Annotated in this window: 70 protein-coding genes and 1 pseudogene (1 of these 71 only partly in view); 6 read left to right on the top strand and 65 right to left on the bottom strand. The window is 52.1% G+C overall.

Translation table 11 applies throughout. The features are described from left to right. From VE23_RS25045 to VE23_RS26225, 25 genes are all read right to left on the bottom strand, one after another. Positions 1-209 carry the 5' portion of a DUF7446 family protein gene (locus VE23_RS25045; protein ID WP_049869575.1) on the bottom strand. Its footprint begins 10 nt before the window's first position, so 209 of the gene's 219 nt are visible here — the first part of the coding sequence; the start codon lies at positions 207-209; the stop codon falls past the left edge of the window. After that, positions 206-646, bottom strand: coding sequence for a YopX family protein (locus tag VE23_RS25040; protein WP_049869574.1), 441 nt, complete (start codon positions 644-646; stop codon positions 206-208). The genes VE23_RS25045 and VE23_RS25040 overlap by 4 nt, the downstream gene beginning before the upstream one ends. Next, the gene (locus tag VE23_RS25035; RefSeq protein ID WP_049869573.1) at positions 639-1,256 is read right to left on the bottom strand and encodes a hypothetical protein; all 618 of its coding nucleotides are present in this window, start codon (positions 1,254-1,256) and stop codon (positions 639-641) included. The genes VE23_RS25040 and VE23_RS25035 overlap by 8 nt, the downstream gene beginning before the upstream one ends. Next, entirely contained in the window at positions 1,253-1,633 is a 381-nt protein-coding gene (locus tag VE23_RS25030) for a hypothetical protein (protein ID WP_049869572.1), read from the bottom strand. Before VE23_RS25030 ends, VE23_RS25035 begins: the two co-directional genes overlap by 4 nt. Next, the gene (locus VE23_RS26830; RefSeq protein ID WP_157054056.1) at positions 1,630-1,779 is read right to left on the bottom strand and encodes a hypothetical protein; all 150 of its coding nucleotides are present in this window, start codon (positions 1,777-1,779) and stop codon (positions 1,630-1,632) included. The genes VE23_RS25030 and VE23_RS26830 overlap by 4 nt, the downstream gene beginning before the upstream one ends. Then, positions 1,772-1,906, bottom strand: coding sequence for a hypothetical protein (locus VE23_RS27695; protein WP_269746006.1), 135 nt, complete (start codon positions 1,904-1,906; stop codon positions 1,772-1,774). The genes VE23_RS26830 and VE23_RS27695 overlap by 8 nt, the downstream gene beginning before the upstream one ends. A gap of 46 nt (positions 1,907-1,952) precedes the next feature. Next, complete coding sequence (locus VE23_RS25025; protein ID WP_049869571.1) at positions 1,953-2,750, bottom strand: DNA adenine methylase; 798 nt, start codon at positions 2,748-2,750, stop codon at positions 1,953-1,955. Between the two features lie 35 nt (positions 2,751-2,785). Then, positions 2,786-3,436: a hypothetical protein gene (locus tag VE23_RS25020; protein WP_049869570.1), complete on the bottom strand. Its 651-nt coding sequence runs from the start codon at positions 3,434-3,436 to the stop codon at positions 2,786-2,788. 169 nt (positions 3,437-3,605) lie between these two features. Then, the gene (locus tag VE23_RS25015) at positions 3,606-3,839 is read right to left on the bottom strand and encodes a DUF3310 domain-containing protein (RefSeq protein WP_049869569.1); all 234 of its coding nucleotides are present in this window, start codon (positions 3,837-3,839) and stop codon (positions 3,606-3,608) included. Positions 3,840-3,843: 4 nt separating this feature from the next. After that, the gene (locus tag VE23_RS25010) at positions 3,844-4,284 is read right to left on the bottom strand and encodes a hypothetical protein (RefSeq protein ID WP_049869568.1); all 441 of its coding nucleotides are present in this window, start codon (positions 4,282-4,284) and stop codon (positions 3,844-3,846) included. Further along, entirely contained in the window at positions 4,281-4,454 is a 174-nt protein-coding gene (locus tag VE23_RS26825) for a hypothetical protein (protein WP_157054055.1), read from the bottom strand. The genes VE23_RS25010 and VE23_RS26825 overlap by 4 nt, the downstream gene beginning before the upstream one ends. Positions 4,455-4,533: 79 nt before the next feature. Then, a complete protein-coding gene (locus VE23_RS25005) occupies positions 4,534-5,088 on the bottom strand; it encodes a hypothetical protein (protein ID WP_049869567.1) in 555 nt (184 codons plus the stop codon). 126 nt (positions 5,089-5,214) lie between these two features. Further along, positions 5,215-5,403, bottom strand: coding sequence for a hypothetical protein (locus VE23_RS25000; protein WP_049869566.1), 189 nt, complete (start codon positions 5,401-5,403; stop codon positions 5,215-5,217). Further along, positions 5,384-6,724 (bottom strand): replicative DNA helicase, encoded by a 1,341-nt coding sequence (locus tag VE23_RS24995; RefSeq protein ID WP_049869565.1) that lies wholly within the window; start codon positions 6,722-6,724, stop codon positions 5,384-5,386. Before VE23_RS24995 ends, VE23_RS25000 begins: the two co-directional genes overlap by 20 nt. After that, the gene (locus VE23_RS24990; RefSeq protein WP_157054054.1) at positions 6,717-7,058 is read right to left on the bottom strand and encodes a replicative helicase loader/inhibitor; all 342 of its coding nucleotides are present in this window, start codon (positions 7,056-7,058) and stop codon (positions 6,717-6,719) included. Before VE23_RS24990 ends, VE23_RS24995 begins: the two co-directional genes overlap by 8 nt. Continuing rightward, entirely contained in the window at positions 6,991-7,911 is a 921-nt protein-coding gene (locus VE23_RS24985; protein ID WP_049869563.1) for a replication protein, read from the bottom strand. The genes VE23_RS24990 and VE23_RS24985 overlap by 68 nt, the downstream gene beginning before the upstream one ends. A 15-nt stretch (positions 7,912-7,926) precedes the next feature. Next, complete coding sequence (locus tag VE23_RS24980) at positions 7,927-8,169, bottom strand: hypothetical protein (protein ID WP_049869562.1); 243 nt, start codon at positions 8,167-8,169, stop codon at positions 7,927-7,929. Between the two features lie 337 nt (positions 8,170-8,506). Next, positions 8,507-9,253, bottom strand: coding sequence for a PD-(D/E)XK nuclease-like domain-containing protein (locus VE23_RS24975; RefSeq protein WP_069202532.1), 747 nt, complete (start codon positions 9,251-9,253; stop codon positions 8,507-8,509). A 31-nt stretch (positions 9,254-9,284) separates the two neighbouring features. After that, a complete protein-coding gene (locus VE23_RS24970; protein ID WP_049869561.1) occupies positions 9,285-10,163 on the bottom strand; it encodes a hypothetical protein in 879 nt (292 codons plus the stop codon). Positions 10,164-10,527: 364 nt separating this feature from the next. Continuing rightward, positions 10,528-10,866, bottom strand: coding sequence for a helix-turn-helix domain-containing protein (locus tag VE23_RS24960; protein WP_049869559.1), 339 nt, complete (start codon positions 10,864-10,866; stop codon positions 10,528-10,530). A gap of 129 nt (positions 10,867-10,995) precedes the next feature. Beyond that, complete coding sequence (locus VE23_RS26820; protein WP_157054053.1) at positions 10,996-11,166, bottom strand: hypothetical protein; 171 nt, start codon at positions 11,164-11,166, stop codon at positions 10,996-10,998. 289 nt (positions 11,167-11,455) lie between these two features. Continuing rightward, positions 11,456-11,662 (bottom strand): hypothetical protein, encoded by a 207-nt coding sequence (locus VE23_RS24955; RefSeq protein ID WP_049869558.1) that lies wholly within the window; start codon positions 11,660-11,662, stop codon positions 11,456-11,458. After that, entirely contained in the window at positions 11,659-11,910 is a 252-nt protein-coding gene (locus tag VE23_RS24950; RefSeq protein WP_069202660.1) for a DUF7667 family protein, read from the bottom strand. Before VE23_RS24950 ends, VE23_RS24955 begins: the two co-directional genes overlap by 4 nt. Positions 11,911-11,912: 2 nt before the next feature. Continuing rightward, positions 11,913-12,686, bottom strand: coding sequence for a phage antirepressor (locus VE23_RS24945; protein WP_049869857.1), 774 nt, complete (start codon positions 12,684-12,686; stop codon positions 11,913-11,915). After that, the gene (locus VE23_RS26225; protein ID WP_084781670.1) at positions 12,661-12,933 is read right to left on the bottom strand and encodes a helix-turn-helix transcriptional regulator; all 273 of its coding nucleotides are present in this window, start codon (positions 12,931-12,933) and stop codon (positions 12,661-12,663) included. The genes VE23_RS24945 and VE23_RS26225 overlap by 26 nt, the downstream gene beginning before the upstream one ends. 245 nt (positions 12,934-13,178) lie before the next feature. Here VE23_RS26225 and VE23_RS24940 point away from each other — a divergent pair, with 245 nt between their 5' ends. Together VE23_RS24940 and VE23_RS27905 are read left to right on the top strand one after the other, a co-directional pair. Beyond that, positions 13,179-13,904 (top strand): helix-turn-helix domain-containing protein, encoded by a 726-nt coding sequence (locus tag VE23_RS24940; protein WP_049869556.1) that lies wholly within the window; start codon positions 13,179-13,181, stop codon positions 13,902-13,904. Positions 13,905-13,979: 75 nt separating this feature from the next. Beyond that, the gene (locus VE23_RS27905; protein ID WP_084781669.1) at positions 13,980-14,243 is read left to right on the top strand and encodes a helix-turn-helix domain-containing protein; all 264 of its coding nucleotides are present in this window, start codon (positions 13,980-13,982) and stop codon (positions 14,241-14,243) included. Positions 14,244-14,864: 621 nt separating this feature from the next. On the opposite strand, the gene VE23_RS26815 is transcribed toward VE23_RS27905, so the two are convergent. The 9 genes from VE23_RS26815 to VE23_RS24895 all read right to left on the bottom strand — a co-directional run bounded on the left by VE23_RS26815 (position 14,865) and on the right by VE23_RS24895 (position 21,327). Then, positions 14,865-14,987 carry a cyclic lactone autoinducer peptide gene (locus tag VE23_RS26815; RefSeq protein WP_157054052.1) on the bottom strand — a complete coding sequence of 41 codons (123 nt, stop codon included), beginning with the start codon at positions 14,985-14,987 and terminating at the stop codon, positions 14,865-14,867. After that, the gene (locus VE23_RS24925) at positions 14,984-15,523 is read right to left on the bottom strand and encodes an accessory gene regulator ArgB-like protein (protein ID WP_069202531.1); all 540 of its coding nucleotides are present in this window, start codon (positions 15,521-15,523) and stop codon (positions 14,984-14,986) included. Before VE23_RS24925 ends, VE23_RS26815 begins: the two co-directional genes overlap by 4 nt. A 624-nt stretch (positions 15,524-16,147) precedes the next feature. Beyond that, the gene (locus tag VE23_RS26215; RefSeq protein ID WP_084781667.1) at positions 16,148-16,366 is read right to left on the bottom strand and encodes a helix-turn-helix domain-containing protein; all 219 of its coding nucleotides are present in this window, start codon (positions 16,364-16,366) and stop codon (positions 16,148-16,150) included. 128 nt (positions 16,367-16,494) lie between these two features. Then, positions 16,495-18,855, bottom strand: coding sequence for a hypothetical protein (locus VE23_RS24915; protein ID WP_049869551.1), 2,361 nt, complete (start codon positions 18,853-18,855; stop codon positions 16,495-16,497). Then, positions 18,852-19,529, bottom strand: coding sequence for a M23 family metallopeptidase (locus tag VE23_RS24910; RefSeq protein WP_198156213.1), 678 nt, complete (start codon positions 19,527-19,529; stop codon positions 18,852-18,854). Before VE23_RS24910 ends, VE23_RS24915 begins: the two co-directional genes overlap by 4 nt. A gap of 8 nt (positions 19,530-19,537) precedes the next feature. Then, entirely contained in the window at positions 19,538-19,993 is a 456-nt protein-coding gene (locus tag VE23_RS24905) for a hypothetical protein (RefSeq protein WP_049869549.1), read from the bottom strand. A 113-nt stretch (positions 19,994-20,106) separates the two neighbouring features. Beyond that, positions 20,107-20,250 (bottom strand): hypothetical protein, encoded by a 144-nt coding sequence (locus VE23_RS26810; protein WP_021877622.1) that lies wholly within the window; start codon positions 20,248-20,250, stop codon positions 20,107-20,109. A gap of 14 nt (positions 20,251-20,264) precedes the next feature. Continuing rightward, positions 20,265-20,522 (bottom strand): hypothetical protein, encoded by a 258-nt coding sequence (locus VE23_RS24900; protein WP_021877621.1) that lies wholly within the window; start codon positions 20,520-20,522, stop codon positions 20,265-20,267. Next, positions 20,506-21,327, bottom strand: coding sequence for a ParM/StbA family protein (locus tag VE23_RS24895; protein ID WP_049869548.1), 822 nt, complete (start codon positions 21,325-21,327; stop codon positions 20,506-20,508). Before VE23_RS24895 ends, VE23_RS24900 begins: the two co-directional genes overlap by 17 nt. A gap of 936 nt (positions 21,328-22,263) precedes the next feature. On the opposite strand from VE23_RS24895, the gene VE23_RS24885 reads away from it, so the two are divergent. After that, complete coding sequence (locus VE23_RS24885; RefSeq protein ID WP_049869546.1) at positions 22,264-22,803, top strand: stalk domain-containing protein; 540 nt, start codon at positions 22,264-22,266, stop codon at positions 22,801-22,803. 45 nt (positions 22,804-22,848) lie between these two features. Here the strand turns inward: VE23_RS24885 and VE23_RS26805 are convergent, their stop codons facing one another. From VE23_RS26805 to VE23_RS24850, 6 genes are all read right to left on the bottom strand, one after another. Continuing rightward, positions 22,849-23,814, bottom strand: a complete 966-nt coding sequence (locus VE23_RS26805; protein WP_157054051.1) for a hypothetical protein — start codon at positions 23,812-23,814, stop codon at positions 22,849-22,851. A 191-nt stretch (positions 23,815-24,005) separates the two neighbouring features. Beyond that, entirely contained in the window at positions 24,006-24,881 is an 876-nt protein-coding gene (locus VE23_RS24870; protein WP_049869543.1) for a peptidoglycan recognition protein family protein, read from the bottom strand. Then, positions 24,868-25,242 carry a phage holin gene (locus tag VE23_RS24865; protein ID WP_049869542.1) on the bottom strand — a complete coding sequence of 125 codons (375 nt, stop codon included), beginning with the start codon at positions 25,240-25,242 and terminating at the stop codon, positions 24,868-24,870. Before VE23_RS24865 ends, VE23_RS24870 begins: the two co-directional genes overlap by 14 nt. Next, positions 25,239-25,616, bottom strand: a complete 378-nt coding sequence (locus VE23_RS24860; protein ID WP_049869541.1) for a hypothetical protein — start codon at positions 25,614-25,616, stop codon at positions 25,239-25,241. Before VE23_RS24860 ends, VE23_RS24865 begins: the two co-directional genes overlap by 4 nt. 3 nt (positions 25,617-25,619) lie before the next feature. After that, the gene (locus tag VE23_RS24855) at positions 25,620-25,799 is read right to left on the bottom strand and encodes a hypothetical protein (protein ID WP_442950543.1); all 180 of its coding nucleotides are present in this window, start codon (positions 25,797-25,799) and stop codon (positions 25,620-25,622) included. 5 nt (positions 25,800-25,804) lie between these two features. Next, the gene (locus VE23_RS24850; protein WP_049869539.1) at positions 25,805-26,080 is read right to left on the bottom strand and encodes a hypothetical protein; all 276 of its coding nucleotides are present in this window, start codon (positions 26,078-26,080) and stop codon (positions 25,805-25,807) included. Between the two features lie 84 nt (positions 26,081-26,164). Here VE23_RS24850 and VE23_RS24845 point away from each other — a divergent pair, with 84 nt between their 5' ends. Beyond that, positions 26,165-26,686 (top strand): DUF2441 domain-containing protein, encoded by a 522-nt coding sequence (locus VE23_RS24845; RefSeq protein ID WP_049869538.1) that lies wholly within the window; start codon positions 26,165-26,167, stop codon positions 26,684-26,686. 223 nt (positions 26,687-26,909) lie between these two features. After that, positions 26,910-27,635 carry a stalk domain-containing protein gene (locus VE23_RS24840; protein ID WP_049869537.1) on the top strand — a complete coding sequence of 242 codons (726 nt, stop codon included), beginning with the start codon at positions 26,910-26,912 and terminating at the stop codon, positions 27,633-27,635. Between the two features lie 13 nt (positions 27,636-27,648). Here the strand turns inward: VE23_RS24840 and VE23_RS24835 are convergent, their stop codons facing one another. The 25 genes from VE23_RS24835 to VE23_RS24720 all read right to left on the bottom strand — a co-directional run bounded on the left by VE23_RS24835 (position 27,649) and on the right by VE23_RS24720 (position 53,341). Further along, on the bottom strand, positions 27,649-29,520 hold the full coding sequence (locus VE23_RS24835; RefSeq protein WP_049869536.1) for a phage tail spike protein: 1,872 nt from the start codon (positions 29,518-29,520) through the stop codon (positions 27,649-27,651). 16 nt (positions 29,521-29,536) lie between these two features. Next, positions 29,537-32,416, bottom strand: coding sequence for a glycoside hydrolase family 30 protein (locus VE23_RS24830; RefSeq protein ID WP_049869535.1), 2,880 nt, complete (start codon positions 32,414-32,416; stop codon positions 29,537-29,539). Positions 32,417-32,437: 21 nt separating this feature from the next. Beyond that, positions 32,438-33,250: a distal tail protein Dit gene (locus VE23_RS24825; RefSeq protein WP_049869534.1), complete on the bottom strand. Its 813-nt coding sequence runs from the start codon at positions 33,248-33,250 to the stop codon at positions 32,438-32,440. Then, the gene (locus tag VE23_RS24820) at positions 33,250-37,587 is read right to left on the bottom strand and encodes a phage tail tape measure protein (RefSeq protein WP_049869533.1); all 4,338 of its coding nucleotides are present in this window, start codon (positions 37,585-37,587) and stop codon (positions 33,250-33,252) included. The genes VE23_RS24825 and VE23_RS24820 overlap by 1 nt, the downstream gene beginning before the upstream one ends. A gap of 20 nt (positions 37,588-37,607) precedes the next feature. After that, positions 37,608-37,760: a hypothetical protein gene (locus VE23_RS26800; RefSeq protein WP_157054050.1), complete on the bottom strand. Its 153-nt coding sequence runs from the start codon at positions 37,758-37,760 to the stop codon at positions 37,608-37,610. Between the two features lie 38 nt (positions 37,761-37,798). Continuing rightward, on the bottom strand, positions 37,799-38,119 hold the full coding sequence (gene gpG, locus VE23_RS24815; protein WP_069202530.1) for a phage tail assembly chaperone G: 321 nt from the start codon (positions 38,117-38,119) through the stop codon (positions 37,799-37,801). Between the two features lie 81 nt (positions 38,120-38,200). After that, positions 38,201-38,788, bottom strand: coding sequence for a major tail protein (locus tag VE23_RS24810; protein WP_049869532.1), 588 nt, complete (start codon positions 38,786-38,788; stop codon positions 38,201-38,203). A gap of 2 nt (positions 38,789-38,790) precedes the next feature. Further along, the gene (gene gp17, locus VE23_RS24805) at positions 38,791-39,153 is read right to left on the bottom strand and encodes a tail completion protein gp17 (protein ID WP_049869530.1); all 363 of its coding nucleotides are present in this window, start codon (positions 39,151-39,153) and stop codon (positions 38,791-38,793) included. Further along, on the bottom strand, positions 39,150-39,548 hold the full coding sequence (locus VE23_RS24800) for an HK97-gp10 family putative phage morphogenesis protein (protein WP_049869529.1): 399 nt from the start codon (positions 39,546-39,548) through the stop codon (positions 39,150-39,152). The genes gp17 and VE23_RS24800 overlap by 4 nt, the downstream gene beginning before the upstream one ends. Then, positions 39,541-39,873: a phage head closure protein gene (locus VE23_RS24795; RefSeq protein ID WP_049869527.1), complete on the bottom strand. Its 333-nt coding sequence runs from the start codon at positions 39,871-39,873 to the stop codon at positions 39,541-39,543. Before VE23_RS24795 ends, VE23_RS24800 begins: the two co-directional genes overlap by 8 nt. Continuing rightward, positions 39,870-40,151: a hypothetical protein gene (locus VE23_RS24790; protein ID WP_049869526.1), complete on the bottom strand. Its 282-nt coding sequence runs from the start codon at positions 40,149-40,151 to the stop codon at positions 39,870-39,872. Before VE23_RS24790 ends, VE23_RS24795 begins: the two co-directional genes overlap by 4 nt. A gap of 24 nt (positions 40,152-40,175) precedes the next feature. Next, positions 40,176-40,436, bottom strand: coding sequence for a head-tail connector protein (locus tag VE23_RS24785; RefSeq protein WP_049869525.1), 261 nt, complete (start codon positions 40,434-40,436; stop codon positions 40,176-40,178). A 17-nt stretch (positions 40,437-40,453) separates the two neighbouring features. Further along, complete coding sequence (locus VE23_RS24780; RefSeq protein ID WP_049869523.1) at positions 40,454-41,602, bottom strand: phage major capsid protein; 1,149 nt, start codon at positions 41,600-41,602, stop codon at positions 40,454-40,456. Then, positions 41,589-42,362 (bottom strand): head maturation protease, ClpP-related, encoded by a 774-nt coding sequence (locus tag VE23_RS24775; RefSeq protein ID WP_049869521.1) that lies wholly within the window; start codon positions 42,360-42,362, stop codon positions 41,589-41,591. Before VE23_RS24775 ends, VE23_RS24780 begins: the two co-directional genes overlap by 14 nt. Beyond that, positions 42,359-43,573, bottom strand: a complete 1,215-nt coding sequence (locus VE23_RS24770) for a phage portal protein (protein ID WP_069202528.1) — start codon at positions 43,571-43,573, stop codon at positions 42,359-42,361. Before VE23_RS24770 ends, VE23_RS24775 begins: the two co-directional genes overlap by 4 nt. A 6-nt stretch (positions 43,574-43,579) precedes the next feature. Next, positions 43,580-45,277, bottom strand: coding sequence for a terminase large subunit (locus tag VE23_RS24765; RefSeq protein WP_157054049.1), 1,698 nt, complete (start codon positions 45,275-45,277; stop codon positions 43,580-43,582). Next, complete coding sequence (locus VE23_RS24760) at positions 45,258-45,641, bottom strand: P27 family phage terminase small subunit (protein WP_049869518.1); 384 nt, start codon at positions 45,639-45,641, stop codon at positions 45,258-45,260. The genes VE23_RS24765 and VE23_RS24760 overlap by 20 nt, the downstream gene beginning before the upstream one ends. 345 nt (positions 45,642-45,986) lie before the next feature. Then, positions 45,987-46,247 (bottom strand): hypothetical protein, encoded by a 261-nt coding sequence (locus VE23_RS24755; RefSeq protein WP_049869517.1) that lies wholly within the window; start codon positions 46,245-46,247, stop codon positions 45,987-45,989. Between the two features lie 365 nt (positions 46,248-46,612). Further along, positions 46,613-47,140, bottom strand: a complete 528-nt coding sequence (locus VE23_RS24750) for an ImmA/IrrE family metallo-endopeptidase (RefSeq protein WP_049869515.1) — start codon at positions 47,138-47,140, stop codon at positions 46,613-46,615. Between the two features lie 56 nt (positions 47,141-47,196). After that, complete coding sequence (locus tag VE23_RS24745; protein WP_232317039.1) at positions 47,197-47,448, bottom strand: HNH endonuclease signature motif containing protein; 252 nt, start codon at positions 47,446-47,448, stop codon at positions 47,197-47,199. A 553-nt stretch (positions 47,449-48,001) separates the two neighbouring features. After that, a complete protein-coding gene (locus VE23_RS26205; protein ID WP_084781662.1) occupies positions 48,002-48,931 on the bottom strand; it encodes a DUF2971 domain-containing protein in 930 nt (309 codons plus the stop codon). A 334-nt stretch (positions 48,932-49,265) separates the two neighbouring features. Beyond that, on the bottom strand, positions 49,266-50,117 hold the full coding sequence (locus VE23_RS24735) for an ATP-dependent DNA ligase (RefSeq protein WP_232317038.1): 852 nt from the start codon (positions 50,115-50,117) through the stop codon (positions 49,266-49,268). A 104-nt stretch (positions 50,118-50,221) separates the two neighbouring features. After that, positions 50,222-50,614, bottom strand: coding sequence for a hypothetical protein (locus VE23_RS24730; RefSeq protein ID WP_049869511.1), 393 nt, complete (start codon positions 50,612-50,614; stop codon positions 50,222-50,224). 122 nt (positions 50,615-50,736) lie between these two features. Beyond that, positions 50,737-51,120, bottom strand: coding sequence for a hypothetical protein (locus VE23_RS24725; protein ID WP_049869509.1), 384 nt, complete (start codon positions 51,118-51,120; stop codon positions 50,737-50,739). A gap of 1,081 nt (positions 51,121-52,201) precedes the next feature. Next, the gene (locus VE23_RS24720) at positions 52,202-53,341 is read right to left on the bottom strand and encodes a tyrosine-type recombinase/integrase (protein WP_049869507.1); all 1,140 of its coding nucleotides are present in this window, start codon (positions 53,339-53,341) and stop codon (positions 52,202-52,204) included. A gap of 123 nt (positions 53,342-53,464) precedes the next feature. Between VE23_RS24720 and VE23_RS27790 the strand changes: the two are divergent. Next, positions 53,465-53,540, top strand: a pseudogene (locus VE23_RS27790) (helix-turn-helix domain-containing protein); the annotation flags it as partial.

Here is a 53,540-nt window from a genome sequence, read left to right as displayed (position 1 = left end):
TTGGGGGCCTCCTGATCGGACGGGATGAATATCAGTGTGCCGGCGCCGCAGGTGTACTCGAATGTCTCCACGATTTCCATATGTCGGATCAGGTGACCTATCACCTTGTCGGTGACGTCGGTCTTTTCCAGGACATCTCCGTTCTTTCCGAATCGAGCCACGTAGATCCGGCCGGTCATTTCGCTAATTGCTAGATCCAGTTTACTCATGAGCCATCTCCCTCCCTGAGCAGCTCGGGGTGCTGGTGGATGGAGCCGATGACCTCCACCTCGTTGATCGCTTCAAAAAGTTCATCCATTCCGATGCTATCTCGGTTGGTCACAACGTACCTAGCCTCGTCGTTTTCCCACACGACTTCGCCGATTCCGACTGTTTCTTCCCAATCCTCGCCGCATTCAGAAGAGGCGTTACAAGCATCAGGAAAGCGTATTTCAGCTCGCTCGTAAATCTCCAATCCATTCTTGTCCTTGAGTCCAATGTATTGGCCGACTGTTTCGGGATCGACCTTGTACCAAAACTCCGTATTAAAATACTCATCATTCCATACCACGATTTCACCGACGATGACATCCGTGCCGATCAGGCTGCCATACACCCACTCGCCGTTGTCGATCCGCCGTCCCCTGAACTTGTAATCCCTACCCATCGGTTCTATCTCCTTTCAGCTTGCGGAGGAGGTTGCGCGCTCGTTGGCCGCCGTCTTCTTGAACCTCGCTCGGCAAAAATCCGAATCCTTTAGGATGGCAATAGTAGACGCTGTCCATCTCCGTCTCATCCCCATACCACTCCAGCGCCTCGATGGCCTCTCCCAGCTGCTGCCGGAGCTGGTCGTTCTCGGCCTGTAGGCGGTCGCGCTCGTTGCAAGCTTCGGTAAAATGCAATCGTACGCTTTCTGGGTAGTTTTTCAGCCGCTCGATCTCTCCCTGCTGGCGCTGTACCTCGGCCTGTAGGCGGTCACGATCCTGTCCGAGTTCCCCAGCCAAATCTATCTGCTGGACAATAGCTGTTGCTGCATCTTTAAGTTTTAAATTCAGCCGTTGTACCTCGGCTAGGAGGGAGCGGAGCCAGGTCGGGGCGTTGGCGATGAGGTGAATGTTGGAAGCAGCAATTCGGGAGGGTGTGAACTTGCAAACCTGCGTCTTGTAACCCTCCATGTCCTCTTTGGCCGTGTGCACTTCTTTCTCCTTCGCCTCCCAAGGCCCCGGAGTCGCCGCATCTAGCGATTTTTGTATTTCATCCAATTGCTCCGCTGTCATGGTCTGCTGTCGCCTTCGTTGGTTGGCTCCGAAATCCAAACCAGTTTGCCGCCCTGATAGTCATTGGCGTATCCATCACCAAAGGCAAACGCCAGGATGCAAAACTCATCCTCATCCCCATAGCGCCCCAATACATCCGGGTCGTTAGCCGCCGAGACCACCCCTGCCGCAGCCAGTCGCTCGCGTACCTCCTGTGTGTTGGCGACCAAGATATAGGCATCGTCGCCGCCGTTGCTGTCGATCACTGGCAGGCTGTTAAGTACGTCCAGAATTACTTGTTTGCTCATTGAGAATCCCTCCTTGGATTGGGAAGCCGTGCCTCCGGAATGTTCAGTGACCATCTGCTCCGCCGTCATGGGCTGCTGTTCGTTACTCATGCCTGTTCCTCCTCGACGGCAGCTTGCAGGCTTGCCCACGGCTCCATGGAAAAATCTCGACCTTCCATTTCAGCAATCGAGAGGGCATCCAGTATGGCCATTTCAAGTAGGCGGACTTTTTCTTTAAGCTGCTGTTCGTTACTCATGGGCGGCCTCCTTGCTCCGGCGATCCAGTTCCCGCCGCGTGGCCCGCGCGTCGCGGAACCATTCCGGGCGTTCCATCGCCATGACCCACATGCGGTACAACACTTCAATTTGATCGACTTTGTTCATCTTTACATCCTCCTTATATTTCAAGCCTTAGCCTCCCTGTGTTGTGCTAAAATAACCGCTGCTGTCCGGCTGTTGCTGCTATCGGATTTATCCATAGAACCTCGGTCCGGGTCCGGCCGGCTTCGGCCTGTGCCTTACGTTCCTCCCGGTGCCAATCCCGCAGCCGGTCATTGTACATGGGATGATCGTACCCGGAGATCAGCACTGGACCGGGGTGCGCCAGCAGCGTGTCAAGCAACTCCTCGTGGTCGGCGTCCTTCATCTCGTTCTTGTACATGCGGTTGTTCCGAGTCGAGAGGATATATGGCGGATCAGCGTAGATCAGCACCTTGAGCCGCCGATACCTTTCAATCAGTTTGACTGCAGGCTGGCATTCAATCTGCACACCGCGCAACCGGTCCGTCACCGTTAGGATTTTTTCCGGAAGCAGCTGCCAGTCTTGCGCCGCATGAGGCGCGTTCAGCTCGATAATGTGCCTCCATCCCGGTCGTGCGCTCGTCATTCCCCCGCGAGCCATCCAGCATCGAACCAGAAATCGTCTTGCCCGCTCAAGCGGGCTTCCATCCAACTCATAGACGCGGTCGTATTCGGCTCGGGCATACGGCGTCCAATGAATCTCTCTGGCCAGCGCTTCTGGATCGTCGCGGATGACCTGGAATAGGTTCGATACCTCGCCGTCCAGGTCGTTCACTGTCTCCAGCTTCGCTCGATCCTTGCTGAACAGCACCGCGCCGGAGCCGAAGAACGGCTCCAGGTAGGTCGTATGCTCCGGCATATGGCTGATGATCCAGTCCGCCATGCTCCACTTGCTGCCGGGGTAGTGCAATATGCGGGGAACGCTCATGGCTTACCTCCTCCCTGTGTTGTGCCCACTGGGAGCTAGAATCCCATGGCCATCTGAACCAGTTCACGCGGGATGAATTCAATCCACTGATCCCCGTATTCTTTCAGCCATGCTTCGATTGTCTTTCTTCGATTCCATTCATCTCGGGGAATCCAGCTTGTGTTGTCGCCATACCGAGCCTGCTCGTAGGGAGCGAACCATTCCGGGTTCAGCATCCCGAGTAGGTGAATCTGCGATGCCGGCCGGTGGTCATAGAACAATTCGTCCAAGTACCTCCGCCTGGCGTCCTTCGACATTCTCACGAGTCCACCAACAGCCACCAGCGGCTCTGTACGAAGAAGGTAGTGCATATTCCCCTGCATCACAGGAATTGGGGCATATCCGCGCCGGCGCATGTCCTGGAGATACCAGGCCGTAGCCTCTGCGTCCCCGATTTCGTCGTACTGCAGATAATCGTCGGAGGAGCGCACATACCGGTCGATGTAGCTGCGATACCTGGGGTAGCTGATGGCATCTTCCGAAAACGTCCCCGGGTCCCAGCGAACCTTCCTGCCTTTCAGCCTGCCGTCGAGCCAGCTCGGATATTTTCTGAGCAAGGTTGCGGAAAGCAGCCAGAACGGAACGCCGTCAGCGTGCTCAGCAAGGTGCTTCCGATTGACACCTGCGACGTAGATGATCCGCTGCACTCCCTATCCCTCCTTATGAAACTGATTCAGCTGGACGCTCCTCGAATTAGTTTGTTTGGTCCGTCAGCTCTCCCGATGCACTTGAGGCAGACATCCTTCTCATTCCAGCGCCGGAGTTGTTTACCAACCCGGCCGCAGCACTCGCAGCGGGTAAGGGTGATGATCTGGGTCATGGCTGCCGTCCTTTCAAATAATCTCCCAAGTACCAGTGAGCTTTCTCCAGGTCCTGGTCGCCGGCTTTATGGTTGGAGCGCCAGCAGTATTTAATGGCATTGCCCTTGATATAGCCCCGGAACTCTTCCTCCGTAAGGGCAGCGCGGATAGCGTCGATGCACTCAATGCCTCCGGCGTTGTAATGGCTGGGATGGTTCACTGGGCCGCCGCGGCCTTCTTCTGTGGTCATGAGATCACCATCCCGAATCAATTTGGCTTTGAGACTTCTCTGCTTTCAGCTTCTTTCGCTTCCTTGCTGCCGTAATTCCATAGTTTCTGAGCTTGTGGCAAATTGCAGTATCATTGACGCCGTACTTTTTGGCGATTGCCACATTGCTCATACCTGCTTCCACATCCGCTGTGAGCATTTCTGCGGTGATTACAGGCATTTTGTCAGGAGATCGGCGGGTTCGCTCTGATGACGGCGGTTCTTTGAATACCCGCGGTTCAACAGGAGCATAAGGGATGCCTCGATCGGCTGCGGTCGGGATCATGTCGTACTTTCCTTCCCTGGCCAACTGACGCTCGTACTCATTAATGGTGTACTTGGCAATTCCACTTGAGCCCCATGATGGACGGCGATCTTGCTGCGGCAGTGGACGCCGCATATTTGCTCCTGGCATGAAGTCGCTCATCCGGACCTCCTCCTTCTCACCTTGATCTGCTGCTGCGGCCAGTAGATTCGGTCCCGTCTCCGCAGTTCAGCCCTCGCCAGGCCTTTGTAGATAGGGTGCGCCTCTTCGTCTCGGAAGGCGATATCGTAGAGTTGGCCGAGCGATGCATCTCTAAAATTTGGATATTTCATGGCTCTCCCTCCTCAAAATGAGAACACTCGTTTGGTCAAATGGTCGTAAGAGGCCCCTGCCGAGCGGGATGCGCGGCATTTATCTGGTTTTTTTCTTTTTTTCAACCGGGGGATTTTTCATTGCTTGGAGCACTTCGAGTTGGTAGGAGTAGTAGTCCCCGTCGTGGATATCTGCTGCGCCGCTGAGCCCTCTTGCAATTTGGGCAAGCACGTAAGCGTCTCGGACGTTATCGCTAGGGTGTTCGAAATTCCAGAGCCTCAGGATGGGGATAGTCATGTTATCCTTGGTCGTGTTGCCTTTGCCTGTGGCGAACTTCTTCACTTGGCTCGGTGTCGGCTCCCAGAAGCTAAGTCCGGCACTTAGAAGTTCATACCGTATAGCGTAGCCTACCCCGTATTGCGTGCTGACACCTTGACCTTGAGACCCGTAGGAAAATCCCTCGATAGAGACGACACTCCCTGGTGGTACAAAACTCACGATCTCGCGCCCGTATTCCTTCATCTCCTTGGCCGTGGACTTGATGCCCCGTTCCAACTGGATTTCTTTTCGGAAGATGTCCCGACCGTCTTTGTCCAAGACCACAATCCCTGTTTTCGTCGATGGGTCAATGCCTACCGCATGGGTGTAAATCATTTCCGTTTCCGCCTCCTTCGTATCTCCAGTTCGTCCCAAGGGAACTCGGGACAGAGAAACACATATCCGATCACACGGCCGCGGCTGTTGAAGATGACTTGGCCGGGCTTGGCTTGCATGATGGGGTCAACTCTTGGCATCTGCATCCCTCCATCGATATCGTTGGACCTGATCGGCCACAAAATCATAGGTCCGCATCAGCTTGTCTCGCTCCGGACCATCAAAAAGGGGATCGTCGAGCTTTTTTGCCTTCTCACGGAGCCATGCCAGCGACTTTTCGTATTGCTCTTCGTTCTCAATTCGCTTTCCGCTCACGAGCCTCAGCCGCCTTCCTGCGGTCTTCGTCGGTGATGTCGAGGAAACGGCCGGTCTGCTTGTTAAAAGCCATCTCGATGGATCCTACGCCCACGTCGCGTCCTTTGGCGACGATGACCTCGACAATGTTTTTCTTGTCGCTGTCCGAGTTGTAGTAATCGTCCCGGTACAGGAAGATGATGTTGTCGGCGTCGCTCTCAATGGATCCGGATTCCCGGAGGTCGCTCATCATCGGCCGTTTGTCCTGGCGCTTTTCGCAGTCCCGGCCGACAGCGGAGATCGCCACGACAGGGACGTTGAACCGTCGGCCCAGCTGCTTGAGCCCTTTAGACACGTAGGCAATCCGCTCATGGTCGCTCTTGAAGCGTTGCTCCGTCTGGACCAGCTGCAGGAAGTCGATGTAGATTACGAGGTTCGGATTCTTTTTGACCAATCTCTTGACCTCGCGAGAGATGTGCTGGAACGTCATGCCGGCCGTGTCGTCGATGAAGATCGGCAGCCGATCGAGCTCGTCCATTGCAAAGCTCCAACGCTCCCAGTCCGCATCTGTGAAGGCGCCACTTTTCATCTTCTTGCCGTCGATATTCCCAAGGACCGAGAGAAAGCGCTCGGCTATCCGTTTGGCCGGCATTTCGAGTGAGAATAATGCCGTATGGTGCCCTCCCTTGGCCGCGGCGATCATGTCGTTGACGACATATGCCGTCTTGCCCATTGATGGCCGCGCGGCGATGATTTCCAGGTCGCTCGGCTGATGACCGCCAGTAAGTCGGTCAAGGTCCGCACTAGCCGTGCGAGCCCCTGTTATGCCCCTCTGCTGGCTCCTGCGCTGTAGTTCCTTGTGATGGTCGCCCAAGGCAGCGCTCATTCGCTGGACGCCACTCTCGCTCGGGCCGGCCTTGATCTCAGCGATCTCCTCGAGTGCTGCCTGCGCCCGGCTGACGTACTCGGCTGCCGTGGCAGCGTCTTGAGATCCAGCATCAGCTATAAGCCGTAGCGTATCCTCTGTCCGGCGCCGAATGTAGCCGTCCCTGATAATCGCCTGATAGTGAGCGATGTTCTCGGGTCCGGCGACCGAACCCCTGACCTGCATGATATAAGAGACATTGCCGATCTTTTCGAGGTCTTTCCCCGATCGTGCAGCCATCAAGACAATGTCGAGCGTCCCGTCCTGCTCATACATCACTCTGAAATACTGGAGCATAAGGCGATGCCGGTCGTCGACGAATTCCTCCGGCTGCAGGTAGATATCATCCATCAGTTCGGGCTCGTGCAGGACCGATCCCAATACCGCGGTCTCGGCTCGGAACAGATGCTCAGTCACCAGCCTCACCTGCTCTCAGCATCTTGGGCACTAGTCTCTCCGGCAACGGCACGGCTTGCTGGTGCCAAACCTCGACTTCCTGAAGACGCTCCTCAGTCTCGAGTCGAAGCCGGCCATAGTCTGTAAACTGGGAAGGGTCGCGCCGTATGATGTCCGCGGCAGTCGGTGGGTAAGGGCTCTGCTGCATGAACGTCTTCAGGTTCAGCTTGGCAGTCCCGAAAGGCGTGTCTTCCATCAGCGAGTGCCAAACCGCTGCCTTCTCCTCGCTAATCTCGAAATGCTGGTAGTTGGTCCGGATGATAGCCATGAGCTGAAGCACTTCCGTCTTCTTCACGCTGCGCCTCCTCGTACATCATATGCAGGCGTTCTTTCTCAACGTCGAACTTGGATAGCCGGGCGGCCGGCGCCGCAGGTTTATTCAAGAGCCCTTCTGGATCCACTCTGTCGTAATCCAAAAAGCGCTTCTGGTTTAAATAGGTTGAAGGATGAGGAATATAGCCCGTGTTGGTTTTAAGCAGTTTGCAAGTCTCGGCGAAATTCTTCGTATGAAGGATGATTTTGATTGGATCAAAGCCGGGTTCTTTCTGCAGCTTCTTCCATGCTTTCAAAGCAGCTGCTTTAGATATCCGTCTGGGGTAGGTTTCATAGAACAAAGTAAAGGGGTCTACATTTTCTTTAAATACTTTCTTTAAAAGACTTTCTTTCTCTGGGGGTACAATCGTACCCCTCAAAGTAGCTACTTGAGGGTCACAATCGTACCCCTCAGGAGGGTCACAATCGTGTACCTCAACGTTTCCTTCCAGAGGGTCACAATCGTACCCCTCAAAAGAGAGCTGAGTCGGCTGTTCTGGCTCCATGTTTTCACCACATTTCGGAATATTCCAGGCATCGTAATCCTTATTGAAGGCGAGCCGTCTTGACGTTTTTTTAGTCGCTTCCTTGGTCACAAGCAGCACTTTGGCTGCGATCAATGTCGTCACTTCTTTCTTTACTGCACTCTCCGACAAGCCAGTTTGACCGTGTAGGAAGGTAAGCGAGAAATCATGGTCCTTCCGGGTCCAGCCGTATGTGTTTCTCCAGATCACCAGAATGATTCTGAGCTGGGAACCATTGAATTTAAAGAATGGAACCTGATCCATCAGCTCGTTGGCAACCTTTGTGAACTCGTCGGGCTGCGGGTTTGCCATTCCACCTCACCCAATTCAAGATTTAATTAGCTGCCGCATCGCTCTAGCTGTATCGGTCGCGCTCGATGCGCTGTGATTCAAGAGGTGCGTAACCCTCTCAATCATCAGCCGGTCCTTGGCCTCTGCAATTTCCTCATCCTGCGCCTCAATATGAGACAGCAGCATCTCGACTGCATGCCGGTTAAATTGCTGCTCGCCCATCTCCAGGCTCGCTTTGAAGCCGTGTAATGCCCAGGCGCTTAGCCTCCGTCCTTTCAAAGCCCTTCACCTCCATATAGTCGTTTGCGGAATGCTTCTGCCCATTCCCGGCCTTCCCTCGTATAATCCACCCACCAATGGCAGGTACCCGAGTTGACTGACGGACCGCAGAGCATCGCAACATCACGTTCGGTGGTCTCGTCAAGCTTCCAGCGCCGTACCAGGTGAGCGCATTGCAGCATCCAGGCATCGCGCCGGCCGCATCGCTCGCAGCGTCCATCGGCCCTCTCGGTGGCCTTGGCGTAGACGGCAGGGCTTATCTGCCCACGCTGCTTGGCGGTTTTCTTGGTGCGATTGTTTTTTAATTGCTGGGTCTTGGAATAAGGAGTGAAATCTCTCATAGGGTCAAATCAGCGTAATAGGTGATTTTGGTGAGTTGTTTTGTTTCGCGGCAGTAACGACATTTCTCACAACGGTTCGGCGCTTCAGAGCCTGACTTGACTGATAAAATGCGGGGCATATTCTCACGGATTTGATCCAATTCGCGTTCTATATCATAGGCCTTGAGCCCAACTACAGCTTTATCCGGGGGATCTTCCTTCGACACCGCGACAATGATGGGTTCTATCCAGCCGTCACGGCCAGCATCTAAACGTTCGATTTCTGCATATAGCGACATTTGAGTCAGGTATCCTTTGGACTCGACAAAACTCACATAACCTAGCTTTTTGTCCCAAGTTTCTTTGGTGATGCTGTCTGTTGTTTTGATATCGGAGAAACGGTTATTATCGCGATTCAAGCAGTCTATTTTGATTTTCCAATCAGCTCCGGCAAAGTTGGCCGTAAGGATGACTTCCTTTTCGCCTTGGAGCATGAACATGCACATGGGGTCCGATTCGATTGCACGGATCAAATTATTTGCTTTTTTAAACTCTGTCTTCAATTCACCTTTAGTTGGCCCGCGAGAAGAAATCAATTCAGGATTGTTTGCCTTAAATTCCTCGAACGCTTCCGGCCCTTCGAAATAGGCGTGGACGTATGATCCAATAAGAAGGGCATCTGTCTGCGGCTCCTTCCATCCGTCCATCATCGCCATCGCTCGTGCCTCACATGCCAGGAAATCCTTGTATTGGCTGTTGCTCATATAGTGCTTTCCAGCTTCGGGGGTATGGTAATTATCCTTGTTTAGAATCACCGGTATCACCAGCCTTGCTGCCGGCTGCTTGAGCCTGTTTGAATTGCTTTTCCGATTCAGATTGGAAGTCAGATGAGGTTTTGAAGTCGAAGTAATCTTCACGTTTGGCCATTCCGTCTTTCAAGGCTCTCCACACATTCCCAAGACGGAGATAGTCATTCTCGGTAAAGGAATCCGAATTGCACCCCATATACTTTTCGATCATGTCCTGCTTCACACCATACTTCTCGTCGAACTGCTGCAGAGCCTTGCGGATACGATCAGACAATGGCTCTGTATGACCGGCTTTCAGCGTCTCTCGACATTGGCTCACAGCTGCTTCGACGATATCCCCGGGGATTACAGCAAGGATGCAGGCCCGTTTACGTCGAGCCCCTTGATTTGCCACCATTTCATAAATATCTCGTGGGTCATCCAGGTGGACTGTCTTCCCCTTTGCTTTCCGTTCATGGCGAACTGTAAAGGTCATTTGAGTCCTGATATTCGTTTCCAAATCCCAGGCGAAGGACATGACCTGTGAGGCTCCGTTCTTCTGCTCTACCTCAATCAATCCAACCTCCATGTTGCCCCAGTTCTGAGCCAGTACCTCGGCAAGCCGGATCGATGGCCCGGACACTTTACCGCCGCCCTTCGGGAATTCATACTCTGCTTCCTCAGCAACCTTCTTGCGCTTGCAGGCGTTCATGATGCGATTGAAGGCTGCCTGCTGGTCCCTCGGGAATTGCTTCGCCATGAAGATGGCAGCCTTAACCTCTTCGCTCTGACGGGTCGTGAGCGCCTCGACGGTTGCTGATTTTACTTGCTCAACAGCCGGAAGGAAATCGTTATAGGAAGTCGGCTCATTGGACTCAAAACTCATTCAGATCACTCCTCTATTAAGTTGAAACATTCCCAGCACGTAGGGACGCTATAACGGGCTCCTGTGACGTTGTCCGTCACCTCTTGGAAGAAGAAGTCTGCGTTGCAACATGGAGTCTTAGGGCGGTCGGCAGCTTCTTCGGCGGCCCATTGTGGCGGGTAGAAGGGATCGAATTTAGGCATAGATCGTATAAGCCCCCCTGTCAGCCGCCAAGCACTTCAGACAGCAGTAAAGTTCGCTTCCATCGCGCCAAACTTTATCGCCAGCGTAGATAGGCTTGGAGCATTCAACGTTGGTGCAGTCCATAACATGGGCTGGCTCCTGCTCTTGCGGATCCGGAAGGCCTCGTGCAAAACGGTCAAGGCTAGGCATGCTGCGTCTCTCCTTTCAAGCGATCTTCCAATGCATCGATTTTGGCTTTCAGTTCTGCCTGGATCGCCGGGCAGGGTTCGTCCAGCCATTGCATAAAGAGCCGCTGACGTTCGATCTTCCGATCCAGCAAATAGTCCACCGTGACGTTTAGTGCGTCTGCCATAGCGGCAATCGTCTCGAGGTCAGGCTCTCTCCTGCCCATTTCGTAGTGGCTGAGGCTTGCGCGGGAAACCTTCATCTTTGCTGCAGCAGCTTCTTGCGTCCATCCCAGACGCTCCCGGATGTTAGAGATTCGTGCGCCGACTCGCACTTTCATTGATGTGCTGCTCATGCGGCGCTCCCTGCGGCTCTCAGCTCTGCTTCTAAGTCCGCTATCTCCTTGTCGAGCCAGCATTCCGCGGCCTCCAGGATGACGCCCGAGCGCCGAAAGGCTCTCAGTTTGGCGATGTGCCGGGCGATATCAGCCCTTGCATGTAATGGCATCTGTGGTCCTCCTCATGTCCAATTTTGGGCGGTAGACTTCGTAATAATGGCGGGCAAGCTCGGCCTTGCCTTGCTCTCCTTCGAGTAGCGCTCGCTCCTCGATCTGAAGGAAGTAGCCGCACATGTTGCGGAGTTGTTGGGTGGACATATTAGCCCTCCTTGGCGAATCGTGTCGGAATGTATTGCTATAGGCATGTTGGCAGTACTGATAAAATGGAGTTTGAAACCAGTTGAAGGGAGAAAGGAAAATGCACATTGTAGAATTACTGAAATCCATTCCACTGAGCAGCCATTCCGGATATGGAACATTGATTAGTTTTTCAGATATTTTTGATGCTTGTGCGCTTCGCGGACAAGACAATCATCATTACGTCAAGTCGCTATTGGAACAGTTGGAACGAGAGGGAGTAATTGAAGTAGTCCGATCTTATGATGATTTATTTATTGGGGTTCGCTTCCGACCAGTCCTTTAAATTCGCGGCGAGAATCTTAAGATAGTTTCCGATCTCCATCAAATCTGTAATGCTGTGATCTTCCAGTGCTCTGTAAATTCTGCGAGCAGTTTCAAGGTTCCGGGGTTCTTTCGGGTTTTTGGTATTCTCCGTCGCCACCACAGCGGCGGTTTTTTCGTTCTCTTTGCTCATATCAGCGTCGCCTCCAGATCTTCGATCTGCTTGCAGATGCTTTGCTGCCATTCGACGTCGCCAGCCTCGTAAGCCACGAACGAGAGGCTTTTAAGCTCGTCCAGCCTACGAACGAGTCGGAGGTTTGCCTTTAGCAGATTCGTCAGCTCCCGGCGTTCCTGCCGAGTCATATGAAGCTCTCCGTCCGTTTCTAAGCAATAGTGCGTCAGCTCTGCCAGCTTTCGGTGGATAGGTGAGATGCCGATCATGCTCAAGGAACCTCAACCTCCTTCTGAACAAATTTATTGATGAAGTAGATTTGACCTTTCCCGGTGACCTTTGGCGTCTTGCTCACGGTGATGTGACCGTCAGAGTGGGTTATGCTTGTCTCCTTGATCTGAAACAACTTCAACTCCATCGAGCGCTGTGTCGGCATGTTGTAATCCGTTCCCTTGCGGCTAATTAAGTACCCTTTGTCCCGGAGCCAGCCAAACAGACGATTCGGGCCAATCTCGACCCCGTTCTGCTTCAGCAGCTTCGCTAACTCGCCGACCAGTATGCTCGTCCTGCTTGCAGTTACAGCTTCCGCAAAAAGTACCTTTGGATGGTCTTCCTTAACTTGCTGTTCCAGAGCCTGTTTTGCCGCTCGTTCCTGTTTCAGTTGCGTGGCCATTTGAATGATGGTGTCTGGATTCAGTAAGACTTCCTCGACTTTTTCCGGAGTAAGATATCCGCTATGCTTTCGTATCGACGGAAGAACTTCGCTTGTGATCCACTTGCGGAATGCCTTGGCTTCCGGTTTACGACTTTCCAGAACCACATCGTACAAACCGTCTTCGTTAATAACCGTAGTCTCTTGAGGTCTTCCGAGAGCATCAGGGATGAGGTAAGCAAAACTTACGTCATCTGCCAATCTGTCTTTGACCATACGCGGATTCGAGAGGCCGAGAACGACGCAAACGTCCTTTAGCACGAACCAAGGCAGGCCATCCCTTTCAATAGTCCGCAACTTAAAGCCTTTAAAGATAAATTCCACTTTTTTCATCTGTGCCTCCTTTATTTTCATTACCATGTGGTAACTCTTTGTCAAAAATAAATAGATCATTGAGACCCATCTCCCGGCAAGCATCCAACAATCCTGCTATAAATTTATTGCCAGGATCCTGTATTCCTTTTAGCACCCTAAATACTTGAGTCCGAGATATACCGATTTTCTCTGCGAGATCATCATCGCTCCAACCCTTGATTTGCATATATTCCCGTACTTTTTCAACATTTAAAATCATTTTCATATTCTCACCCCTCTCTGCATATATTCGTTACCAAGTGGGAATGAATATAATGTAGCACGTTGTTACCATGTGGTAAAACCTTAAAAAACCGCACATTCGTTCTTATAAGGCTGTTTTGGTTAATTTTTCCCACTTGGTAACGCTTTTACTTATAATTCCTTTACCTAAAGGGAATTCTCATGTATATTACTAATTAGGAATAGGAAATGAGCTATCAACAATATCCATATCGGGAGTGTTGGGAAATGAGTAATGAATTAGGTTCTTTTTTGAAGGAGCTTCGCGAAAAGAAGGATTTGAGCATAAGCGACCTGGCATATGCTTCTGGAGTCAGTGGTGCCCAAATCTCCAGGATTGAAACTGGTAAACGCGAGCAGCCCAGACCTGAAACATTACAAAAATTAGCCCAGGGGCTCCGCATATCATATGGACAATTAGCTGAAAAAGCCGGGTACTTTGATGGTATGCAGCAGAGCGATAAGCAGGAATTCTTTGCATATCACGAAGCAAATTCCAATCTCGATCTGGTGTTGTCCGAGATGTTCAACCAAGTATTTAAATTGGACCAGGAAACAAAACTCGTTATTATCAAAGAGGTAGGGGTTTCAGGTAAATTTGGCGAACATGATGAAGATATAATTGAAACAATCAATAAAAATGAAGCAGTTAATATTTCTCCTGATTTCTCTGATATGAGTTTATTGCAAAAACTGTACCTAATTGATATTTTGAGTAGATTTGTTAGATATTTTGCCGTAGATGAAACGTATCTCGAAAAACTTTATGAACAAATTAAAACAGGGAAAATTCCCGATCCATATGAATCTGGACGGGAACTAGTAAAAAGCATTGATTTAAGTGACGATAATATTAAAGAGGAATTTTCGATTATCGTTGATGGTCGTCCTTTGACTGAGAAAGAAATGCAGAAGATTCTTGCTCAGATCCGTCTGGATCGGCAGTTCGAATAATTTCTTTCAGCTCTTTGGGATCTCTGTTTAACAGATAGGCGATAACTGCTAAATCAACTGTTTTCATAATTACGCATGCCCCCTCGAGCGTATTTGAAAGGAGAAACAATGGCTCTCCGGATCGGGAGATGCCTGCTGCGTGAACTCAGGAAAGCCAAAAAGTTGTCCCAGGTCGAGTTGGCTAAAAGGGTTAGGGACTTAGGAGTAGACCTTTCGGACACGACTGTTTCTGAGTTTGAGAGGAATGAGCGAATATGTACCAATATTTTAACGCTCAAAGGGATTTCAAGAGTACTTGGTTGTCACATTGATGATCTTTATGAATTCCCTGATAGTTAGCGCTGCAGGTCGGAGTTTCGGCTCCCTCCCTCCGGATAAAATCCCGAACATATTCGGGATTTTTGTTTTGTCAATTGCCCCCTTTCGTTTGATACTATTATCCTTAGCTGGTAGAAAATTGTAAAGCCAATTACGTGTGCACGAAATGATTGAATCTTTTCCGCAGTTCGACAGACAACGACATGATGCTTGTGATATGAGAACACAAAAAAATCGAGGTTCTTGTCGAGAACCTCGATTAGACCGTTTTATATTTAACGCCTAGTAAGTGTAGTAACTCTAGAAGTTGCTTGTATTTCACACTGGACATCGTACACACCTTGGTTCTGTTGAAATCAAAGTATGCTTTTCTGTATTTGGGATCCAGCAATTCCACTTTCCCAGGATTAATAAAGTTGTTTCGATCAACTTCAATCAACTCTATTAATCCGGTCTCCATGATCACCTCACTCCAATACTTCAATGTGCCAGGGAGGAATCCGTCCTTAACCTCATTTCCAAAGGTGACTCCTCGCTTAGCAGGCTGATAATGGAGGAACTGAATCGTCTTATGCGGGACCTCAAACATCTTCATCGTCGATAGATCGGTCAATGAAATCATTCGTTCTATCATGGCTCGACCTACTTCAACAGTTCTTCAGGCGTATCGCCTTGGTGAACGAAGACCGCGCTTGCCGTCGAGACGGTGAACATGGCAATTAGAGACAGCACGGAAGCGAAGGCAGAGATAAATTTATTTTTCAATTTCCTTTCCTCCCTTCTTTATCAAAATGTATTAACGTCAAGCACTGCGCAAAGAATGCAGCAGCTAATATAGGTGACCCCACGATAGTATTTGTGTACACAATTAGTATAGCTAATACGTTGAGCAACAGAAAGAATTTTTTGTTAATTCTAGACTGCTTTTCAATTCTTGATGGAGCGAATCGCGCCGCAAGGAGCATGTTTAATATATTCAAAATAACTATAATATTTCCGCTCAAATATTTAGATAAAAATGCAACCAGCAGGATTCCAGTAGTAGATACAATAACGCATGTAAGTCCCGACTTTAAATGTATTCCTCCCGTGACTTGTCTCAACATGGCAAAGGCTGTCATAACGATAACTACTTCTTTTGTAATTCCAAAGACAAATGAAAGCACTAGCGAAATGGTGACTATTAGCATGAAATTCAGGACAATTCCAAGTGAAAATTGAAGGACGTTTACCGATGCGCGATGATTGGGAATGGACGACTTGATACTAACTGCCAATCTATTTGCTATTAAATTGATCACTCTCTGCACGCTCCTTCATAATGGAATAGCGTAACAAGAAACCAATCGCAATGGCTAACAGTAGGAAGATAATAATTAGGTCTTTCTGATAGAGGAAATACCCAAAAGCTATTACCAATATCGGGATTAAAAAATGAGTTATTATTCTTTCCGATTTAAGCCTTTTGCTCTCGAAATCAAATGAGAATCCGAGTCCCCGATTATACAAGAACCTCGCTAATCCGAAGGCAATCACACTTGAAATCAATTGGAGAATATAGCCTTTATAGATATGCTCCGAGATCTCGTCGACAGAAATCCACCCGAAAGAGAGTATCATTACAAGTAGTTGAATCAGAGCATATCCGAAATAACCAACAGTTGCGACGAATAGCGACCAATGAATAGGAACCAGTAAAACTAAGTTAAGTAGCAACATGATGAGCAGCACGTACAACATGGGAGCTAAAAAAGACAAAGACAATTCTTCTCTTAAAAAGTAGCTTTGGAGAGACATAATAATTGCCGTGAAAAAGATTTGCCAAGGGCAATCCTTTAGTGCGAAACGATAGATACTCATTATTAATGCAACCAAGCAAACTCCCTCAATGGTTGAAAAAAACATGAACCCAATAAAGTCCGCTATCACTGAACATCGTCCTCACCTTCATCAATCTGTCTTCCAACTCGCCGCTTATCTGAATACTTTTCTACGCTGCTTTTTAAAACCAGTAATCCACCCGGGGCATCTCTATGCTGTAGCTTTCCTTGACTGCAAAGTCTGGCGATTTGACGTCTTGTGACATTCAAATACTCAGCTGCTTCAGCCGCAGTTAGCACTTGGTACAATGGGCCTTTACTCATTTCATTCTCCTTCCATTTAGGTCTCGATTGAGACTTAATTCTTATATAAAATATAAGTCTCGATCGGGACTGGAGTCAACGATGAAAAAAGGAAATATATAGATATCCGCAAAAAGAATAAGCCTGCGTCATTGGGCAGGCTTTACAGGTCTTGGCAGTCGCGTTATGAATCTAGCATAACCGTCCTGATTTTTGATGAGGTTGAGAGAATGGTACCTCGGCAGCTTAAGCAAATCCTCTTCCTGGTATGGGTGAAGCTCCGATGCCAGCTCCGAATAGTTCTTTTTGTCGCAGCCGCTGATGAGCATGTAGCTCGCGTTGGCGGACCGCAGCTCCTCGCGGATATGCTTGATTTGGTTGAGATAGTGGGCCGAGATGATCGGCTTGAGTCCGAACTTAGCGTATTGCGAAAGCTTACTCCGCATGAACTGCTCGGTGTGCTGGACCTGATAGAGCTCATCGACAATTAGGTTGACCTTGACCATCTTGGACCGGTCGCCGCTGACCCGCTTGCTCCGCATCTGCAGTGCAAGCCATATCTTGGTGCTCCAGTAGGTCGTGTAGACGTCCCTTTCTGAGTCCGTGCCAAACATGTCGGACGGCATGCGGATGCAGATCAGCTGGTTACGCTGCATCTCTGTGACCAAGTCGACGTTGCCGGCAGTACCCTTGTCGAGCATCCGCTCCATATAGGCGTTTTGTTCCAGCTGGTTGAGCCGATCGATGATGCCGACGACATACGTCTCCTTGGTGCCCACGACTTCGCCGCCCTTGTCGCGGTCGTCCAGCTCGCAGAGGGACCGGATGTATTTGCGAAGGTTGTCGCGCTGGGCGGCTGGCACGGCTTTGATAAGACGCTCGCGGGTCTCGTGATCCTGTAGGCAGTCAAATACGTCCCGGACACTCCCTCCGCTGATAAAGGCAACCAAGGCCGCGCTGACCAGATATCGCTGCATCTTGGCCGACAACTTGGTTTCTTCGGCGTTGATGCTGTTTACGAGGGTGAGCAGCTGCGTCGTCTGCTTCTTGGCGCCGTCGTAAGCCTCGAATGGATCCACACTCTTGCCGACTTCGTTGTATCCGATACCCTGGAGCCGGCGTGGATCCGCGCAGTCGATTATCAACGTCTTGCCGGGCGGGATCGCCGCGGCCACTTCCCGGCTGAGCTCACACTGTCCGACGAAGTCAAAGATGATGACGCATTCCCCGGCGGCGATGGCGTCACGGCTCAGGTTGCCGATCAGCGTCGACTTGCCTGCCCGCGTCGGCCCAATCAGCACCGTCGTAAGGTTTTGGTACTCCCGATCAGTCGACAGGTAGGCAGCCTGCTCGTGACCCCTGTAGGTGTTGGTGCCGATGCACATGACGCCTTGCTTGAGATCGTCGGGGACCTCAGTCTCCTGTGTCTCGACGCGCTCAATAAAGTTGTACCGCTCGAGCACGTCGCGGCCGGCCAGAGCGATAAAGGACTGTGCCTCCTCATCCCCGATCTTGTTGCGGCCGGCACGGATGTCTCGGGCCGTCATGTCGAGCTCCCGGCGGTATGGACGGTAATGGAGTCGGTTATCCTCGGAGACAGTGTCAAAGGACTGCGCCAGGCTCCGAGCCGCGTTGCGCTGCCGCATGCCGTCCGCGCTCTCGGCCATGACTACAATCTGCGTGTCGAGGACGGTTGCCGTGGCCTTTTTGGCCGTACTCTCGCTGACCCGACGCGCCCCGTTGAGCCGATCGAGCAGGGCGTCCATATAGTCGCCGCCCTCGGACGCTCCGGACGTCTTGCGGCCGCTGCCGAGCGCCTCGCCGATCTCCTTGAAGATGAGGTTTCCGGCAGCCAAGAGGTATTTGAATGCATAAGCCGTGCCCATCTTGTTTCGCTCGACCGGCATCCGGCGGTTGACCTTGTCGATCGTGGCGCGGTAAAGGTGCCGCCAGCTGATTTGGCTGCCGGGCAGGAAATTATAGAAGACTCCGAGCCGGTCGCCTTCCTCCAGAAGTTCCACGGCGTTGAGGTTGCTGTTCAGCAGGTCGTTGCTCCGACGGTCGACAGCAAGGCTCAGGGCATCCTCCTTCTCGTAGACGAGTTCGTAGCGTGTCGCATCCGCGCCGAACACCGGAAGCTCCGGTACCTCCTCGATCGTCACCTGCCCCCAAACGTCCGACATCTTCTCGCGCAGATAGGAGAGGTGAGTCCGAGGCACGATGAAGAAGAACTCCACCTTTCGCTGCTCCATGTAGATGTAATAGGAGACCTTGGCCGGCAGCGTCCAGCTGTACCGGGTACCCACGACGAACTCCCGACCGAGCGCCTTGATGACGCGCTGCTCCTCCGCCTTGATGTTGGCCAGAGCGCCCTTGTAGAGCGCAGCAATGGCCCGGGCGATCTTGTGAGTGCCCTGGTTGCGAACGGCGTTGTTGGGCTTAATGCGGAGATAGGCGTAATCCGGCCGTACGACCTGCAGTAGTTGCGTAAATGGAATGCTGCCTTTCATCGGCTCAACCCTCCTCCTAGCAGCCTGATGAGCGAATAAGCGCCAAAGACCAACCCCGACCATCGGTAGCCGTCTCGTAACCCCAGCGCGCCCAGGATGATCAGGACGCTGCAGCCGATCAGGCCGACGCCATAGCTCAGGTCGACGAGCACGCCTGCTGCCTCGCCGAGCCAATGAAAGACGTGTTCGCGAGCGCCGTGCGCGACATGTTCCGCCGCATGATCAACGACCTTGTCGGCCACCCAGCCCGCTGGCCCCTTGATGCCAAGGATCGAGGGTCCGGCGATTTCCCCGCTGTACCGCTGCAGGTCAGGTATCAAGCCGGTAGGATCGGCAAAGCCGCCGTCCTTGATCAGCCCAAAGTGGAGATGCGGACCGCTGCTGTGCCCCGTATTGCCGCTAAAGCCCAGGAACCCACCGGGATAGATATGGTCGCCGGCATGCACCGCAACGCTATCCATGTGCCCATAGACGTGCAGGTCACCGCTATCCGTCCGGACAACGACGCCGCGGCCGATGTTGTCGGCCCCATGATTGACGACCCGCTCCACGGTGCCGGACGTGATACTGTGCAGCTCCGTCCCCTGCGGCATTGCCAGGTCGACGCCATGATGCTCCCTGCCGCCGCGGATCTCCTCGAGGACGCCGTATTCGGATGAAACACGGAATTTCATGGGCATCGTCATCCCATCCCTTCGAAGATCGTCTCCACTTGGCCGAATGCCCACGGAAGCCCCAAAAGAATGCCGTAGACCAAGATAAAAGCGAGGGCCGACTTGCGGGCTGCAACGAAGTCTCCCTGGACCGTGTTGCTGATGCAGTCAAAGGCCGCCTTGATGATGATGACCCACTTACCGATGCTCACCAACTTGTGGTATAACCGCTGTGCTCCTACGTCAAGCCCCGTACCGTCCCCTACCGAAGCGAATGCGTGCTCCAGCCCACCGGCGCCGAGCAGCACCATAATCGTAATCGCCCCGACACGGTAGATTAGCTTGTGCCGCTCAATGTGCTCCACGACGATCGTCGCGCCGGCCTGCAGCCGCTCCATAAGCATGCGCCTTGTCGGCTCCGGCAGAGCAACAGCCGGGCGCAGGTCGATCCGGTAGCCGGTCGGCCGCATGGTTAAAGTCGCCATAAAATATCCTCCTCGCAAATCGTGATGTACTGGCATATTTTGTGATCCTGCCGCATATGCTGAGGGTAAACCGCCCGCAGCGCCCTAGCCGGAATCTGCACCAGGCGGTTTTTCTATTTCCGGCCAGCCCGCAGCAGCCACACGACCGCCCGACCCGGGCTGATAATGAACGCCCAAAAGTCCTCGATGACCTCCATGCGCCTCTGCTCTTCTGCCGCCAGCTCCGCCGGGTCCTTACCGTTAATGATCGTCTTCATTCCGCTCGCCTCCCTCATACAAAGGCTGCCGCAGCGCTGTATGCCAAATCCCTTGGCTCAACTGGCTCGCTGGCTTTTGCCGGCCGTAGCACCGCTCCCTTGGCTGGGATTGTCACAGTCACCAAGCCGCCTGCCGCATCCATATCCCTCTGGATCAACCGCTTGAGATAGCCTGAGCGGTTTTTTCTCGTCTTCACCCAGTCAAGCATCGCAGCTTGATCTGGATCAAGGACGTTAAAGCAAACCGGGACTTTTTCAATCTGTTTGCCCATTCGCATACAGCCCCTTCGCGATCCGATAAAAAGCGTCGACATTGGCGTACTCACTCATCCCGGGCTTGAGCAGCTGCGCCGACCCGAAATACTTCACCAGCTCGCGCTGCAGAGGGTCTGCTCCGCCTCCACACAGATAGACTGTGTCTTGGCTACCCCAACCCTTGTTGACCGCGTAGGCGGCAATCTGGCGGGCAAATGAGTCGAGGTCAGGGTTGCGTCGCGTCTCCATCCCCGTCACCAGCGTAAAGCTCTCCAAATCCTTATACCGACCGTCCAGCAGCGTGCCGTAATTGACCGTCCCGCTACCGATGTCGATGACCCTTACTTGCCCCTTGGTACCCGCCAGCAAGCCGGCAGAGACGCCTTCAGCGGCCACCTCGCAGCGGTTGATCGTAATGACCTTACGCCGGCCGTTGATCGTGATCTCGTGCTCTCCGATCAGCAGCTTTTTGATGAGTTCCTTTTGTCCCTTGGTGTGAGTGCCGATCGGCTGCCCCACTACGATGTCATGCTCTGGCCCCGCCGCGTACTGGTGGAGCGCGATTAGGACGCGCAGGCGGGCTTCCGGGTGCGCTTTGCTGTCCCCCTTGAGGGAGTCGGCCATCTGGCTTTCATGTAACGCCAGTGTGCCGGCAAAACCCCGTCGACCATCGTAGGCCCAATCATAATCGTGCTCGCCGTGCTGCTGCTGCAGGTGACGCTCCCGCCAGTCGTAGCCGATCGCTGACGGAAACTGCCTGAATTGCTTGCCGTCGTAAAGCTTAACCGCGGATCCGCCGGCGTCGATGCCAATGATGCTCATGCTGTCATCCCCTCCAGTTACATCACCCGTGACGTCACCAGGCGGCTGCCGGATGCTGTCGTTGCGTCACTGGTTATGTCACTAGCCTATGGGGATGGCTTGCCTGAGTTTCCTAACTATTTCAAATGGGCTCGTATGTATTTTCGAAGTTTCGTCCACACTTGAGATAGTTAGGAATGATGGACGAGGTGGAAGAGTATGTTTGGATTGGGTAAACCCAGGAGTAAATTCGGCCGATTTGTCGACTCAAACGGGATTTCCCATGGGGAGTTGGTGCGGATAAGTGGAGTGAGCAAAGATACGGTTACGAAGGCTTGCACCGAAGAAAATCCAAAGTTGAGAAGAATTTCAAAAGATGCTCTAGTCGAAACGGTGAGGAAGATTTCTGGTCGTAATGTGAGTGGCAAGGATTTTTGGATGTAGCAAATTATGATACGATTTGTATATAATCTCTTTGAAGTTTGATACAGCCATTCAAGGGGGAAATGTATGAACAAGCAATGGGAACCTTGTCCCCGATGTGGGTCAAGTAAAAGCTTTGTACTCGGAAAGGGAATCTTGTCTCTTATCTTGTTCATGTCCTCGGGCTTATTCTTAATACTAGGCATATTTCTTTTCCCGTTTCTCTTCGTTGCACCAGTCCTGTTTTTTCTTTCCTTCATCATACCTTTTTTACCTTTCAAGAAGCGACACATCTGCCAGGACTACAAGCACAACTGGACGGTACAGAAAAAAATTGCTAGCCTATAACGAGAAAATCCCCCACCACGCAAAGCCCTGTGGGGGATTTCGTTTTATACAAGCAACTTTACATCAAAAGCTCACTTATAATAAATTGGTCGAAGGGCTTCGAGACTATTTCCATGCATCGCCAAAATGAGTAATTTGTAGTAGACTGTTGTCGTCTAGAAAATACATATTGGGGGATGAGATAACATGAAGAAAAAAATAATAATAGTAACTTTGGGGGCGCTAATACTCATGGCATCCGCCAGCTTCGGCGCTTACGCCGCTACAAAGCTGGTACTTGTTGTCGATGGAAAGGTTCAAGGCGCTGAGCCAAAAATCATCAATGGGACAACCTATGTGCCACTGACAGCTGTCTCAAAGGCACTTGGTGCTACGGCATCATTCGACAAAAAGACCGGCACAGTAACAGTCAAGTCCAGCGGAATCAATCCAATCGCTCCGGATATCTACCGTGCTGGGGACTTCGTGTTCTCCCAACTCCAGGCCGAGAAAAACGACTTTGGTTGGAAAGTATCCGTCGAGATGACGAGCGACACATCGGCTTACAGTGGTGTTAATTTAACAGCAGTCTTTTATAACGAATCCGGTAAACGAGTTGGATCAGCATTTGGCGCTGTCACAAACATTGGTAAAGGTGATACAAAGTTCACGGATTTAATCACCACGGATGACTTGACTGGTTACAAAACGGTCAAGTTTCAGATTGATATCGCAAACAAAGCCTAAGCAAAAAAATCCCCCACCAGCCGCGAGGCCAGTGGGGGATTTAAATTATTCTTTAGTTGAGTACTCATCAACATTAAAAGTAAGTATTTTTTCGAAAATAACATACTCTGTACGCTCACTGAATGGCCCCTTGTTCCACGTTTTATTGAACGCATATTTAGCCGGTCCAGTCCCTGCATCCTTTGTGTCAAACCACGCAATAAATGCGCTGACTTCTTGAACTGTCAAGTCGTACTCTTTTTCCAGTCCATTTACCATGGTGATAGTTAAGAGTGCTCTTTCACCGCTTGGTGCTGGAGTCGAGGTTGGGGATGGCGTTGGTGATAAAGATGGCGTCGGGGTCGGCACTTCACTCGGCGCTGGAGTCGAGGTTGGGGATGGCGTTGGTGATGGCGTCGGGGTCGGCACTTCACTCGGCGCTGGAGTCGAGGTTGGGGATGGCGTTGGTGATGGCATTGGGGTCGGCACTTCACTCGGCGCTGGAGTTTCACTAACTTTCTTCCCAATTGTTATCTCGTTTAATGCAGCCCATGATCCACTAGCCGTTATTTCAATTTTCAAGCCATCATAAAAACCCAATGTTGTTTCAATAGGCTCTACGATGAAATACTTTGCTTCTGCCTTTCGTGTTGCATCCGCTATTTGTAACCAGTCACCGTTACTTAAACCATATATAACAAAACGGTTTGAAACCGGAGGGGTATTTGCTATGGACATCTGCACAAAATTTAATTCAATTGATTTTGGGAATTTCATCTCTAATGTACTGTTTCCACTCGATGCATTAAATAAAGTTGAGAGATCACCATCGATTGCATTTTGAGGAATATAGGAACCGTAAGTATTGTTACTAGTTATCGTTGTTTCTTTGGGCGGAGAGACACCTTCCATACCAGGTACTGTTGATTCAACTGAAGCATACACGTTTTGTATTGTTAATACAATAATGCACGCAAGTACCAACGTTACGACGACGAAAGATTTTTTTTGTAATTTCTTAAGCAACTTCATCTCAGACCTCCACTTTTTTTATTTCTTTCTAGATGTCGGTAAAAATTATGCCTAAGTTTAGGGTTAATAGGCAAAAATTTTAAATCTGATAATTTTACTTAGACTTTTATCCCCCTAGAGTGATCTCCAGGTTACGAATTACAGGAAGTAATACTCTCAAAGAAGAGCCCCCCGACCACAGCGGTCTTTACCTATTCCAGCGGGATGCCGGCATACGACCTGAGCGCATTTGCCATTTGGTTGTATTTACTTGGGTCTCTGCCCTCTGTTTTAGCTTTAATCCAGGCCGGCGAAAGCCAGTTGTAGATGATCTCCTGAGCGTTACTCTTAGGCAGCCCGGCTCCCGCCGCCGCGGCGCGTACGTTGCCCGCCAGACGTTCGTAATGACTCGCCTCGTCTTTGAGTCCTTGTTGCAATGCCGCATGACGCGCCGGCTGGATGTAGGAGACGACGACGTGATCGCAGACGTCTGTGGGCAGTTTTGTCATAGCCGGAACCGGACGGACCTGAGTTACCATTTCGGCCGTCACATCCCGGATCAGGTCGCCGAGTGTTTTGCCGCCGCTCGCCAGCGCTTGGTCGATATCCGACTTGCGGGCCGGGTCCAACTGCTTGTGACTGACGATGTGCGTCGACGGCGTCTTCCCCCATTTGGTGCAGCACATCGCAAGGTACCAGACGAGCCTGGCATAAGCTGCCGCGAAGTCGATCTTGCCGCCGTAGCATAGTTCTATGCCGAGCGCCGCGGCGTTGGCGTCATAGCCAAAGAGGGCGTTGTCCGTCGTCACGTTTCGGATGACATGGTAAGCCTGCTCAGCCGGATCCGGACCGGTGCCGGCTGGGATGATCTCCAGAATAAGCTTGTCGTCGATGAAGACATGGGCCGACGCTGATCGGTCCGTCTGCTGCTGGAAGTATGTCCAGTGGTTATCTGCAGAAGCCCCAGGGTTACCCGTATCGTGCGCAACAAAAAAGGCCGGGCTGCCGGTAATGAGCCGGATGCCTGGCCTGACGTTAGGGCGCTTGTTGATATAACGCCGCCCGATCGTATACTTATTTAGGTCCATGCTGCACCTCCGCTGGCGGGACAATGATGCCCGCCTTGAGCTCGTACAGCGCCTTTTCGATGGCTGCCTGAATCTCCTTGTCCTTGAGCGCATCGATGATTGGCGCCGGCAGGTTATCCTGTAGGTACTCGCGCGCCTCCAGCAACTTGTTTCGGGCTCCAGGGCTGCCAGCCGTTGCCTCTACATAAGCGACGGCCTCGGCGGCCATTTTATGCAGCACAGCGCGCTGCTGCTCAGTCGTGCGGGCCTCGAGCCATGCCTCTACACGCTTGCGAGCCATGGCGACCCAGGCGAGCACAGCCGCGGCCAGCAAGCCGACGACCGCCTGCACGATGGCGTCAACATACGGTTGGATATTCATTGGACATCATCCTTTCTCATTTTGCGCCGAAGGAACAGGTACAGGTCATACTTCTTGGTCTTGGTTTGGTAGGCGAGCAGCAGCAGCCCGACGGCAGTGCCGGACGTTGCAATCAGCCAGCTTAGCAGCTGTAGAAACTGAACCTCATGCGTCCGGAAGCCGAACACCTCACTCGCCCGGATCCAGATCGCCACGACCATCTTTACGTCATAGGCGGCCAAAAAAAAGAGCATCGCCAGCATAAATGCGCTGACCACGCCCGTGCGAAACCGCTCATGGAAATATTTGCGGTGTGCGGCAATGATATAGGTCGCCGTGGTGATGATGACCGCGTACACGATCAGCAAGGCGACATCGATAATATGGAGGAGCATGGCTCACTCTCCTTTGTCGTATATGAGGTAGCGGGCAAAACCGTTTTTGTCGATCTCATCCTGTATCTCCCTCGACATATCCCGGTAACGTGCGATGGTAAGGGACACCCTCTTTGATGCGTGGTTAAGATCCGCCTCTTTGTCCCGGGTTGTGGGGAGGAGTTGCAGCAGCTTTTTGAGCACGCCCGTCATCCTCCTTTGTCCTCGTCCTTTTTAAGGTTTTTAACCACATCGAGGAGGGGACCCATCATCCCGGCGCGCTCGTTGTCGAGTATTTCCTGCAGGCGGTCCCGGTCTTCTTCTGCCTTTTCAAGCAGTGACCGGGGGACGAGATCCCCGCGCAGCAGCATTCGGCCCACGTAAAGCAGCACGCAGAGTAAAATAATTAAGAGGATCAGCGAGAGGCCATATTTCTCGGCCAACTGCGCGATCCTCTCCGTGGTATCCAGTTGGGTCTGATCCACCCCGACTCACCTTCCTTCTGTAAAATAAAAGGATTCCCTCGCAGATTGTCGAATCTTCACGCATCACATGCTGGAGGGGATGTCGTGAAGGCGTATCATTTCGACAAAGCCAATGCTCTTAAAGAAGGACAGATAATTCAATTGCAACAAGGAAGTCTGGCGCCGATCCATCTCGACGAACTATTCAAATCACACTATTCGGAAGGCTTGTCGCCGCATGGAATTTCACATTACATAAATCCTCCGTCTGCAATCCTTATAATTGAGATTCTGTTTGAGTACGAACGAAGACTCAACTTTCCTCATCTACTATCTCGTTTCCAAGCTTTCTATGCTTGTCAGGACATGGATGGAATTAAAAAGTGGTTTGAGAAATTTCCAGCACTTCATGGGAGACCTGTGTGGGAAGTGGAGGTCAGAGATGAGCAACCTTTCTTTAGCGGCGACTCACAATGGCTAGACTTAGGCGACGAACAAAATTTCGTCGCGGCTGAATTTAGAGCTCGATCCTATTGGGAAGGAAAGATGACAGCATCTCCCGTGCCAGAAATTTTAATCAAGCCTCCCGTCCAAGTGCTTCAAAAGATAGATTTCTCCGCTTCTTAGCATCCGCAGTTTCTTCTTGAAGTTTTTCAAACGAAAAGGAATAGTCGTAATAATTTGGAATTCGAAATGGCTGATCAAGAATATAAGGGGAGGCGGCCGAAACTTCGCTTTCTTTAATATTCATCTCATCGCCCTCAAAAATTATATTTTTGCCACTTCTCACCGATTGCTCCGTAACGTATAATATCTAGCAAAACACGATACGGAATGGAGAGTTGTCCACATGAAACGATTTGGGACTCTGCTCATTGGCATCCTGATCGGTGCCGGCCTGACCTTCTCTACTGGAGCATTCGCCGCAACGAAGGAGACGGTGACCGCCTTCTTCACGGACCTGAACATATCAGTCAACGGCAAGGCCGCCGAGCTGCAAGCACGTCCTCTTAGCTACAACGGCACCACCTACCTTCCTGTTCGAGACGTGGCCAATCTGACTGGATATGACGTGACATACAAGGCTGACAGTGGGAAAATAGAGCTGCAGAGTAAAACAGGCGCTGCCGCCACCTCGAGCGCGAAAGGAGCAACTAAAGTGCAAGGAACGGTCTACAAGCTAGGGGACACTGTCCAGTTCACAGGCGCTACGTTCAAGCTGACCGCCACCGAATACCTCTTGACCGGCGAGGATGTTCAAACCAAGGCATTCAGCCAAACCTTTGAACCCAAAGCCGGCGAGAAGGTCTTCCGGATCAAGTACGAGGCTTTCGTCAGCGAGGAACCGAACTACAGCTCGAAGTCCATCGACTTCATCCAACAGGTCACGACGAACGACGGACGCGGGTTCAAGTCCATCCTCGTGCCGCTGCTTGAAGCCAACCTGCTCAAGCCCGGCGCCGTGGGGTCGTATGACGTCGGCATCATTGTGAAATCGAGCCAGACTGTGCAGACCATCCACCTGAAGAACCCGCTGAACCCGGACGAAACGGCCGACATTCAAGTGAGCCCCTAGAAGGGCTCTTTTTTTATGCGTCCATTCCGCCTCGGCTCTGCACGAAGATCTGAATGACGACATTGGCCGTAATCCGCCCAAGGCTATCCGGAGTGATCTCAATCTCGTGCCATGCCCCCCGCTGTACTCTCCCGCCGCCGTCTTTGGAAAGGTACGGAAGAATATCGACATCATCGCGGTCTGTATCTGAAATCGGCAGCAGGTTGCCATCGACTCTTATTTGAAGCTGGCTCGGCGTCGGCCCTTCAAAGATGCCGTACTCAATGCCATGCACATGAGGCGGGATGACAACTTGGACTTGATGTGTATGAGGCGGGATGAAAATTCCAACTTGATGCTGATGACCTGGAATTAAGATTTCAACCTGATGCTGATGCCCCGGGATAGTGACATAATGTTTATGCCCTATAACTTGATTAAAAATATGACTATGACCTGGCAGGTCAGGGCCGCTAGCGCTGAATGTTTGGCCGTACCCGTATTGAACCTCCACACCGCTGTCACCAGTAGTTAGAAGACTTGTCTCAGCCATCGAGCTTGTCTGCATTTTCTGAACCATTCCATCGGTAGAGCTAGTTTCTGTTGTCTGAAAGAAACCGCCAGACTCGCTCACGAACGACTGCGCGAAGCCGCCGCCGCCCTCGATCGCTCGAGAGTAGGCGCGGAAGCTGCTAGATTGATAGGAGAGCAATAGCTTATTGATGCGGACCATCTCCTCTGGGATGAAGAAGCGCATCTTCGCCGGATGAGTCGGATCGGCGTTATCTGCGAAGTTGTGGCTATCCAGGCACGTCGCTCCCTGCGCTGTCACCTCGTTGATCCTCTGCCTCTCGTCCAAGTCGGCAATGCTGCCGGCGATATCGTCCGTCTTGTTGGCGATCTGCAGACGAACCTCTCCCGGCGAGCCGGTGACGTCCGGCCGGCTTCGGACGACGACCCGGGCCTCCACGTCGATTCCTAGCTCCTCGTCCTGGATCCACACGACCGTACCGACGCGAAAGCGATCAATAGGATCATTCGTCAACCGATACAGCTCTGCGCCGTCGACTGTATAGGTTAGCTTCGGCGTCTTGAGCTGCTCCAGCATGGCCTTGGCGGCCGCAAACAAAGTGTCGGCGTATTCGTAGCGACGATCAGTCCAGATCTTGCTGACGACGCCGTAGACGCCCTGAGTATCGGCGTCGATATATGGTAGACCGGTTGGGTTGACGCTTCGGATGTCGAGCTGGTTGACCCCCTCACCGTAGCCAAGTGCGTAGATGCGCGTGGCGATTTCCGTCGGGTCCTCCTGTTTGGTGATGCCGATCAGGTTGACGCCGTATCGGATATACGACTGCACAGCGTCCGCCGGCCTGATCAGGTTGAGCGTCCAAGGGGTGGTCGTCGTGTCCCAGGTCCACTGGAAGGGCTCGTCGAACGGCTTCGGCACGGCGAATAGTCCTCCAAGAACAGAGTCGTTCTCGAATTTATACTCGAACTGCCTGGCGAAGTCGACCGTTCCGAGTTGCCACCGCCGAACAATCTGCCTGTCCAGGATGTACTGCAGCACGCTGGGCGTCGGGTAGCCGAGCCCACCGACCTGATGATACTGGAACAGCACGTCGTCGATCAGCGTCGCCAAGACATGCTCGCAGTCATAGGTGATCGTGCTGCCGTCTCCGCCGCGTTGTGTCTTCTGGGGCAGGATCCGGAACAAGTCGACCCTCTCGTCCCCGTCGTAGATTTCAACAAAGCGAAAAGGCAGGCATTCAGTTGTCTTCGGATCGTTTGCCGGCAACGAAAAAGAAGCGACCCAAAGTTCATTGAGTCGCTCCTCGTAGGAGATATCAAAAGCGTTCTCCAAAATCGCTTGAAGCTTCATTTGCTGACTGTAGATACGAATCATGCTTTACCACCTTCTTTCAGCTTGAGACGCCGTGCAGCGATACTCCGCAGGCTGCGTACACATCTGGGCTGGACTGGGGCGTAAATGTGAAGACCGAAGCGACTGATCCGGTTGCTCCTGCCTGCCTGGTCACGGTCATCCATTGTGTTCCTTGCTCCTGATGCTGAACAACGGTTTGTGATTCGCCCACCGCAATAGCTGACGTAGTGCGTCCAACCATAGCTGCAATTACCAAATCCGTGGCGGCTCCACTTGGAGTAGAAACAGTGGCCTGTCCCGTCGAGGTTCCAGCCGCTTCGCTCGAGACTCCGAACGGGTCATCCTGGTCCACGCCTTGGACCGTAAAAGTCACGGCATTAATTGCGGTAGGCAAGTAGGAACGGCAAACGATTGTCTTGGTCCCCGTACTCGACCCTATTGGCAAGGCGTAAATTTGAATCCACTCTGCTTTGCTACCCGAGACGGTGCGAGATGAAGAAACCAGTCGCATGGACACGCCATCTAGCGTGACGGACCGTCCAAAAGACCCGCCCTCTGGGCCGTCTGCTCCCTGCATGACAACGACTTGAACGCCGTTCACGACGTATGCAGGGACAGTATGTGTAAAGGTCATTTCGGCAGCATCGTTACCTGCAGTGGCCTTGGCGACGGATGCAGTTCCAGCTTGAGAAGGCATAACACTCGCTGGCCCCGGCGTGGGCTGTGCCGGTAATGGTGGTACAACTGGCGCGCTGAACGCAACTTCGGACCACACGAACGTCGAGAACTCTCCGGCGGCTAGGGTGATCGTGAATGCCCTTCCTAACGCGCCATCAACGATTTGAACCGTCTTGGAATTCGTCGGATGGGCATTAAAAGCAAGCAGGACCCTGGATCCGTCAGGATTACGCATTGCAACTGTAGTTATGTCAGTGGAATAACGGCTAGCTTCGTTTCGATTGTTGTCGATCAGAATCTCTGCACCGTTGCGAACGAACCGCGTTAGGTGCATCAGAGCGTAGAACTCAGCTGGCCTGCCGATGATTCCAGAGCGATTGGAAGGAATTTGAACAACACCACGACGACCTGTAGACCCCTGAGTAGGGTTTCCATTTTCGTCCAACGCGAGGTTCCACAACATAATTCCAGAGACGCCGTAGCGCAACGAGCCAATAACGATGTCGGCAACCATGATGAGCGAGGAATCGTACCAGTTCTGTGCATAGAGCGATCGCATCTCCGTGACTAGCATCGGCTTTCCAACTCGTTTGATGTTTAACTGCTGTACCGGGCGTCCTGCGTAGCAATGCCAGCCCACTGCATCAATTAACGAGTCGGCTCCGCGGATGGCCGTCAGAGCCTTTTCGGCGTCGAACCAGTTGTCATCGTGAGAGAGAATGCCGACCGCGGGATATCCCTTCTCATCGAGCGCTGCTCGGACCTCCTTCACGAGCGTAACATAGTCCGCAGGTGGCCAGTATGTCAGCGATCCAGTTGGATTGTTCGGCTCGTTTTGCGGAGAAACAAGCTCAATCTTGAATCCGGCCTGCGCGTATGCGTCGACGAGGGTAGCGATGTAGTTGGCATGGTTCCTAATTTCATTAGGGCGAATCTCACCTGCTGCAGAGGAAAGGGTTCGCTTCATCCATAGTGGTGTAAGCCACACTGCGCCAAAGAACTTCACAGCCGGGTTAATTGCTTGAATTTCCCGAAGACAAGGAATCAGGTATGAGCCCTCTTGGGTAAACGTGAATTTGCTTAGCGTAGGGTCTCGCCGGGTTACACGGCAATTTGCTGCGTGCGAATACACAAGTGGTGCCGCCAGGGTAACGGTGTAGGGACCCGTTCCGGTCGGCGTGCCGATGCTGGCGATGATTTCCTGTTTACCCTCTCCCAGAGCAGCAATCAAGGTTCCAGTTGGATGCTTCTTGGTAAGTGGCGCAGTTGTGTTAATTGTAAATGGCGCAGAAGTGCCCGAGACAGACTCGACCTGGACCTGCTCATAGGATCCGAGCAAATCAATTCCAACGGTATCACCAACGTTGAACTTTACGGTCGAAGTAAACGACTTCACGCCCGTCGAATCAATACTAGCCGATAGTTTTCCAAAAGCGTTGGAATCGATCACCAACTCGTCACCGCTCACAAATGTGCCGGTAGTGCTGATGGTAGTTGCACCAGCAACTGCGTCTGACGCGAGCCTGCAAAGACGCGGATCTGCATCTGAAAACTCAGGAGCATAACCGAAATCGGATCCCCCTAGAGTAAGCCGCAACCAAGTAAGGTTGCCTTGGTCCGGTGCGAACAACTCGCGGAGCAGGGCGGTACGCTGTGCTTTAGTCAGGTAGGTCATCAGCACATATGCCGAGGAGTCGGTCAGTGCAGCCCCCGCTCCCGTAAAACGATTGCCAGCAGGCACATCAGTAATTGTGATGGACTGTACAGTGGGGATAATCGGACCGAAGGATATGGGCACGCCTTTGCTAAGCGCTGTTGCGCCATTTTTTGTTGTAGTGTAACGCTGAGCAGCCATCGCTTGCGGGCGCACAGCATCGACTGTTCTGGCCAACTGAGCAGCTGATGCATCCAGACGATCCCCTAATGTTTCGTAGGTAATGTGATTTACATTGTCGAGCCTAGCTGCATCAATAGCTGTGTTCCCTGACCCTGCACTCACGATCAAGCTTTTCACTTGGGCGTTTGTCTTTAGGATATCCGCCTCATTCGTAGTAATTCGATTGTTGTGAATACTAAGGATATTCTCAGATCCCTCTATGCGCGATTCGTGGTCATCAACCATCACTTTAGCGTTTTGCAAGGATCGGTTTATTTTTGGATAGGCCTGATTGAGTTTATCCGGTGAACTCGCCCCGGTATCCGCTCCTTGAATTAACTCAATGCTGAGTTTTTTTCCCATGACCCTACAATCTCCTTTCTCCTATATAACTTTTGGTCTAAATTTAAACGTTACGGAGCAGTTCAGGTTGGTTCCGCCTATCAGTACGTTCGAGACTCCAGGAGGAAGAACCACGAAAGTACCAGACGTATTCCCAAGCACATTCGCGGTCCCGATTCTAGCTGTATAGGTCGATCCATCTATTAGCAATGGCGTCGCTCCAGCGAAATTTGCAAAATATGAAAACGTGCGGCCATTGACTGTTAAGGTTAGCGTACTGAAGCTTCCAGACACTTCAATAACCGGAGAAACCTCAATAACTCCGAAATTGTCCACCTTCACAAGGGTTGGTGCGGCCACGGTGAATTTGTAAGGCATTGCATCAATAGTAATATCGCTGTCTACTGAAACCTCGCTATCCACTGTGATACTCGCCAGATCAAATCGAAAAGTAGCAAATGGATCAGATGCCATCAATTTGAGCGTATATTTTCCGAGGCCGCTAGATCGATCCATAGGCAGGTCGCCAGTCAACCGCACAAAATAGGACCAATCCGGTTCGGTATCAAGAATCAGTTCCAGGGTTCGAGGCCTGCCGGTTGCGTCAAGAAGGTGCCGGGACAAGTTCCTTACTGCCTGTTGCAGGAGATAGGCATTCCGACAGTTAAACGCACAATCCAGCTCAAACAAGCGCGGAGCTAAATCCGATCCGAAATCATACTCTCCGTGCCGTCCAGGTATGACGATGGTTCGATTCCGCTGCTCCGGAATTGCTTCGCGCTGGGAAGAACGTAGCAAAATAACTCCGAGCTCCCGAGCCGTCTTGCCACCAAGGGTGAAGCCTCCGTTGCCCATTAGCCCCGCCCCCTTGTCTGCCGCTTGATAAGACTGCCTAGCGGCCCGGATACCGCTTCAGCAACTTTCCGACCGTCCAGATACAAAGGCACGCGCAGTTCGACGCCGTCTAAATCAGATAGCGAGAACCCTCCCGAAGAAGCAGATGCCGCTCCCATTGCTGCCCCACCTGAGAAAGAAGGAGTTGCCGCCGGGTACATGGCCGGAATCGCTGCCGCTGCCATATTGGCTGCTTGCCGAGTGATGCCCGACAATGACGCTTGCATGCCGGCCGCAAGCCCCGCTCCAGTAAACTGGCCGATTTCCATCATAACCCTAGATGGACTTTTAATTTGCAATGCCTTGCGGATGGTCTGGCTGACCGCATTGGCAATCTCCTGTGCCTTGCTCATAAGCGGTCCCTGCATCGACGCAAGACCATCCAGAAGCCCCTGCATAGCCTGCTTGCCGATCGTCGGCATATCAGCTTTCATCGCATTGAATTCACCAGCAGTTCCGCTCCGGATGGCCTTTACCTTCTCGTCAAATGCCTTCCGAACTTCTTCCATTTTGACCGAGGCATCGGTCTTGAGTTGTGCAACCTTCTGGATAGTATCCGTCCGCATACCTTCGAGCTCCGAAACAGCTTCGGATCGAGCCAGCGCGTTCTTGGTCTGCCACAACATGACGTACTGCTGGAGTTGCTCGTCGGTCAACGTGTTGAGAGCAGCAAGCTCCGGCGCCGCTTTAGGACCCAGTTCCTGCAGCTGCTTCAGCAGCTCTGCATTGATGCCTCGCTGGGACAGTGCCGCGAGATTCCCCTGCCACTGCACCATTGCCATGACTTGGCCCTGCAGGTTATCCAGCAGCTCTTGCCCGGACGCCTTGGCTTCGGTGTTCACCTGGTCGAAGATACCGGCAAATCCAAGAATGGAATTGGTTCGCTGCTCGACAGCAGAGGCATATTCGCTGTTCAGCCGCTGCTCTTCCGCAATGATATTGTCGTTGATTGCTTTCGTACTCTGGAGGAAAGATTCATTGGCGGCGAGCAGCTGCGTGTAAATCTCTTGCCGCACACGGCCCGCTTCTTTCTCTGCCTGAGCGCGCTGGTCAGTCCCAACCTTGTATCGAGCCTGCACCCGTTCCCAGGCGGCAAGCTCATCTGCCAGAGACAGCTTGTTATTTTGGATGTATTGCTGGGACTTGTCGTAGCTGTCCTTATCCATTTGCTGGCGGATCCGGTTGATTTCCTTATCCGCAGCCAGCCGCTCCTTGCTTCCCTGTGTATAGCGTGCCTGCAGCTTCTGCCATGCAGCCAATTCCTGCGCAAGCGAGAGCTCGTTGGCTTGCTTTTTGCTCTCGATATAAGTCTTCGAGGTGTCGAATTGCGCTTTGGCTGCAGCTGCCAGGTCCTTTGTCATCTTGTCGCTCGCAGCTTTGATCGCGAGATTGACCTTCTGGACCTGATCGCCCGTCTTGGCATACTGGCTCTTCACGGTGTTCAATGCAGCGACGTAACCTGTTGTATCGAGTTCACCCATCTTGAACTTATACTGTGCATTTTTCATCGCCGTGCTGAAGTTGTCCTTGATGGCCTTGGCTGCTGCGGCAGCTTGCTTTTTCGCTGCTGCCTCGACCTCTTTCTGCGACTTGGTCAGGCCATTCGCAAGACCTTGACCAGCGTAAACGCCGATTTTTTCAGTCTCTCTGGAGGGAGAATGGATGTCCAAAATCTTGCGTAGACCACCGGTGATGGCATTGCCGATGTCCTTTACCTTATCACCGATTTTGCCGATGACGGACCCAATCCCTTTGATCAGACCCTCAATGATGTTGATGCCCAGCTGCAGCATCTCACCAGGCAGATCGCGCAACCATTTCAGTGCTGCAGTGAAGCCCTTGACGATGCCGTCGCCGATATCCGATGCTACTTTTCCGATTGCTGTCAGAGCTTTCGAGACGCCAGCAGATATGGCATCCCATGCAGCCAGCGTAAGCGTTCGGATCCCATTCCATATCCCCTCAAGATAGCCCTTGAGCGCTGACAATGCTCCGCTGAAGACGTTACTGATGCCCTTCCAGATCATTCCGAACGCGTCCTTCAACCCATTCCAGATTGCGATCGCATCCGTTCGTAGCGATTCAAAGTCACCGGTGACCAGGTCAATCAGCAGCAGCAGCGCTCCAGCAAATATGGTTTTGATCGCTTTCCACAAGCCCGTGAAATAGAGCTTGATCCCCTCCCACATTTGCATCAGTCCATCTTTCATCCCATTCCAGACACCCATTGCCGCTGCGATGAATGGGCGGAGAATGGTCATGATGCCATCCACGGCGGCCTTCCATCCTGCTGAGGCTGCTGACTTAATGGATGACCATGTAGACGCAAGGAAGGCGGAAAGTTGGGACCATGTTTTCGTAAACCAGGCGGATACATCCGTCCATAGGGTTGAGAAGAACGCCTTGATTGGCTCCCAATTCTTGTAGACAAGGATCGCGCCGGCCGCTAGGGCCGCTATCGCCGCGACGGCAATGCCTACCGGCGCCGCAATTGCTGCGATGACAGGAACCATTACCGTGAAGCCGGCAATAATTGCAGGCAGCATACCGATCAGAATCAGCAAAGGGCCCACGATCAAAGCGATGCCAGCTGCCACAACAGCGCCAATCGCAATAGTGGACTGCATGGCCGGCGAGAGCTTGTTGAACCCATCGACGACCTTATCCACGACCTCTGCAATCGTCCGGATCGCCGGCAGCAGCGCGTTACCGATGCTAATCTGAGCCGTCTCAATGGAGCCGTTCATGTTCTCGATGGCGCCTTTTAAGGTGTCCATCCGCTGTGCAGCCACGTCCGCTGCCGTTACTTCGTTCATCGCCTTGCCCATTTCCTGGAGGCCCTTTGCACCTTCTTTGTAAAGAATGTTGCCAGCGCGGATTGCATCGGTGCCGAAAATCGTCTGCAAGGCCATCTGACGCTGCGCATCCGTCAGGCCGGCCATGCTGGTTTGCAGCAACCCCGCAATTTCATCCATGCCTTTAATCGATCCACTCGCATCATAGAAAGCTGACTGGACGAGTCCGTTCGCGTCTGCCATTTTCTTTGCTTCTTTGAAATACTTTCCGCTAACTGTCTTGGCTCCATCGAGATTTGCCAAGTACGTTGCAAGAGACTTGATGACATCGTCTGCCGAATCGCCAACCGGCTTGATGCCGTGCTTCGCCATAAAGTCCATTGCCTTTTGCGTGTTGATAACCATGAGGCCCAGATCATTCATCTGATTGTAGGCTGCATCCGTATGAGGCTGCAGGTTGAGCAACATGGTTTTAAGAGAGGTTCCCGCATCGCTGCCTTTCAGGCCGTTTTGAGCGAACACCGCAAGAGCCGTGGCTGTATCTTCAAACGACAATCCCACCCCGGAGGCTACTGCAGAAACTGCCGATAGTCCAAACTTCAATTCTTTCACATCGGTCGCTGATGCATTAGCCGCTCCAGCCAGCAAATCGGCTGCACGAATAACGTCGATGTTGTCGGCTTTAAAGGCATTGAGTGCTGTCGAAGCAATTTCTGCAGCATCACCCAACTCCAACTCGCCGGCTGTCGCCAAGTTAAGTGCGCCCGCCAGTCCACCCTTCATGATGTCCTGGGCTGAGACGCCTGCCTTGACCAATTCCTCGATACCCTTGGCAGCTTCTGTTGCGCTGTACTTGGTATCTGAGCCCATCTGAATAGCCAACACAGAAAGCTGGTCACCGAACTCCGTGACTTCATCCGGACTCATGACTGACTTGACGTCCGCCATGCCCTGCTCAAAGTCCGCCGCTTTATTTACCGCAAGACCGAGTCCTGCAGCAATCACCGCACCTGCAGCTGTGATGGCCGTTCCAGCCCGTTTAAAGCCATCAGACATAGTACCTACGGAGCTGCGCGCTTGATCCATGGATTCATTCCATGCCTTCCCCAGCGCTCCTACCTTTTGCTGCTGGTCGTTTAGCTCCTTGGTCGTGGATTTCAGCTCGTTCTCGAGTCGATTGCAATCTGCCTGTGCCTTGTTCAGCTGCGTAGCAAGTTTCTGTGTCGCGACAGCATCGGCACCTTTCTCTGCTACGGATTTCTGAAAGGCAGCATTCAGATTGTTCACCCGCTGCTGCTGCAGTTGGATTTGCTGGTTCAAGGACGAAGCTTTTGCACGGAGCTGCTCCTCTTGGCTACCGTAGCCGGAAAGGGCGGATGATGCTTTATCGAACTCACTCTCGACGAGCTTCATTTGCCGGTTGATCTCTGCCATGGATTTGTTTAGTCCAGTGTCATCAAACGATATTCGGGCGACCAGATCGCCGACTTCGATATCTGCCATTTAACGTTTCACCTCCTGCGCTATAGGAAGCCGACCTGGTCAATCGGCGTAATCTGCTGCTGCCTGCTGCCGCCCGAAGTGCCATGCCGAAGCATGCGGAAATAAAAAAGGATGTCCATGCCGTCAATTTCCGGCAGTGACATCCCTTTGTCGTTGAAAAGTGTCCAGTACATGTCGAGGATGGCCCGCTCTGGGTCAGCATCCTCCTCGCTTAGTTTGGGTCCGTATCTGCACCGATCGCTTCGTTTGCATGACCCACGACAGCCTGGATGCAGCGCGTCATCGTCGGGATGACTTGATTTGCTGCTACGCCGTCATAGAACTGGTCCCGGTCGAATTTGCTGCCGAACAACTCAACGATGTAATCGACGATGGTATCCAACGAGCTTTCGCTGATGGTCGTCTTGCCGTCCTCCTGTTGCTTAAAGAGCTTCTGCATCTCGACCGTTCGACGGAACATCCGCGCACTGATGAAGTCCTGTACAACCGTCTTTTCCGTCCCGTCTTCTTGGCGCAGCTTGATTTCGATCATGAATAACTCCTCCTTGGATTGGTTGATTCATACAAAAATAGGCGGCTCCATGAAGGAGCCGCCTACACTGTAAATGTTCGGTTATACTACCGGCGTTCCGTCATAGACTTTGGTGAACCAGGAGGAGATTATTCCAACCGGAACATCGGTGCCATCGGAGTCTACCTTGGCACGCCATTGACCATCTTCACGCGGCATGAACGTACCGGTGATCTTAGGCGTTTGGAAACTTGCGGAATCTTCCTTCGTAGCGAATTCATCCTCTGGCAGACCGAACTTACCCTTGTACAGCCAGTAGTGCCGGTAAGCGCCATTGGTCTTCCGGCTTCGCCAGCCAACCGCCACGAACGGAGCATTGTCCGTACTTTTGTCTACGACGACACCGTTGGCATCAATCGTCGCACCGGTAAGAGCTGCATAGTCTTCGGTAGGGATATCCCTAACTTCGAGCTCCAGTTCAATACCGCCGAGGCTCGTAGCCACTTCGACCAAGCGGTCATCAGCGTACAGAGATTCCGTGTTCGTCTCTGGGCTCACCGTCGCTGTTCGAACATCCTTGAGTGCCTTGGGCGTCCCATAGGTTTCAGTTCCGTCCGCCGCAGTCGTGATAATGGCATAGTGGAGCATGTCCAAGCCGATTCGAGTACCTTTGCCCGTTCCTTTTGCCACATTCATTCCTCCTCAAAATACGCACGATAGCGCATGGCTTTATGAAAAATACCGCCGTCCTCATACAGATCGGCGGCGCCGGACCTGGTATAACCCAGCCCCTTCATTATGCGATCGACCTCGCCAGCGATCGCCGACGTGCTCCCTTTGTGCCACACATCCACCTGGACCAATACGTCAGCGGCATAAGCCGTGTCATCAGCAAAAGCGCTGGAGAAGTTCTCGATCTCAAAGAATGTGATGCGTGGGAACTCGTCTGCAACCGGAGCAGCGAGCTGATAGATTCGCCTCCCCTTCAACAATGCCACCAATTCAGAATCGCTAGACAGAGCGGCATTCAACTCCACCTTGATGTCGGTTTTCATCGCTGAGCCAGCCCCTTTCTTAGCTCATCAGCCAAAATCTGAAGGGCTTCTCGTTTCTTGGCATGGTACGCTGGGGCGATGTATGGTGTGGCCGGCTGCCTGCTCGTCCCGAACTCGGGAAAGTGAGCCCGCCAGCTGACCTTTTTGTCAGGCCCGATTAGGACGTACTTCGTCCCTTCCTTCCGCCGAACGTTGCTGACTTGGATGTGATCCTTCAGGTGAAGGTTTGTGTCCCTAGCTGACTTCGGTGCCCGCTGCCGCATATCCGCGGCCATAACCTCACCCGCTGCCCTCAGTGCCTTACTCTCGACGCGCGCCGCTGCTCGTTCTGTTCTTTGCCGCAGGGCTGCCAGAATCTGATCTGTCCCTTCAAGTCGAAATGATCTATCAGCCACCGGAAACAGCCTCCTTGCACATCAGACGGGTCTGGCTGCGATCACCGAACGGATCGTCCATAACTGCAATGATGTCGAGGATCCGCTCGCCGTCCTTCACGCGCATACTCGGCTTGATGTCGTGCCGGCGCCGGATCTCGTATCGCACCGTGTTCTCGGCATTGACGGCTGCCGCGGCGAAGTATTCCCGGCCGTTCAGAGCGCGCTCAGCGGCCCAGATCGTCAAGAAGTCCTCCCATCCTACAATGGGAATCCCCTCGGCGTCCGTTCCGCCCGCTCCTTCGCGCTGAATCGTGATGCGTCGGTTCAGCTTAGCCGGGTTCATACTTCTTCATTGGGGGTCTCGTCAAGCTTCTTCAGCGCCTCGGCGGCCGCATCCTTACCGCGGACCTTGTCGCCATTGGGCAGTTTGAAGTAGCCGCCGCCGACGTGCTCCAGGCGCTCGTCAAGCTCTTCCTCGACCGTTGCGATGTGAAGGAAGCCGAGTTCCTGCAGTTCCTTGGCGCGGGCGCCGTCTGCCGTTGAGAACGTAGAATCGACCTGGTGCAGCTTCTGAGTGTGCTTATCGACGAATGCTTCCTTGACTTTGTACTCTTGGTACATGCTTATCATCCTTTCTGAATGGAGTTATTGAATCGGCGCAAAAGACTTGAGCTGCCAGATCATACTGGTCAACGAAGGGTCTGCCTTCACGTCCGGCCCCTTGTTTTCATGCTGGACGGATACGAAACGCATGATGGCCAGCTTATACAGCGCGCTGGTTTGCTCCGGTACGCCGGCATTGAACAGATAGTCTTTTGCCGCCGCAAGCAAAAGAGCGAGGTTTGAATCATCCTCGCTCCCGTCAACGCGCAGGTATCCTTTCAGTTCTTCGAGCGTAGGCATCATTCGCCCCGCCTCCCGTCCTAGACTTGCGGTACGACCTTTGCGATACGGAAGGCCGACTTGAGCAGCAGCTGCATGTCGAACCAAGCCGTCAGAACGAACAGGTAATCTCCGGTTTTGACATCCTTGTCCGTGTCATAGACCAGTTGGCCGTCATAGTTCAGGCGAGCGTAGTTGAAGTCACCGACGATCGGATCCACGGCCGAATCGGAGAAAATGACCGGCTTGCCGAGCACGCGCTCAGCCGGCGCATCGTAATACGAGCCGTTCGGGCCGCTCAGCGTCTCGATGATGTCGGAGTAGTCCGAGTAGGTCATGACGATCTTCGCGTTCTCGCGGTAGTCTTCCGGCAGCGCGGCGATAGCCGCTTTGATCGCCTTATACTTGGTCGTGCCGTTGACCACGGTCACGCCGTTCTGCGTCGAGTAGAAGCTCATGTGCTCCTCTCCCGTTTTCGGAGCCGTCGCGAAGGAGACTTTCTTTTCCTTGGCGGCAAGGCCAGAACGGAGAGCGTTTTCGACGTAGTTGACCAGATCGACGTCAGATCCGAGCATCACCGTGTCAGAAATGGCGGCAAACACCTTGAATTTGTTGCGGCCGAAGGTGACTTTGTCACCCGTCAGCTCCAGTTCCTTCGCCGTGCCGGCATCCGTGATGAAGTCGTCGTCATCCAGGCGGTACGCGATCTTTGGCAGTTCGAGACCTTTGATGTTCGACGTGCCGACGATGTCGCGCAGGGGGTTCTTGACGAACGGTTCGGAGATCAGCTCGTTGCTCAGCGTGGTGGGCAGGAACTTATCGCCGCCGGTCGTATGCGGCGCCGGGAGAGCACGCAGCACGTTCTTGATGTCGTCGGATACCGGGCGGCCTTCAATCGAAGCCCGGATAAACTCCGCTTTGGCCGCGATCAGTTGGGCTTTAGGGTCCGCAGAAGAGCTGATTTTGCCTTTCCCGCTGTCCAGAGCGGCCTTTTGCTCCGCTTCGATCTGGTCATGTTGCTCTTTCAGGACGTTGAAGCGCTCCTGCAGTTCGCCCTTCTTGGTGCGCAGGTTTTGCACGTCCGCGATCGGAGCCGTTGGGTCCGCAGCCTTCGCCGAGATGTCTTGCTCCGTGCTTTTCAGTTGCTCGCCGACCATTTGCAGCGCCATCTTCAGTTCATACAATTTCATTCGTTAACCCTCCCAGGGCAAAGTTTATAGTGGCAATACTATGTTCAGCTTCAGCGACGAGTTGAGCACGGAACTTACGTTCCTCTTCACTCATTTCGGGCTGTTTGGGGGCCATTTTGGCTACAAAATCGGGCATTTTGCTGTATTTTGCTCGCCATTCTTCGTCGATGCAGGCAGCAACCTCTTTCGCCTCCCCTACGACGTCACATAGGCCGAGATCGTAGCACTCCTGAGCGGTGAGCCAGGTCTCATCGTTGAGCATCGCGACGAGACGCTCGCGATCGAGCTTGTCGCCTGCCTTGCCCATGTAAGCCTCAATGAGAGTTTCCTCGATTTTGTCCATGTCGTCGGCAGCTTTCCGGAAGTCATTGGCATTGCCTACCACGCCATTCCAAGGCTTATGAATCATCATGGATGCGTTGAGCGGCATGTAAATGGTGTCGCAGGCCATCGGAATAACCGATGAAATACTGGCCGCAAGACCATCGATATGTGCAATTTTGTTTGCCGGATGACGTTTCAGGATGCTATGGATCGCCTGTCCCTGGAATACGGACCCTCCCGGGGAGTTGATGTACAGGTTCAACGTCTTAATGGCGCCGAGCGCCTTCAAGTCGTCGTTGAAACTGGCGGCCGTTACGTCCGGATCATTGTCATCCCATTTGTAGGAAGTGACTGCCCCGTAGATGTACAACTCCCCGATTTCGGCACTATTGGCGGCGTTTTTGAACTCCCAGAACCGCTTTTTGGCGTTTTTCACTCTTTTTTCACCCCCCTTCGCTGTTCAATTGGCGTATCGATCGGGTACAGGTCGCCGCTGATCATGAGCTTGTCCCCTGCCGGCTCCGGCGGGTATTCCAGCAACGCTCGAGCCTCGTTCGGCTTGTAGAGACCAGTCCGGATGCCCATCGTCAGGGCCTCGATCTGCGTCTTCATGTCTCCACGCAAAAAAGCGCCAAGATTGAACTTGAAACCAAGTCCGCTCTGGCGCTCTTTAGGGGTGAGTAATTTTCGATTGAATTCCTGTTCGTACTGCCTGACAATCGGCAACAGCGTACCTTGTACGAACTCCAAGGACATCTGCTCCATGCTGCTGAAGCTAACACCAGCCGTCTCCCCGACCATGTGCAGCGGCAGATTCAACACCATGGCCACCCGCGCCTTTGTCACCTTCTCGATCTCGAACACCTTCGTATCCAGGAACGTCCGGGTGATTGGATTAATCTCCATGCCCGTTTCTTGGATCAGTACGCCGCCGTTTTCCTTGAAGAACTGCTTGAAGTTGTCCAAAATCTCCTTGCGCTTTCCCTCGCTCAAATTCGCCTGCATCTTGAGGATGAACGATGCCGTCGTCGACATATCCATCTGGTTGATACTGAACTGCCGGACCGTCGTATCGAACTCCATCGTGTTCTTCAGCACATCGATTGGGCTGATTCCTTTGTAGCCGACCCCATGAATATGCTTGACGTGGATGATGTCCTGATTGTGGACGTAATACCGGCGAGCGTCACCGTCGATTTGGTACCACAGCTCCAGCGTATCCTGCTCAATGACCGGCTCCACCTTGGACGGATCCAGAATGACCAACGCTTCCACCTCGAAGCGCAATCCGTACTTCTTGATTGCATAGGCGTTGCCATCGCTGTTCCGGAAAACTTCCATTGTCCGGATGAAATCGAACGAGGTCATGTTCCCGTTTGGTTCATTTGCGATCAGATCTCCGATCGCCGCATTGACTGGCTTGAAGTCCTTGTAGAGCTTCAGCGGCAGCGTGCCCATGGCGTTTGAAAGCCGGGAAATGGCTGCGAAAATCGTCTCGTTCGTCGCCAATGCCTGCTCTTTTCGCCACTGGATCAGCCGGCCATCCCGGAACCAGCGGGTGAAGTCAGACTTGGATGACGATGTAGCCGCCGCGGCGCGTGCTCCGATGCTGCCGATTGCCCCGCGGACTCGATTCCAGAATCCCAATGTTTATCACCTCCCCATCAGGTCCTTGGCCGAAAGGACCGTTATATTCCCCGACGGCGCCGGGATCGTGAGCTGCTTCATAACCTCGACATGGGCATTCAGCCAGGCTGCAAATCCGTCAATCTTGCGATAACGGCCCTGCTTGGTCGGCATCCAGTTCCCGTTCCGGTCATCGACCAGCTTGACATTGTTCAGGTACCAGCGTAGCAGCTTGTTCTTGTTGAATATGCATTTGCCGTCGAGCAGCATCTCCTTCAGATCCTTCAGCGCCGGCGACAGCGTGATATGACCTTGCCTTACAACCTCCATCAGGAAGCCACGCGCCCGCAGATCCTCTACCAGTCGGTAGGCATTGGCCGGGTCATAGTTGATCTGCTGGACGCTGTAGAGTGCAGCCTGCTGGACGAACCAGTCGAAAACCAGTTTGTAGTCGACGTGGGAGCCCTTGCAGATCGTCAGCAAGCCCTCTTCCTGCCATTCGGCAAAAGGGATGCCCTCATTGTCCGCTTCGACCTTCTTGCGCGGTACCCAGGAGTGAGAGAGTACGAAGACATCTCCGTTGTCGAGCGGGAACTCCAGACAGGCCGACGTGAAGTCCTCCGTCTGCGAAAGGTCAAAACTGCCGATTGCCGGGCGTCCGCGCAGTTCATGCAGGTGGTCCATGACTCGATCATTCTTCTTGATCGTGTCGAAGTCGATGAAGGACTGCTCGTCGGATTGCACGAACCGATTCAGACGCTTCGTAATGAAGTCGTTCCGCTCCGCTGGCACATGCTTGCGGCTCTCCCACTCTTCGAGCATCGTCTCAAGCTTGAGCGTCACGCCGAGGCTCGGGTTGGCCTTAATCCACTTGGAGGTGTCCTCCGGGTCATCCTCGGGGTCGAGCTCAGCCATGAAGTAAAATGACCGCTCGTCCGCAATGACGCCCTCCAGCACGTCCGCAGCCTTGTCATAGTAGTCCATGAGAGGACCGTCGAGCTGGTAGCCTGCCGTCGTGATGTATAGGATAAGCGGCTGTGATCGGGCGCCAGTGGAGTTCTTGATGACGTTGATGAGCTTGTAGGTCTTGTACTCATGAATCTCGTCGAAGACAGCGAAGCTGGCATTCTTACCGTCGAGCTTCTTGGAGTCGGTCGCCAGCGGCATGATTTTGGATCCGGTCCGCTCGAACCTGATTTCATGGAGCGTTTCCTGAAAATGCCGGTCGAGAAGCGTCGAGGCTTTGACCATCGCTTTGCACTCGTCGAACAGCTCCCGCGCCTGTTCTTTGGAGTTGGCCAGCTGGAAGACTCTTGCGCCCTTCTCCCCGTCCTTGGAGGACGCAAAGAGAGACAAACCGGAGATTTTCGTCGTCTTTCCGTTCTTTCGGCCAACAAAAATAAGCCCCTCGCGGAAGCGACGGAGCCCGTTATCTTTATGGATCCAGCCATACAGAGAACCGATGACGAAGTGTTGCCACGGCTGCAGCGTAAGGCGGTCAAAGTCGCCCTGTGACGGCTTGCAGAACCGCTCGATGTAGGCGATTGGGCGATAACCCTTATCCTCGTCGAAGATGTAAGGGAAGGCCTTGGTACCTTGACGCTTCAAGTCTCTTAGGTGCCGCTGGCAGGCGAGGAACACTTTCTTCGATGCGATGATTGCATGCGAGGTGACGCCAATTGCGTAGGCATTGGTCTGGAGCTGCTTAGAAGCGCTCAAACTCATCACCCTTGCCGCCTTCGTCGTCATCGCTAGCTCCAGGCAGCGTGCCGGCGACCTTCCTGTCCGAGGCAGGGGTAAGCTTCAGCTCAGCCTGCAGCTTACGCTGCTGTTCGACGATTTTCAGGATCTTGTCGACCGATTTGTTGTCCCGGTACATCTCTTGGCTGCCGTTCTTAAAGAACTCGACCGCTCCGCGCTTCTTCACGTCCGCGATGGAGTCTTGCTTCATTTGTTCGAGCAGCACCATGTTGTCGACGATGATGATCGTCCGCTCGCTCAAGTTATTGTCGATTCGCAGCTCCTCAACGAGCGTCCAGAACAAATCCTTGGCGACCTTCCTCGTAATCACCGGTTTCGGCTTATACATCTTATCCCCCCCTCACATGCAATTTTTGGTCCGCGCCGAAAACGAATGGCCCACGCCGGTCCCAGCCGCCCCGACCCCTTCAAATTTCAGGGAGGGGGTGTCATTTTTCGACACCACTCGACATTTTCAAGAAATCGACGAAACCGCGGCCATCATCGAAGGCCCATCCCATGGCACCTATTGCAGGTGACCATCCGCGCTTCGAAGAGGATCATCTCGTAAACGCGTCCTCGTCCCTTGCATCTTTTGCATAGTCGCTTCAATGCGTAATGCGTCCGATTGTTCTTCATCCAGCACCCCCTCGTTCAAAGAAGGAGCAATGACATTCCTTCATCCCCCAGCCTTTCATTCCTTTTGCACCTGGCTCACAGTCCAAGCAGCGAAGGCAGCGCGTGTAATGTTCGCCTCATGACCAACATACCCTTGGCTCGTAGCAGCCGTCACTCGGTACCTGATGCAGTCCTTCACCTTGCCGTCAGTCAGCGGCTTGCAGTGTTCTCCTTCATCGATGACCTCGCGCTCTTGATACCAGGCGCTGGGCTTGCCTTTCTTGTTCTCCGGCTTGTTCGCATACGTGCCGCCCTTCTTGATCTCGGTCGCTTTCATATGTGGTTCTCCTCCATGTGGATAAAAATGTGAATAACAGAAAAGGCCACTCTGCAATGAGAGTGACCTGTAGAACTCGTATTCGGTTGGATCGGCAGCTGTTCATTCCCCTTCAACTGCCCTGCGGGGTTGGACTTGTAGAGCCGAGACCTAAGTTAGTTAGGCGCCTGACGCTTCGCTCGCGCCTCGCTGCGCTCTTAAAAGAAGCACGTATCTAGTAAGTACGAGGTAAGAAGGCCCAAGACCAGTTTACGGATTTGAATGAAATTTACACAACTTCATCGCGTCCTCAGAAAGCCCATGAATCATGGAGTTTTCTTGGTATATCTCTTGAATCCTTGACCTCATGTAGGTTCTTAAAAAACCTACCATTTCAAATTCATTTCTATAGGAAAATCTGGGTGTATTTTAAATATCTTCTTCACTTCCCTTAAATGTTTATTAACCATTTCTGCTGCAAACTTATTTGCATCTTTCTCGGCAGGATCATCTTTATACTCTTGCGATAGAGGGTCTAAGGTACTTTTCCCGTCTTGGTATAATCCATTGCAGTGTTGCCAAACATGCCTTATTTCATGGAAAAAAATGAATGCTTTTGTTACTTCAAGTCTGACTCTCTCTTTTTCGTTTTTTGGTTCCCCCTCGTATAAATTGAAATGAAACAATTTAACTAACCGATTTTGATCTAAAGTGATGCCACAAACACCATTAAGAATATCTTCATAATTCTCCGAAGCCATGTCAGGCTTGTTGATTCGTTCCTTTATCAGTCTTTCCTTGTCCTCATAAATATCAACAGTATATTTGAGCTTTGAATATTCAGGAGGTAGCAGATTAACTAATTTTTCAATAAGCTTTCTTTGTTCTTTGGAAGCCGTGCCTCTCACTTTCATTTTCTAACGCCCCCTTACAAACTACAAGAATTATAGGGGAATTATGGCACTGAAATCTACCACCTCTGCTGATTTGCCTTCTCTTTGACCACCGCAGCCCGCCTCTGCCGATTCGGCTCATGCTTCTTGCCGGCGCCCTTCTCGGTGTGCTCCTTGTTATGGCATGCCGGACAGATGCTCTCCAAGTTGTCCGTTTCCAGAGCAAGCTCGGGATGCGTCTCAAGCGGCTTGATATGATGGACCGTGTTGGCCGACGTCAGCTTCTCCTTCCGCAGGCAAATTTGACAGAGATAATGGTCTCGGATCAATACGACCTCCCGACAGCGAAGCCAGGCTGCCGTCTTATAAAACGGATTGACCGGCTTGGTGTATCGGCTACCCATCCTCAATCACTCTACGAAGATTCTTGCATCCGCGCTTTCAGCGCATCCATCTCTGCACTGATGACCGGCTGAATGGTCAGAATCCTCCCGTGTATCCCTTCGCGTTTCTGAATGTCCTTCGTCTTGTGGAACCTTTCCCACAACCGAGCAACAGAAGCTTGCCTTTCTCGAATCGACCGATCCGTGTAATGCGTCGGGTATTCCCGAGAACAATTAGGGCAGGTGAAGTAATGGAGATCAACACCATCACCGTTCGGGAGCCGCCGATGCTGCAACTGAATCTCAAGTGACCATTCACAAGAATCACATTTGACGTTCATTCCAGCCTCGTCCCCTTTCTGCGTTCCTTGCGAATCCTCGGATGCGGATCATGAGCATGACCAGCATGTCGCATCAACCAGTTCCAGAACTTCTTCATGACTATCTCCTTCCGGTTTTTGGGAGTGAAAAAAAAGCACCCCTTTAAGGGTGCAAATTATTAAACAAATGGAATTCGTGAACGAATCAACCTACACTGTGATCGTTTATTTTGATCCAAGAACATTCTTATGGATTTTTCTGTGTGATGAGGCGAAAGAGTTGGACCGTAATATATAAATCGGATCGGGAGAGTATTTGTATATAATCCAGTTCTTTCATATAGTTTCAATTCAACATAGGGAATCATTTTTTGCTGATTTACTCTAAACTTTATGTCATCCTTTTTATCATCAAAATGACTTTTGAAATAAATTACTCTCCATTCATGCTCTTCATTAAAAGCGTTATCTTTAAATAAACAAATGGTACTTTTAATCAAAGCCTCAAAAGCTTTATAAAAATATGAATTTATCTGTGAAAGTTCCTCTTCTGATGTCGGTGGTATTGCTAAATACTTTTTTGTTATCGCGTCGATTTTATTAGTTAGAATTGAAATTTGTTGATCTTTACTATATATAACCTTCCCAAATCGAACTCCTTCTGGAGGAAAATTAAATAAATTATCAACTTCAAATCCTATTGAAAATCCCCCACCATTTGAGTAACCTCGCCATTGGCTCAATAAGTCTCCGCTCTCACAAAAGCTAATCAGATACGTGTCTGTACTGGTTTGAGTAAAATCAAAGTTCTCGGACATGTACCATTCCAAAATTCGATCTAAATTTATATTTCCTGTATTTAAAAACCGTTCAAACAAAACTTGCCTCAACAATTTTATTCCGTATATCATTTCAGTTGGATCATTTAAAAAGGAGTAATGTGTAGCCCATAGCGAGTTGGAATTAATTATACCTTGGAGGCCTTCAACAGAAGTGTAATGAAATAAATGTTTTGGTACTTCTTCCGGAAACATTGATACACCAAGCTTTAAACTAATTTCCTGCTCATCCATAAATCCATATTTATTATCAATGTCCCTTAACCTCATGCACTCTACCCCCCTTTAGTTTAAGGTTGTTCAACACCAAGTTCGTTTCTCCTTCTTTGCTACAAATATTGTCAAAAGGTAGAGGAATGCCGATCTTTTCTGTAGAATGTTGTCAGCAGGAGGGATTAACTTGAACGCCCCAAAGAACAAGATACTCAAACTCCCGTGTCCGTCTGGATGCACGGCGAGCTGCTGGACTACGGTGGCATCATCCAGATGGTTGATCCGGTCCGCGTAAAGATCGACGACATGTACTACATGCGCGGTGTGTGCGAGTTCCGGATACGATAAGAGCCCGCGGGATCATCTCCCCGGGCTCTTGCTCATATGACGATCATATGATGAAGCTCACGAATTCCGGTGACCGCAGCATGCCGGACTTGTACCAGTTTCTAAACCGCACCCGAGCCTTGATCATAGGCTCCAGGTAAACGATCCCCTTACGCTCCCCGGTCACCAGCTGCTGTGCGATCCGATAAAACGCCTTGCGATGGGCTGCCGGCACCGCCAACTCAACGACTCCGACCGGACGGCCCTCATGAGAGACTAGCCAGCCGAACTCATCGCGCCGGTATCCGGTGATGGCGACCTCGGCGTATTCGTAGTTGATCACCTTGATCCAGTCTTTGCTGCGCTCTCCGACGTACCGGCTGCTTTTCAGCTTGCCGACGATTCCTTCGAGCTTCATCGCTTCGATATGCCGGAAGAGGTTAGTTCCTTTGCCGTCGACCGACATGACCTTCGAGAAGTACGGCGTATTGGTCAGCACCTGATCGAGCAGCCGCTTGCGCTCCATGAGCGGCCTGCTCCGAACGTCCTGGCCGTTGAGCTGCAGGATGTCGAAGACGTAGAAGTGAACTGGCAGCCGCGCCATACCCTCCTGGATCCGTTCCGGCCGGGTCAACCTGAATCGCTCCATGACCGTTTCGAACTCGATCTGTCCGGTCGCCGGGTTGAGGTAAGCAACCTCGCCGTCCAGGACGATGTCATCCGCGCTGACGGGTACGCTGTGCAGCTCGGGGTATCGGTCGGTCACATCGTTGCCATGACGGGTGTGCAGCCGTACAGCGCCACTTGAGAGCGTCAGGAGCAAGCGGTGTCCGTCGATCTTTGGTTCGAACAGGTATCGGTCATCGTCCCACGGATCTTCACGCTTGCTCAGCAGCATTGCCTGCGGTGCCTTCACGGCTGCACCTCCCTTCATTGGTCTGTTATGCCGATTCTACCACTCGGCCGATGGGATGCCTGCAAGTAAATTCAGGCAAGAAAAAAGAGCCCGGAATCGGGCCCCTATTTGTCGGCAAGTAGCTCCTTGAGGCTATCGCCGTACTCGGCGATCAGCGCTCTAATTTTACGTTCTGCGTCCTCTTTCTCCAGCGTCAGGCTGCCTGTTATGGATCGGCACCTATAGGGCACGATGATGACCCCTCGCTCGGCTCTTGGACGCTGGACATGGATGCTGAGTACCCCAAGTTCCTTTCGTGTGTCTGCCAGCCTCTTGCGCGTCCAGAGCGACATACCACCGACGCAGTAGCCATAGAGCCTGTTAAGGATGTTTCTACGCGCGTCCAGCTGCTCATATGCCTCTTCATACCTCGCCGGCATCATCTCCAAGATCGCGACCTGCTCGATCATATCCAGCTCTTTTTCCGTCGGCGCTGGGTCCGGCCATTTCATCCCCATAAAATCACCTCATGGAGAGTATTATATGACGAACACCCGTTCTTATTCCAGTTGAAAATATTGACGGTCACCCTCAGCCAAGCAGCCGATCTGCTCAGCAGCTTGGGTAAGAGTACGACTTGTCAGGTCGCATCTGTATCGGATTCACTATTTGCTTCAGGCGTTTCATTTTCACGGATGATTCTTCTTGGCGAGTATTCCGGAATGTTTTGCCACACATGAGTACCCCTCAGTTGACTAACAATTCGTTGAGCGTGCAGGGCGAACATTTCAAGCTCATCAACCGAGAGCAAAATGTGTTGGCTTTCTTCTGTTTCAGTATCTTCGACTTCCAAGAAAAACATTTGGTCGTAATAAGGGTTTTCCTCAAAATGCTTTGGGCCATTTGCGCTATTCAAACTCAACTGGAGCTTGGATCCGTCTTCTTTCTCGATGGTGATTCCGAAATATCCGGTGGTTGTCGTAGTCAGCATGACATCGTTAAAATCAAGATTCTTTTTCGACATTTCATGACCCCCTGAATTTGATTGAGGTCAATATTCGATGTTTTAAGGTCGACTCCTGCTTAATTAAGGGTGCGACGATTACTGACGCTCGTCGCTAGCGCCTGCGATCCGAGCCTTTGCCGATGCAGTCTCGGCTGTGTGGGGTCATAGGCAGGTCCGGAGTAATAGCGAATAGGGATAGCGAATGAGCGGGAGCCCGGGCATGATCCGGGGCCCGCCGGCCGTAGCCAACAGCATCCAATATCCCGCATGAAGTATGTACGCTGATTGGTTATTGGAATGGGCTCAGCGCACGAAGCCCGCAAAACTAAGCAGAGGCTGATTTTGAGGAAGCAGCATGCTTCTTTTCTATCCGGCATCAGGGCGAGGGAACAGACAGCTTCGGGATACCCTCAGGTTTCGTCGCCCACCATACACCGCCGCGGATGCCTCAACTTTTGCTCGAGGTTTTCCCCGCAGCAGCAAACCTGCTTCACTGTAGCCGGATCAGTTTTTTGCGTGGCCATGGGCCATTCTCCCATGGATTGCAGCTCCCTATTGCCCACTAGTTTTTTGGGAGGACTAGCACCTGCTTCGAAACTTATACCCGCGAGCTGCGGCGTACTGAACACAAGGGCAATAGTCGCGTCTCTCTTCCGCCACCACGCATGTATGTGATGCACCGCGGATCGCTATAGGTCCGGGAATGGAACCCGGCACATGTTCGGCGGGGGCGCGGCGCTTGTCACCGATAAAAAGCAGACGCCCGAGAATGGCTCCAAACAGGCGTTCTTAGTTTGACCCCTTCCAAGGAGAGGGGCAAAGGGCTGGAACGCGAATTTGGGCCGTTCTCGGCCGTCTGAGAAAGCATTGCGCCTGATGGCTAGACCCACAAGCGTTTGAAGCAGCGATCACGAGAGGAGCTTTGCACCGGAATGTAAAAAGCCGACCACATTGGGCCGGCTGTCGGGTTAGAGCGTTCACGCTCCGTCGGTGTCTCTCTCGATATCTCGCATAATAAATATATCATAGGGTAAAACCTAATGACTTATAGTTTTCCCACAACTTTTTCATAATTTTTCACTAATAAACCCATAGTACATTATTTCAAATTTATCATCTGCTCGAGGCCGATGGCCGCATCAGATTGCATATGCGGAAGCAAGTGTGAATATGTTTCAAGCGTAAGCGTAATAGTCGAATGTCCGAGGCGCTCCGAAACAACTTTAGGATGTACCCCTTGCTTCAGCAGGATAGAGGCATGTGCATGGCGGAGATCGTGGAAGCGAAGCTCTGGCTCATCCTCTTTTTTGTATAGCTCCTGTATTCTCTTCCAAGAAGAACGGATTCGATTCTGCAGGGCTGCAGTACCCTTTGAGCTACACACGACGAGATCCCTGTCCTGGTATTCCCCCTTGAGCTCAGCCTTTTCAATATCGACTTTCTGCCGCTGTTCTTTCAGGGTTTCGACCACTTGAGGAGATATGGCGATTACGCGCCGGCTCTTATTCGTCTTCAAGCTCGAAAACTCGTTGGTGTCCTCCAGCATATTTCTTTGGACCAATATTAAACCACGGTCGAAGTCAATGTCTGCCCATTGCAAGCCACAGATTTCTCCGATCCGCATCCCTGTCATTACCGCAAGGTAAGCAGCAATCCAGTATCGAGAGAAATCTTTCGAGTCCTTCAACATTTGCTGAAGAGCATCGGTCTCCATGAGCGGCCTTTCTTTCCTTGTCACCTTCGGCTTTTCTACTCGACCAGCCACGTTCCGAATCAGAATGTCCTTTTTCACAGCAGCATTAAGGGCGGCATGGACAACCGCGTAGTTTCGCTTGACCATTTCGTCCCCAAGCCCCTTCTCACGCATTGCTTCCAGCAACTCTTCAATGTGGGAAGGGGTTAGCTTTGAAATTGGGATATGACCGATCACGGGGTTAATGTGAGATTTGAAATATTTTGAGTACATCTTCAACGTATTGAAGGCTAAGTTATTGCGGCTTTTAAGCCACTTAATGTAATACTCACCAAAAGTCATTTTAGAGGGCTCGATATATTCATCTTTGCTGAGCTCTGTAATAAGGGCTGCTCGAGCCTTCTTAGCCTCGCCTCTTGTTCGGAAGCCTCGTCTGGTCACCCTTTTCCCGTTTACCATGACCTGAAACCAAAACGGATTAGACTTCGCCTCTGTATTCTCGTAAATATAATCCTTCGGCTTTGCCCCGCTCTTCTCTGATGCCATACAATCCCTCCTCCGCTGCTCATGAAGAGATTATATTGCATTAAAAGAGAAATTGCATCAATTTTGCATCAAATACAAAATAAACGTTGATATATAAGGGTTGTTAGATGTGTATCGGAGCCTTTGAAGGGCACCGATCACAAAAACAAATTTCTGCTGACTCACCGGGAACGCGAAGTATTCGAACTACTGGTCCAGG

It is taken from the genome of Paenibacillus sp. D9, assembly GCF_001188365.1.
In the GTDB taxonomy this organism is placed as follows: domain Bacteria; phylum Bacillota; class Bacilli; order Paenibacillales; family Paenibacillaceae; genus Paenibacillus_O; species Paenibacillus_O humicus.
The sequence above is the reverse complement of the archived record's forward strand: the minus strand, read 5'-3'. Positions and strand labels throughout refer to the sequence as shown.

What these genes read in the sequence shown, in the direction of transcription:
- VE23_RS26825 (WP_157054055.1), bottom strand. Translation starts at nt 4,454, where the DNA reads ATGAAATATCCAAATTTTAGAGATGCATCGCTCGGCCAACTCTACGAT.
- VE23_RS24725 (WP_049869509.1), bottom strand. Translation starts at nt 51,120, where the DNA reads ATGTCGAAAAAGAATCTTGATTTTAACGATGTCATGCTGACTACGACA.
- VE23_RS24720 (WP_049869507.1), bottom strand. Translation starts at nt 53,341, where the DNA reads ATGGCATCAGAGAAGAGCGGGGCAAAGCCGAAGGATTATATTTACGAG.
- VE23_RS24900 (WP_021877621.1), bottom strand. Translation starts at nt 20,522, where the DNA reads ATGGGCAAACAGATTGAAAAAGTCCCGGTTTGCTTTAACGTCCTTGAT.
- VE23_RS24795 (WP_049869527.1), bottom strand. Translation starts at nt 39,873, where the DNA reads ATGAACCCGGCTAAGCTGAACCGACGCATCACGATTCAGCGCGAAGGA.
- VE23_RS24945 (WP_049869857.1), bottom strand. Translation starts at nt 12,686, where the DNA reads ATGAAAAAAGTGGAATTTATCTTTAAAGGCTTTAAGTTGCGGACTATT.
- VE23_RS27905 (WP_084781669.1), top strand. Translation starts at nt 13,980, where the DNA reads ATGCCCCCTCGAGCGTATTTGAAAGGAGAAACAATGGCTCTCCGGATC.
- VE23_RS24955 (WP_049869558.1), bottom strand. Translation starts at nt 11,662, where the DNA reads ATGAGCAAAGAGAACGAAAAAACCGCCGCTGTGGTGGCGACGGAGAAT.
- VE23_RS25010 (WP_049869568.1), bottom strand. Translation starts at nt 4,284, where the DNA reads ATGAGCGACTTCATGCCAGGAGCAAATATGCGGCGTCCACTGCCGCAG.
- VE23_RS27695 (WP_269746006.1), bottom strand. Translation starts at nt 1,906, where the DNA reads ATGAACAAAGTCGATCAAATTGAAGTGTTGTACCGCATGTGGGTCATG.
- VE23_RS25015 (WP_049869569.1), bottom strand. Translation starts at nt 3,839, where the DNA reads ATGACCACAGAAGAAGGCCGCGGCGGCCCAGTGAACCATCCCAGCCAT.
- VE23_RS26805 (WP_157054051.1), bottom strand. Translation starts at nt 23,814, where the DNA reads ATGAAGTTGCTTAAGAAATTACAAAAAAAATCTTTCGTCGTCGTAACG.
- VE23_RS24755 (WP_049869517.1), bottom strand. Translation starts at nt 46,247, where the DNA reads ATGAAAGCGACCGAGATCAAGAAGGGCGGCACGTATGCGAACAAGCCG.
- VE23_RS25005 (WP_049869567.1), bottom strand. Translation starts at nt 5,088, where the DNA reads ATGATTTACACCCATGCGGTAGGCATTGACCCATCGACGAAAACAGGG.
- VE23_RS26830 (WP_157054056.1), bottom strand. Translation starts at nt 1,779, where the DNA reads ATGAGTAACGAACAGCAGCTTAAAGAAAAAGTCCGCCTACTTGAAATG.
- VE23_RS24905 (WP_049869549.1), bottom strand. Translation starts at nt 19,993, where the DNA reads ATGGCGACTTTAACCATGCGGCCGACCGGCTACCGGATCGACCTGCGC.
- VE23_RS24760 (WP_049869518.1), bottom strand. Translation starts at nt 45,641, where the DNA reads ATGTATAAGCCGAAACCGGTGATTACGAGGAAGGTCGCCAAGGATTTG.
- VE23_RS25025 (WP_049869571.1), bottom strand. Translation starts at nt 2,750, where the DNA reads ATGAGCGTTCCCCGCATATTGCACTACCCCGGCAGCAAGTGGAGCATG.
- VE23_RS25035 (WP_049869573.1), bottom strand. Translation starts at nt 1,256, where the DNA reads ATGACAGCGGAGCAATTGGATGAAATACAAAAATCGCTAGATGCGGCG.
- VE23_RS24730 (WP_049869511.1), bottom strand. Translation starts at nt 50,614, where the DNA reads ATGGGGATGAAATGGCCGGACCCAGCGCCGACGGAAAAAGAGCTGGAT.
- VE23_RS24940 (WP_049869556.1), top strand. Translation starts at nt 13,179, where the DNA reads ATGAGTAATGAATTAGGTTCTTTTTTGAAGGAGCTTCGCGAAAAGAAG.
- VE23_RS26800 (WP_157054050.1), bottom strand. Translation starts at nt 37,760, where the DNA reads ATGTACTGGACACTTTTCAACGACAAAGGGATGTCACTGCCGGAAATT.
- VE23_RS24960 (WP_049869559.1), bottom strand. Translation starts at nt 10,866, where the DNA reads ATGAGCAGCACATCAATGAAAGTGCGAGTCGGCGCACGAATCTCTAAC.
- VE23_RS24840 (WP_049869537.1), top strand. Translation starts at nt 26,910, where the DNA reads ATGAAACGATTTGGGACTCTGCTCATTGGCATCCTGATCGGTGCCGGC.
- VE23_RS26215 (WP_084781667.1), bottom strand. Translation starts at nt 16,366, where the DNA reads ATGAGTAAAGGCCCATTGTACCAAGTGCTAACTGCGGCTGAAGCAGCT.
- VE23_RS24825 (WP_049869534.1), bottom strand. Translation starts at nt 33,250, where the DNA reads ATGGGCAACGGAGGCTTCACCCTTGGTGGCAAGACGGCTCGGGAGCTC.
- VE23_RS24820 (WP_049869533.1), bottom strand. Translation starts at nt 37,587, where the DNA reads ATGGCAGATATCGAAGTCGGCGATCTGGTCGCCCGAATATCGTTTGAT.
- VE23_RS24750 (WP_049869515.1), bottom strand. Translation starts at nt 47,140, where the DNA reads ATGAAAGTGAGAGGCACGGCTTCCAAAGAACAAAGAAAGCTTATTGAA.
- VE23_RS24860 (WP_049869541.1), bottom strand. Translation starts at nt 25,616, where the DNA reads ATGCTCCTCCATATTATCGATGTCGCCTTGCTGATCGTGTACGCGGTC.
- VE23_RS26810 (WP_021877622.1), bottom strand. Translation starts at nt 20,250, where the DNA reads ATGAAGACGATCATTAACGGTAAGGACCCGGCGGAGCTGGCGGCAGAA.
- VE23_RS26820 (WP_157054053.1), bottom strand. Translation starts at nt 11,166, where the DNA reads ATGTCCACCCAACAACTCCGCAACATGTGCGGCTACTTCCTTCAGATC.
- VE23_RS24785 (WP_049869525.1), bottom strand. Translation starts at nt 40,436, where the DNA reads ATGATGCCTACGCTCGAAGAACTGAAAGGATACCTGCGCGTTGACGGG.
- VE23_RS24950 (WP_069202660.1), bottom strand. Translation starts at nt 11,910, where the DNA reads ATGATCGGCATCTCACCTATCCACCGAAAGCTGGCAGAGCTGACGCAC.
- VE23_RS24865 (WP_049869542.1), bottom strand. Translation starts at nt 25,242, where the DNA reads ATGAATATCCAACCGTATGTTGACGCCATCGTGCAGGCGGTCGTCGGC.
- VE23_RS24985 (WP_049869563.1), bottom strand. Translation starts at nt 7,911, where the DNA reads ATGGCAAACCCGCAGCCCGACGAGTTCACAAAGGTTGCCAACGAGCTG.
- VE23_RS26225 (WP_084781670.1), bottom strand. Translation starts at nt 12,933, where the DNA reads ATGAAAATGATTTTAAATGTTGAAAAAGTACGGGAATATATGCAAATC.
- VE23_RS24790 (WP_049869526.1), bottom strand. Translation starts at nt 40,151, where the DNA reads ATGTACCAAGAGTACAAAGTCAAGGAAGCATTCGTCGATAAGCACACT.
- VE23_RS24765 (WP_157054049.1), bottom strand. Translation starts at nt 45,277, where the DNA reads ATGAGTTTGAGCGCTTCTAAGCAGCTCCAGACCAATGCCTACGCAATT.
- VE23_RS24970 (WP_049869561.1), bottom strand. Translation starts at nt 10,163, where the DNA reads ATGAGTTTTGAGTCCAATGAGCCGACTTCCTATAACGATTTCCTTCCG.
- VE23_RS24885 (WP_049869546.1), top strand. Translation starts at nt 22,264, where the DNA reads ATGAAGAAAAAAATAATAATAGTAACTTTGGGGGCGCTAATACTCATG.
- VE23_RS25040 (WP_049869574.1), bottom strand. Translation starts at nt 646, where the DNA reads ATGGGTAGGGATTACAAGTTCAGGGGACGGCGGATCGACAACGGCGAG.
- VE23_RS24910 (WP_198156213.1), bottom strand. Translation starts at nt 19,529, where the DNA reads ATGAAATTCCGTGTTTCATCCGAATACGGCGTCCTCGAGGAGATCCGC.
- gpG (WP_069202530.1), bottom strand. Translation starts at nt 38,119, where the DNA reads ATGATCGAAATCAAGCTGCGCCAAGAAGACGGGACGGAAAAGACGGTT.
- VE23_RS24870 (WP_049869543.1), bottom strand. Translation starts at nt 24,881, where the DNA reads ATGGACCTAAATAAGTATACGATCGGGCGGCGTTATATCAACAAGCGC.
- VE23_RS24915 (WP_049869551.1), bottom strand. Translation starts at nt 18,855, where the DNA reads ATGAAAGGCAGCATTCCATTTACGCAACTACTGCAGGTCGTACGGCCG.
- gp17 (WP_049869530.1), bottom strand. Translation starts at nt 39,153, where the DNA reads ATGAAAACCGACATCAAGGTGGAGTTGAATGCCGCTCTGTCTAGCGAT.
- VE23_RS25030 (WP_049869572.1), bottom strand. Translation starts at nt 1,633, where the DNA reads ATGAGTAACGAACAGCAGCCCATGACGGCGGAGCAGATGGTCACTGAA.
- VE23_RS24780 (WP_049869523.1), bottom strand. Translation starts at nt 41,602, where the DNA reads ATGAAATTGTATGAACTGAAGATGGCGCTGCAAATGGTCGGCGAGCAA.
- VE23_RS24830 (WP_049869535.1), bottom strand. Translation starts at nt 32,416, where the DNA reads ATGGGAAAAAAACTCAGCATTGAGTTAATTCAAGGAGCGGATACCGGG.
- VE23_RS24895 (WP_049869548.1), bottom strand. Translation starts at nt 21,327, where the DNA reads ATGAGCATCATTGGCATCGACGCCGGCGGATCCGCGGTTAAGCTTTAC.
- VE23_RS26205 (WP_084781662.1), bottom strand. Translation starts at nt 48,931, where the DNA reads ATGAGGTTAAGGGACATTGATAATAAATATGGATTTATGGATGAGCAG.
- VE23_RS24835 (WP_049869536.1), bottom strand. Translation starts at nt 29,520, where the DNA reads ATGATTCGTATCTACAGTCAGCAAATGAAGCTTCAAGCGATTTTGGAG.
- VE23_RS24975 (WP_069202532.1), bottom strand. Translation starts at nt 9,253, where the DNA reads ATGAGCAACAGCCAATACAAGGATTTCCTGGCATGTGAGGCACGAGCG.